The organism is Alteromonas sp. McT4-15, assembly GCF_020515205.1.
Classification (GTDB): domain Bacteria; phylum Pseudomonadota; class Gammaproteobacteria; order Enterobacterales; family Alteromonadaceae; genus Alteromonas.
Window position 1 is genome coordinate 1 of the sequence record NZ_JAJALG010000015.1, and the last position, 57,671, is coordinate 57,671.

Sequence of the window (57,671 nt, forward strand, 5' to 3'; positions counted from 1 at the left end):
GCACACTTATGTAGATGGCTACACGACGTGTGCACTTCCTTGTCTAAATGCTAAACACTTTGCTGCAAAAACGTACGGCAAAGGTCAACACGCTCTAGTTTAACGAGGAGCCAACTAATGTTGGCTCCTTTGTCGGTTAACCCTAAGGACGAATTGATTAGTAGACATACCTTGCGTATGCTCTGGCAGACTATAGTTATTAACTGATATGAAGGCAGAACAGGCGGTGTGTGAACTTTTAGGCATGAGTGCCAATACTCCTACGGATTTGTGTTTTAGTTTCACAGGGCTAACCCGTCGTGGTGGTGAAACCGGCCCTCACAAAGACGGCTGGGGCGTTGCATTTTACGAAGGTAAGGGAGTTCGAATGTTTCATGACCCTGAACCTTGTGCCACATCGCCCATTGCCGATTTTGTATCAACCTTGCCTATTAAGAGTAAAAACGCAATTTGTCATATTAGGCAAGCCAATGTTGGCAATATTAATCTTGCCAATACGCATCCTTTTACGCGTGAGTTATGGGGCCGATATTGGGTTTTTGCGCACAATGGGCAACTTCCGCAATTTACACCTTCAAGCGGAGTATATGAAGCCGTCGGGGATACCGATAGCGAATCGTTGTTTTGCGATATTATGAATAATGTGCGGCAGAACCTTTCTCGTAATACAGCGCCAGAAGCGCTTGCACAAACACTCGTTACTTTAGCGCAGCGTTATGCTCAACAAGGCGTTTTTAATTGCTTATTAAGTAACGGCGATTGGCTGTTCACGTTTTGCAGTACCAAACTTGCTAGTATTACGCGTCGGGCACCTTTTGGCCCTGCATGCCTAAAAGATGTCGAAGTGGAAATTGATTTTGCCGCTGAAACTACCCCTAAAGATGTGGTAAGCATTATCGCTACCGAGCCGCTAACCAATGATGAGCAATGGGACATTTATGAACGCGGTGAGTGGAAACTGTGGCAAGAGGGCGAAGTGATTGCTTGTGGTAAAGTTGATGTACCGGAACACAAAAAAGAATCTGAAATGGTGTCACCAGACCCTTCTCTTCACTCACGTTGTTAAATAACAATCCAATGCCAGCTGCAATATGTTAGATATGCACTATGACAACACGTCATGCAGTGTATCTTTAATCAGTTGATAGCGGGCGGGTAGTGAACTATGCGGTGTTTGCACACAGTATAGCGGCTCTGTTACCTCATTTGGACCATCATGAACCGTCAACTTACTTGCAACATGGGTGTATGCTAGCGTGCTTTTTGGGAGCACTGTAAATCCATGCCCTTCACTGACCGGCAGAAGAATTTGTGACAACTGGTTGATATAGCCTGAATGAGGCAGCTTGTTTGGATTTAGGCTTGCAAGTTTTTCCTCGCCACTGTCTTTGATGTAACGCTGTAAGTAGTGCATCGCATCGGGATGATTGATCAATCCAAGCTGGTTTAATCGCCTATCAATAGGGATTGGGTTACCGTCTTTGCTGCCCTTTATTGGCATTGCTGCTTTGGGGAGTATAAGCGCGAGTGTTTCCTCACCGACATAGGTGCAGTCAATATCTTCTGTGCTAGGACTATTAGTCACTATTCCAAGGGCAATACTGTTTTCTCGAATGCCCTGTAAGATAGTACGTCGAGGTGCAACTTCAACATGAATGGTCAGTGCGCGATGAACTGATTGTAATTTAAGTAAGGCAGGGTAGATACGTTGCGCTATCGCACCAGAGCACGCCACCACACATTTACCTTCGAACGGAGCATCAAACTGCAGGCTTTCGATAAAGTCTTGTTCTTTGTTTATTTGGGCACGAGCATACTCATACACCCGTCTGCCTTGTTCAGTCAGCTGAATGCCTTTACCCAATCTCACGACTAGTTCGCATCGGCATGCTTCTTCTAGTTTCTTAAGATGCTGGCTTACACCGGGCTGCGTCATAAATCGTTGCTCGGCCGTTCTCGTAAAATTTCCGGTCTCTACGAGCGTTATAAACGTATCTAACCATGTTGGATTGAGCATAGGTATAAATTTAAATTATCAATTTGAGAATTAATGATAATTTCATGTTTTCTGTATGTCTAGCTACCATAAATGCACTTTCAATTAAGCAAAATCGCAGGAGTGAGTTATGACTGAAGCAGTAAAGACACCGTACCCACGTACGTTTTCGCACATAGGCATTTCAGTACCTGATCTAGAAGCCGCAGTGAAGTTTTATACTGAAGTACTTGGTTGGTATCTGATTATGAAGCCAACTGAAATTGTTGAAGATGACTCGGCCATCGGGGAGATGTGTACTGATGTGTTTGGCCCAGGGTGGGGGAAGTTTCGCATAGCGCACCTTTCAACTGGCGATCGCGTAGGTGTAGAAATTTTTGAGTTTAGTAACCAAGAGGACCCAGAGGATAATTTCGAGTACTGGAAAACCGGTATTTTCCATTTCTGTGTTCAAGACCCAGATGTGGAAGGGTTAGCTGAAAAGATCGTTGCCGCGGGTGGTAAAAAGCGTATGAAAGCCCCTCGCTACTATTACCCGGGTGAAAAGCCATATCGTATGATTTACATGGAAGACCCATTTGGCAATATATTAGAAATTTATAGCCACAGCTATGAATTACACTATGCCAGCGGCGCTTACGAATAAGCACAGAGCCGATATTATAAAGTGCGTGTTGAGCTTTGCCGAATAAAGCGAAACGCAAAGTGCAGCACGCATTATTTCATATAACCATACCTTTGATTAATCTAAACCTTCGATTTAACCAAACCTTCCCGATACGTAGGGATTTGATGACTTTTCTTTAGCAACGGTTGTTGTTGGCCCATGTCCCGGATAAATAGTCATATCATCTGGTAATACCATGATTTTCTGCTTTATCGAATCGATAAGTTGTTGATGATTGCCTTGAGGAAAGTCGGTACGGCCAATAGAGCCTGCGAAAATAATATCCCCCACAATGACCTTGTTGCTCGCGCGCTCAACCAGTGCAACATGCCCCGGGGTGTGGCCCGGACAATGCAGGACATCAAGGGAAAGGTTTCCTACTTGAACTGAGTCGTTGTCGTTTAACCATGTATGCGGTGTGAACGGTTCAGCGGGTGGGAACCCAAACATTTGGCTTTGTTGTAACAATGCATCTAACCAGAATTTATCTCCAATATGTGGGCCTACAATCGGTACGCCATAATGCTCGGCTATTGCTACTGTGCCGCCCACGTGATCAAGGTGACCATGGGTGAGTATTATCTTGTCTATATCGATTCCGCGCGCTGATGCTGCCGCGATCAGTTTATCGGTCTCACCACCGGGGTCGACGAACGCGCCCTTGTTGGTCGATGGATCCCAAATTAGTGAACAATTTTGGGCAAAGGGGGTAACAGGAATAACGACAATTTCCACGTAAAAACCTTTTTATATTGCGAAATCAATATCGCGCATTATACATCGCTAGCCTTTAGCTGCATTATCGCGCGTGAGTTCTGCTGCAAATAGTGTAGAGAAGCGCTCCTACTACAAGTTCACCAAGTAAGAACTGCCATGCACTTGTCGAACATTGTGTGACTGACCAGATGCATACTAAAAGCGCTACAAAAGGTAGCAGACGATTAACGATAGTGGGTGACTGAGTGAGTTCGTGCTGAGCACGGATAAGCACAACAATACACACTGCATATACGACAAGTCTTGCAAGTACACTGGAAATAGCAAGCCATACAAAGCTGCCACTTAATGCCATGAGCCCAGCAAAAATACCCAAGACCAGTATAGATATGTGCGGTGTAGCAAACCGTTGATGCACGCGACCTAGGCCATTTTTCCCTAACTTACCAGGTATCAGAGATTGGTGCGCCATAGAGTAGGTTAAGCGCGAGGTAGAAATCATATTAGCCAGAAGGTTTCCTGCCACCGACACTACCGCCGTGAATGTCATGACCAGCGCTCCAGTGTTGCCGAATATGATGTTTGCCAACGTGATAAGTGGTGCATTTTGTTGTGGTTCAAGTTGCTGTTGTGTGCCAACGGTATGCCAGTAAAGCCATTGTACACAGAAGTAAAACAAGGCGATGCTGGCCACAGTGAACATTAATGCGCGCGGAATAGTTTTCTTTGGCGAGCTTGTTTCGCCGCTTGTCACTACAACGGTTTCAAACCCGATAAACGCATATAAGGTTAAAAGCGCACCGGCTGAGATAGTATCCAACGCTGGGATCACAAGTGCATTGTCTTGAGATGTATTAAACACGCTGAGGTCTAGTTGCCAATAACCCACAGCAATAAGCACGACAAAAGGGAGTAACTTTACTAACGAGAGTGTATCTAGTGATCGCATTGCGGCTTTTAAGCCCACAATGTTCACCGTAATTAACGCTGTTGTTATCACAACGATGGCGATAGATTTACCAATGCCTGTATTCAGCTCAGGCCATAAATATCCCGCATACAGCAAGAGTACATGCATATTTGCGGCAATTGCCGTTGCCCTAGCAAGATAGTAAATAAAACCCGTTTGAAAGGCAGCGGCATCACCGAATCCATTTCTGGCATACACTACAGGGCCACCCGTTTCTTGATACAGGCTTGCAAGTTGCCCAAAACACCATACAACGGTGAGCATAAGGGCACCGAAAATCAAAAATATGTACGGGCTAAATGCGCCAAGTTCGGCAGCCATCTTGGCGGGCAGCGCAAAAATACCTGCACCAATTAAGCCATTTAAAACTAACAAGGCGGCGCCAAGGCCGCCAATACCGCGGCTCAACAAGCCAGCGTTCGAAACAGAATGTCGCATACAGTATTAATTGCTTTCAAATACATTTTTGCCTGCCACATAAGTAGCATGTACTTTTGTTTTCCAAATATCTTTAGCATCAATTGTAAAAATATCTTGGTCTACAAGGATAAAGTCGGCCCATTTTCCTGGCGTTAGCGTGCCAAGGGTATCTTCCATGTGGCCGGCGTATGCGGCATCCAGAGTAAAGCCCTTAAACGCTTGTTCGATGGTCAGCGCCTCATGAGCATACCAACCTTTTACTGGCTGGTTATTGCGATCTTGGCGGGTAACCGCTGCATGAAGACCGTAGAAGGGGTTAGCAAGTTCTACGGGGAAGTCAGAGCCCAGCGGCAACGCTATACCTGAATCAAGCAGTGTCTTCCATGCATAAGCGCCTTTCATTCTGTCTTTTCCAATGCGATCCTCAGCCATGTTTTTATCACTCGTTGCGTGAGTGGGCTGCATAGAAGGCAGTACTTTCAAAGCAGCAAAACGAGCAAGGTCGTCTGGCGCAATAACCTGAGCATGCTCAATGCGATTACGAAGCTCGCTACCGCCAATAGTGTCAAAGGTCGACTCAAACTCGTTCAGTGCAACATGGTTAGCTTTGTCGCCAATGGCATGGTAGTTAAGCTGAAAACCTGCACCAATAACGGTTGTGAAAAGCTGAGTCATATCTTCAGGTTGCGTTAACAACAAACCGTGCTGATGAGGTGCGTCTGAGTAAGGGGCAAGTAGTGCAGCACCTCTACTTCCTAAGGCGCCATCGCCATACGCTTTTACTGAGCGAATATACAAGAAATCTTGTTTATCGCGAATTACACCATTGCCAAGCATGGTAGAAAGCTCGGGATCTGTCGCGCTAACCATAGCGTAAATGCGCACAGGTAAATCGCCCTCTACAGCTTCTTTTAGGTAGAAGTCGTAAACGTCTCTACTTACACCCGCATCGTGCATCGATGTGATGCCATTTGATAGTAAGTGCTCACCTGCTGCGTGAAGTTGCTGTTCGTATATCGCATTGCTGGCTTTAGGCAGATATTCTTCAATCAACAACGATGCATTATCAATAAAAATGCCCGTAGGATTTCCATTTGCATCTTTAATTATTTCTCCACCAACCGGCGAAACGGTATCTTTGGTGATCCCAGCTAGCGCCATGGCTTTGCTGTTGACCCATGCGGCGTGGCCATCAACACGGGTCAGAAATACAGGGCGGTCCGATACCACGTTGTCTAAATCTGCGGCAGTTGGAAATGCTTTGTCTGACCACAGCTCTTGGTTCCACCCTCTGCCTGTTATCCACGACTGCGTATTGTTAGCAAAGGCGTAATCAGCCACCATACTGGCGGCATCTTGTGCACTTTTGCTGTCGCGTAAATTCACCTCAAGTAGATTCGCGCCAAGGCCAAGCAAGTGCCCGTGAGCATCAATAAGCCCAGGAAGCATCACTTTTCCGTCACCATCAATGGTACTGTCAATGTCGAATTTCGAGCTGTCCTTGGTTGGCGAAATATTTACCGCTACAACTTTTCCGTCTTCCATCACCAAGTTCGAAAAGGTCATGAGTTTGCCATCATTATCAAGCGTGTACCCTTTGACATTATCAACTAACGTTGCTGCGTGAGTAACACTTGATAGGGCGCCTAAACAAACACTCAGCGCCAAAATAGATGCGCGCGCTAAGCAAGATTGTCTTATCGAATTAAGTCCACTTAGTGCTACTTGAGTGGTTGTCGGGTAGGGAGTTGTACTCATATCGTTATTCTTCTTCCATGTTATCGTCGGTATCTAAAATGGGGGGCTGCAGTAAAAAGTCGCGTTCCCAAATTTTAGTCATTGCAGTCTGACTGATATTTCCGCCAGATAGTATGACCAGCGCAGTTTGCCCTTTAGGCGTATTCGCTGCCCAAGACGCGACAGCCGCCATTGTCATGGCACAGGTGGGCTCAATATGCAGTTTTAATAAATGATGAAGCCATTGTGTCCAGTAAGCGATTTGAATTTCGTCTACTTCATAAAAGTCGTCAAGCTCTTGTAAAATGGGAAAGGTAATGTCACCTACCGATGGAGTGGCCGCGCCGTCAGCGAGCGTGGTTGGCGCTTCTTTAAGCGCAATAATTTCTCCGGCTTGCAGTGACATTGAGGCGTCGTTTGCAGCGGCAGGCTCCGCGCCAATCACTAAGGCATCAGGTTGTAGTGCTTTAGTTGCTAGCAAAGTGCCAGATAGCAGCCCTCCACCTCCGCACGGAGCAAATACAGCATCAACATGGCCAACTTCCTCGAGGGCTTCCAGTGCGGCGGTGCCTTGACCGGCAATTATGTCTTCGTGATTAAACGGTGGCATCCATACCGTATCGCTCGCTTTTGCCGCTTCTTTTACGGCATTATCGGCCTCGATACGGGTTGGAAACAGTTTGAGGTCTGCACCATAACTTTGTGTTGCGGCAGCTTTTATAGGGGATATGTTCTCACTTGCAAATACTGTCGCCTTTATTCCAAAGTGTGCTGCCGCATAAGCAACGGCTTGAGCATGATTTCCAGAACTATTGGCTACTACGTATTTCGGCAAGTGGCCTTCTTCTTTTAAACGAGCGAGAAAATTCATTGCGCCGCGGATCTTGAAAGCACCTATGGTTTGCAGGCATTCCGCTTTAAACAGAATACGCTGTCCCATCCACTCATTAAGTAAGCTTGATTCGACAATAGGCGTCTGTTTTACGTGTTGTTTTATTCGCTCAAAAGCCTGTTTAATGCTCTCGAACGTAGGCATTGAAGACGTTGAATTCATGTAACTAGCGCTCTTTTTTATTTATAAGTCCTACGTTATCACTGTAAATAGGACAATTCATAATATTTTCATATTTCTCGCGTAGGCTTTGCACGCAAGCGTTCAACGAGTGTTCCCCATGTTAAAACGAATAAATCATCGCGTTTATGCTTTACCGACGATGTTATTCATATTCCTTAGTACATTGTTTTTATCCGCAGGGATTTATCTTCAAGAAGATGAAAAGCGGGCACGAATTTCCAAAGCACAGTCTGTTGCTGAACAAGTCAAAATTAGCTTGGAAGTATTTTCAACCGAACGAGTTCAAGCTATTCACAACCTTATGCTGAATTGGCCTACCTTCGAACCTAATCAGGTTGATTGGTTTAATGCGCAAGCTATGTCACTAATGGGCATGCAAAAAGGGTTTAGTTCGCTGGTCTTCATAAATGAGAAGGGCACGATACAGTGGGTCGCCACACCGTCTTTGGGCATGCGAACACGCATTGATAATGCACTTATAGGCCTACCTATGGATGCATTGGGTTTAACTATCGCCAACTTATCTGAATCACTGGAAAGCACGCTTATTTTTTCTGAAAAGACCAACCATCACCATATATTGGTTGGCCGCGCTATCAGTCCGCAAGAGCCTGAACATGGCTATGTGGTAGCAGGGTTCGATGTTCAGACTATTTTAGGAGTAATGCTAGGAGAGCTAGTGGGGCCTCAATTTAACTTTGAGATGATTGCCGATGACAGTTTGTTATTTAAGAGCGGTGAACTGATTAGCGATGGTACTATTGTGTCGCTTTCGCCGTTTCCTTTTATTGAACGCCAGTTAGTGCTGTCGATGCAGTCTCTACTTAGTCCTTACAATCCTGGAATGTTGGTAATTGTGATAGGGTTACTGATGTCTGCCTTAGTCAGTTACGTGTTTCACAAACAACTCAAAGGCGCCCTAAAGCTTTCGGCTAGTCAGCAGCGTTATCTCACTGCCAGCGAGGCTTCTCTTGATGCGTTACTTATCTATCAACCCAAAGCTGATGATTTTCAGTTGGTTGAAGCGAACTCCTACAGCAAATATCTATTTCGAGGCGCATGTGACGAACTGAAAGAGATGACGCTATCCGAACAGATGCGCTACCTGTGTTTTGACGGCGACTTTGTACGTGTTACTCAAGTCGCTACAACAGGCGTACCTTATGAAGCGCATATCGCAGCAACATCCGATAAGGTCGCGCCAGAATGGCTTAAGGTGCAAGTGGTTAAGGCGGGCAGCAACATTGCGATAACCATACGCGACGTCACCGAACGCTTTAGAGCTCAGCAAGATTTAAAGCGCAGCGAAGAGCGCTATCGGCGTCTTGTGGACGGCATGCAACGTCACTTCGTTTACACCAAAACTGCCGAGCACAGCTTTGTTTATGTGAGTGCAGGTATTGAAGATATATTGGGCTACAACACCAAAGATTTTTGTGCTGATGAGTCTAAATTTGTAAGGCAAGTGCCTGACGAGACATTTGAGATACGCCAAACCATTGCACGAGGCGAAAAGCCAGAGCCATATTTAGTTCACTATCGTGGTAAATCTGGACATGATCATATTATCGAGTTTTCCGACACGCCTATTTTAGATGAAGATGGCTTGCTGATTGCCGTGGAAGGTATTGCTCGCGATGTAACCAAAGAACTCGCTCTGCAAGAAGAGGTGTACTTTCAGGCAAATCACGATCAACTTACAGGGCTACTCAACCGCTATGCCTTTGACGCACAGCTTCGTTCGTTGTTGAGCGACTTAACACAAGACAAAGCAAGCGCGTCCCCCAGTACTAATATCACCCCGATATCACTACATGAGCAATGCAGTGCACAAGTGAAGCAAAGCGTAATGTGCTTTGTTGATATGGACCGCTTCAAGCTGGTTAATGACAGTTGCGGCCATCCCGCTGGCGACAAGTTGCTAAAAGAAATTTCTACCATATTTAGGCAATATGTAAATAGCAAAGACCTGTTGGCACGTATTGGTGGCGATGAGTTTTGTATTATCTTTAGAAATCAACGCTTAGACGACGTTACAAAGGTACTTGATAAACTGCTTATTGCGATTTCTAACTACCGCTTTGTGTACGATGATAAGCTATTTTTTGTTGGTGCCAGCATTGGTGTTATTGAGATAAACACCAGCACAACGAGTGCAGAAGCGCTAATTAAAGCGGCTGATAACGCCTGCTACAAAGCAAAACACTTAGGTCGCAATCGTTACTTTGTGTATAGGGAAAGCGATGGTCAAATGGCGATTGACGATAGTGAAAATCAGGTACTGCACGCGCTTCATCGTGCGCTGCAAAACGATGGCTTTGAATTGTATAGCCAAGCCATAATGCCTTTGTCTGTGCCTGACGGTGCACATACTTCACAGCTCCAACACTACGAAATTTTATTGCGACTTAATTCAAACGAGGGAGGCTTGGTAAGCCCAGGGTTATTTATACCGCTCGCTGAACGTCATGGTCTGATGAATAAAGTGGATTTATGGGTAGTGGAGAATACGCTTAAAACACTAGAGCAAAACCCTGCTCATATCGACAATGTTGGAAAAGTCGCGATCAATTTATCGGGCATTACCCTAGGTGACGAAATGGCGCTGCATAAAATTACACAGCGCCTTCAAAGCACGAGTGTACCTGCTGAAAAAATCTGCTTTGAGATCACAGAAACCACCGCGGTAACTAACCTTAACGCGGCCAAACACTTTATTTCGACGCTGCGTGATATCGGTTGTAGCTTCGCACTCGATGATTTTGGTGCGGGTATGTCTTCATTTACTTACCTTAAAAACCTAGACGTAGACTATGTAAAGATTGACGGTTCCTTTGTTCGAAACATTGTTCACGATCCAATCGATCATGCTACAGTAACTGCGATAAATAATATTGCGCATAGCATGGGTAAACAAACTGTGGCTGAATTTGTTGTTGATAAAGCAACAGCAGATGTGCTTCGTGAGTTAAAGGTCGATTATGGGCAGGGTTTTGCCTTAGACAAACCCAAGCCACTTGCGCATCGAGTTCAATGGCGAGTAAAACTTGCCTCTGCCTAGAAGGAAATTGATATGGGCTTATTTGATACTATCATGGGAAATGCCAGTGAGACGGATGCCTCGGACGTTCAGGAAGAATTGTCACCAATCCTTGCAGACAATGAAGTGGTGACGTCAGCATTTAAACTAGTCCGTGACTTAAGTGTTTTCACTAATAAACGTCTTATCCTTATTGATAAACAAGGTTTGACTGGACGCAAGGTGAACTATCATTCAATTCCGTATAAATCGATTACGCAGTTTATTGTAGAGACTGCGGGGCACTTCGATACGGATGCAGAACTCAAAATATGGCTTTCAGGAAAAGCTGACGCTATCGAAATTGAATTGAGCGCATCGTCTGCCCAAGCTGTTCAGAAAAACCTAGCAACGCAATTGTTTGCTTAATAGGGCTGATTCGAATAATAAAAAAGCGGGCTACATGCCCGCTTTTGTGTGTCAGTAATAATGTGTTTTAAAATACAACACTTACTGTTGCAGAACAGGTCGTAGTGCCTGCTTCACATACTTGATAGCTGTAAGTGCCGCCGCCTTTCACATTCAAGGCGTCAGTATAAGCACCATCGTTGGCTGTTGTCGCAATAACACTGCCGTTGCGATAAACATCAACATTTGATGATGTAGCATCTGCCCAAGAAAGATCTACGCGTTGCGTACCTTTTACTTTGTAGCCTGTAGCGCTCAGCGTTAGGTCACCCGTACCGCCTGTATCACCGCCGCCATTGTCGCCACCGCCGTTACCGCCAGCACAACCATTTTGAGTAAGGTAAGCGTCCATATCGGCAGCTTTTACAATACCGTATCCGAAGAAGTCATCTTTACCTGCTGCACCTGCATCTTGTGCAGTTGCTTTCAGTGCGCTACGAATTTCTTCACCGCTACACGTAGGGTGATTCGACCATACCAATGCTGCAATACCTGCTACTGCTGGTGTTGCCATTGATGTACCGCTCATGTAACCGTAATCGCTTGCGCCAATAGAAATATCGATAGTGCTTGAGGCAACTAGAGCACTTCTATCTTCAAATGCAGCGCCGACCGCCGGAATGCTTGTATCGTTGGTATCACCTAGTGTGCCGTAAAGCATGCCCGGTTCGTTATTAATAACAACCGCACCTACGCCACCAGAAAGTTCACAGTTATTAACTTTGTCATAAAACGACACGCTACCACGGTCGATGACACACACTTTGCCTGCCGCATTTGCATCAACACTGTCACCCAATCCGAAGAAATAAGTAGACGCTGATGCGTTTCCTGTATTTTCCATCGCAGATGAAGCGAACCCAACGCCATCTGCACTCATTGTTGAAAGTGAGGCGCCGCCTGCTGGATAGGTTGAAAGCGTGTCAACACCACCAGCGGTAACTTCCACACAGATGGTTTCATCTGTGGTTACGCGCTTGCCGCGACCAGACGTACATGAAGGATATTGAGAGAAATCAGCAATGTTGTTGTCGGCATCGTTTGCACCAATCATCATGACTGAAGAGTAGCCTGCTGGGTATGAACGCACGCTGTTGCCATCGTTACCAGCAGCCGCTACAACCAGACCACCTGCAGCAACGAAGTCTTTAAAGGCATTTTCTTCGGTAGAGTTTGCACCACCGCCACCAAGACTCATGTTGATAATATTAGCCCCTGCCTGCGAACAAAGCTGAGCAGCTTGTGCTAAGTCAGATGAGTAACCCCAACCTGCTGCGTTGAATACCTTAATGATATGCATATCAACGCCCGGTGCCATACCTACAACACCAAAGCCGTTATCTGCAGCACCGATTGTGCCCGCTACGTGTGTGCCGTGTGGGCCGCCGTTATCAAACCAGTTACCTGTACCTGGATCGTTGTCACCAGTAATGCCTGCCCAGTTAAAGTCAGCATTAGATGAGTCTAAACCCGAATCTATAACGCATACCTTCATGCCAGCATTGCTGTTAAATGCTACTTGATCGGCTTGTGATTGATATACTGCGTAAGGAGTAAGCTGGGTTTGCTCAGGGTTGCCCGCATCATCGTTGTACAGTGCCATAGGCTTACGTACTAAGTCTGCTTCGACTAACTTAACGTGTGGGTTATTCAAAATACCTTTTACGTCATCTAGCGACTTACCGCTAAATGTTGCTGCAATAAAGCCATCGGCATCAACGTGAATGTCCGCACCAGATTGCTTCGCAATTGCTTTCACAATGCCTTTTGCGTTGTTGTCTACTTGGATAATGTAACGGTCGTTTTCTGCAAGAGCGCTGAAGCTTGAAAGTGCTAAACCAGCCGCGATAAGAGAAGGGGTAAATTTATTATTTTTCATAGGTACCACTTTATTCCACCTGTTGTTTAATCCCACTTTTATATTTGTTTTTTACAGTGGGTAAGCAAAATGCTCACTTTCGAACCTACACTATGAAGAAAAATTTAACAAACCTTGTAGCAAAAAATTATTATAAAGTTTAATACGCAAAAAAAAGGGTATAACGATAAATTTCAGTTATACCCTTATATATCATCTAGTTATTTCTATTTTAGCGTTCTTTCAAAGAAATTGGTTATTGTCTTGTATAAGTGAATACCCGTTTGCTTTCCGCGAATGCTGTGTTTCTTACCCGGGTAATCCATGGTTTCAAATGGAATAGCCAAGTCTTGCAGATGCTTGTATAGCATTGTTGAATGGGTAAACAGCACATTGTCGTCAGCCATTCCGTGGTAAATAAGCAAGTCGCCTTTTAAGTCTTTCGCATAAGGGAATACTGACGATGCAGTATATGCATCATTGTCGGTGTTAGGGTTGCCCATGTAGCGTTCTGTATAATGCGTATCGTACAAACGCCAATCGGTCACCGGTGCACCAGACACCCCTGCTGCAAAGTAATCGCTTGCTTTGAACATGGTCATAAGCGTCATATAACCGCCATAACTGTGGCCGTGTACACCTATTCGCGTAGCATCAACAAATGGAAGTGTGCGTAAGAACTCAACGCCTGCTACTTGATCATCAACTTCAATAAAGCCCATCTTCTTATAGATTGGATCTTCAAAGCCTTTGCCGCGATAGTTTGAGCCGCGGTTATCTAGCGTAAACACTACGTATCCTTGGTCTACCCAGTGTTGGAAAAGTAAACCGCGATTGCCTGCCCAGCTATTCGTCACTACTTGGGCGTGTGGGCCGCCGTATAAGTAAACGATAACAGGGTGTTTTTGTTGCGGGTTTTCTTTCGCGCTTTGTGGCGTGTAGATGCGGTATTTAAGTGTTGCACCGTCTTTAGTCGTAATGTCACCAAATTCAGGCGCTGTCCAGCTGTCCATGTAGGCGTAAAGCGGGTGGCCTTGTTCAACCTTATTCTCTTCAAGCCACGTAATACGCTTACCCGACGCGTCGTTTAGGCTAACTTGAGCAGGTGAATTGATGGTAGAGAAGCGGTCAATAAAGATTGACGCATCTTTACTGAACGCTGCGCTGTGATAGGCACCAAGCTCAGTTACGCGACTGATCTCACCGCCATCTAGAGAAACGCTGTAAACATGGCTTTCTAGTGGCGTGTCCTTGCGACCAGAAAAGTAAAGTTGATTGTTAGCAAGGTCGATGGCTTCTACATCATCAACAACCCAGTCGCCTTTTGTTAGCTGTTTAACTAACTTGCCGCTGTTGTCGAAAAGGTAAAGGTGCTTGTAACCATCTCGCTCTGACGCCCAAATAAACTGGCCCTTATCTTTTAAGAAATAAAGGTCGTCGTGCAGATTAACCCAAGTGCTGCTGGTTTCGGTTAATAGCACATTTTGCTTACCTGACAAAAGGTCAAATGCACGAAGCTCTAGCGTTTGCTGGTCGCGGGTTTGCCATTGATAAGTAAACGTTGTGCTATTTGGCATCCATTTGCCGCGTGCAAAGTAAATGTCTTTATTTTCGCCTAGGTCAACCCACGTACGTTTGCCGGTATTTATGTCTTGAATAGCGAGCTCTACCACAACATTCGGCGTTCCTGCCTTAGGGTATTTTTGCTCGATAAGTTTGATATCGTCAGCATAAATTTCTGAACGGGTAATAACCTCAACCGGGCTTTCATCCACTTTAGTGAAAGCAATTTTACTTTCGTCGCCAGACCACCAGTAGCCTGTCATACGGCCCATTTCTTCCTGTGCGACAAACTCAGCCATACCGAACTTAATGTTGCCACCACCTTCTTTGGTGATAGCCATCTCTTTGCCAGACGCGATGTGTTTTACGTATAGGTTTTGGTCGCGAATAAAAGAAATGTAATTGCCTTTGGGCGATAGTTTGATATCGGTTTCGAATGCGTCGGTATCAAGAAGCTGCTTTGCGCCTTTCTCACCGAGCTTGTGATAAAATACATCACCGCCAAGTGGGAATAAAAGGGCTTTACCGTCATCAGACCATTGATAGCTTACAATGCCGCTACCCGATAAACGCATACGCTCGCGTCGCGCTTTTTCCTCGTCTGATAAAACTTCTTCGCCGCTAGATAAATCGTTAGAGTCGAATAGCATGCGGGTCTCACCACTTTCGATGTGGTATTCCCATAAATCAAGACGTTCGTAATCGGTTTGTTTACCTTTTAAGAAGGTTACGCGTTGTCCATCGGGGGATACCTTTAATGAACGCGGTGCGTTGCCATCTAACGAGGGAGAAGAGAAAATACGCTCAATAGTGAGCGTTTCAGCGTTTAAAGCAGTAGAGAGCATAGCGGCTCCAATCAAAAGGGCTTTTTTCATTTTTATCTGCATATTTACCTGTCGAAGGTTTAATTGTAGAGAAACCAGTTAATGATACAAGGTGTGAAGTATGAAAACCGCAATCGTGCTAGGAGCGACAGGTTTGGTGGGACGAACGCTTGTAAATATACTTTTACAAGATAGACGTTATACAGAAATCACCTGTTTAGTGAGAAAACCGCTATCGGCGCAGATGTTTAATGACCCTCATAAAAGGTTAAAACCAGTTGTTATCGATTTCGATAATCTGCAGGACTATCAGGGGTATTTTAGTGTTAATCACGTGTACTGTTGTTTGGGAACAACACTAAAGACCGCAGGCTCAAAGCAAGCGTTTCGCCGTGTAGACTTTGAATTTGTGCACGTTGCGGCGCAGCTAACACGAGCACAACGCGCTGATAGCTTTGTGTGGATTTCATCAGTGGGTGCAGATGCCAAAAGTAGTAATTTTTATTTGCGAGTAAAAGGTGAGCTAGAAAACGCCATAATGCGCATGCCTCAACTTCCGCACGCCTCTGCCGTTCGCCCCTCTTTGTTACTCGGGGAGCGCAATGAATCACGCTTTCTAGAAGATATTGCACAGAAAACTGCGCCAATATGGCAAACAGTAATGAAAGGACCACTAAAAAAGTATCGTCCTGTTCATGCTATTGACGTTGCTAGGAATATGATGTCTCTGCAAAAGTGGTAGAATAGTACCGCGTATTTGAAGTTAGTGCGTAGTAGACAAACAGGCTTATTGGAAAGCAAGTCACTAATATCAGTTATTAAGTGTGGTAGTTCTATCATGTTTCATTGTAAGCAGTTTTCTGTGGCGCAAGACAACTGTGCCATGAAGGTCAATACCGATAGCATGATATTGGGAAGTTGGGCTAATGTTCAAACCGCAAGCTCAATTCTTGACGTTGGAACGGGGTCGGGAATATTAGCCCTGATGATGGCTCAAAAGTCGCAAAACTCGCCAACAAAGGCGTTTATTGATGCGATTGAAATTGATGATAACGCTGCAAAACAAGCATCACTAAACTTTGCCAATACAAAGTGGTCGTCAAGATTGCGCCTTATTCATTGTGATGTCACACAATTTAATACATCACAACCTTATGACGTGATAATTGCTAACCCACCTTATTTCGACGCAAACACGAAAAACACAAATGCCTATCGCTTGCAAACGAGTGCGCGAACCGTTGCTCGGCAAACTACAAATTTAAGCCCTAGTGATTTTTTTCGCTTTTGCACCAAAAATTTAGCTAATGAGGGCGTGATCTACTGTGTTTATCCGTACTCATCATTAACTGAAGTAATGAATTGTGCCGCTACACACAACTTACACCTCTCGCGGGTATTACATGTAAAGCACAATAGTCAAAGCCAACCCTATCTATGTGCCATGCGATTTAGCCGGCATAAAATAAGAGAAGTGTTACCAGAGCACCTTGTTATACGTACACAGGACAACGCGTATACCACTGAGTTTAAAAATTTGTGTAAACCGTTTTATTTAAAATTCTAACAAGAGAACTTTTTCATGCTCATTGTCGCTGAAGCGTTTGGAGCGCTTGCTGTCATTCTTAATTTTATCGGCTATCGACAAAATAATGTCGACCGTTACTTGCTTATTTCTGCTTTTGCGCTGGCCGCACTAAGTGCTCACTTCTTTATGCTTGATGCTATGGCTGCAGGTGTTGGCACATTACTCGCGAGTTTGCGAAATTTTATTGCTATTAAATACCGTAGCAACGGCATACTGTTTTTATTTGTCGGGGTTAATGTAGGTTTCTTGTTGTACGAGTGGTTTGTACTGTCACATCCTTGGATTATTTTTATTGCCTATGCGTCTTCCCTTATATTTACCGTCGGCTCGTTAGTCATTCGCGATACACACACAATTCGTAAAGTTTTTCTTGTCGCGGAAACGCTAGGGCTTATTTACGCTTTTTCTGTAGGCAGTATTTTCGGCACAGTATTTAATGTGAGCAACTTAATCAGCATTGTAAGCAAGCTGAAAATTCAGCGCAGCGTAAAAAAGCACAAATAATCATCGCCTTTGCCCCTTGCTTTAAAGGCGGGGGGCGCCGTCCTTTCCACCCTCAAAAACCTCTCTACGCTCTGCCAATACTCACTATCCCAAAGTTTAATAAGCTAAAGTTCAATGGCAGATAAGGTATTAAAGCGTATTATTATTAATCAATAAGTATGATTTCAGCAATTTTTCCTCAGGAAGAGTGGAAGTAGACTCGATATGTAGTGATGAGAGGAGTGTGCGTAGTGAAATTATTCGATAATTCGCAACAATTTGGTGATGTTAAAGCGCTTGAACATAAACGTGTTGGTACGTCTTGCGGCGATAATGCCGAAAACGTTATTGATGCTGCGCACCACTTTACTGACACCATCGCAGGCGAAGAAAAGCCGCTACTGGTGGATGCGCGCACAACGCTCGAAACTGAAACACTGTGGAAGCGACGTCTTAAAATGTTGCTGGATGCGGAAAATAATCTTATTAAAGTTATACGCTTACGTAAAATTACTGGTATATTTACCGTAGCAAGTATGGCTATGTTTTTATTTTCCCTGTACGTGGCTCCAACGATGTCACCAGCACTTTTCTACGGTTTATTCGCGTTATCAGTGTTTGGCTTTGTGACTTATCCTGCTTGGTTAGTAGCAAGTAAAAGCAATAAGAAACAAAGGGATGCGATTTCTAGAATGTTCTATATGAGCAACCACGAAGTTGATATGTCTGATGGCAAGATCACGTTAATTAACAGGGCGAACTATGCGAATGTAACGCATATAAACGTACTGGAACGTGAACTTGGACAATTGGCAAACTCATAGACCTCACTATACAACACAGTTTTTTGTACTATTTTGGGTTGCAGCGCTTTTATTAGGGCTTCTTCTGCTTGCGCCTATTGATGCTCTTGGGCAACTTTTCTCTTCTGTCACCATTCTTATTGTTATTTCGCTTTGCAGCAAAGAGGCGAATCACGCACAAAAACACCAACACTTTTTTCGTACACTAGCACTAGTCTTAGCGGTTGCGTTGAGTATCCGTTATTTGCTTTGGCGCGGCATTTATACGCTCAAATATTCCGATGTATTGTCGTTAATTGCGGTTTGGTTGCTGTTTGCGGCAGAAATCTACGCGGGGATCACCTCGATACTGGGCGCAATCGTGAACGCCTTTCCACTCAGTCGTCCCTTGTTGACCTTAGAAGGAATGGATAAAGCAACATTGCCTACCGTAGATGTCATGATCCCCAGTTACAATGAAGATGAAGACATTCTGGAAGTGACAATTCGGGCTGCAAAAATGCTCGATTATCCTGAAGACAAGTTATTTATTCACTTGCTAGATGATGGTGGTACCGATCAGAAAATCAACGCTGATAATCCCATAGCAGCGCAAACGGCCAAGCAGCGACGGTCGGATTTGCAGGCACTATGTAAACGGTTAGAGATTACCTATCACACCCGGGCAAAAAATGAGTTTGCTAAAGCCGGTAACGTAAATAGCGCAATTAAAAACACCCAAGGTGAATTGATTGTTATTTTAGATGCTGATCATGTCCCCACGTCTGACTTTTTGGATAGGACCGTGCCATGGATGCTGAAAAACGAGAAAGTGTTCTTAGTACAAACGCCTCACTTTATGGCAAACCCTGACCCGGTTGAACGAAACTACTTTTCTGCGTTTACTCGAATGCCTTCAGAAAACGACATGTTCTATGGCACCATCCAAAAAGGGCTCGATTACTGGGGAAGTTCTTTTTTCTGTGGTTCTGCTGCACTTATGCGTCGCGCCCATCTAAATTTAGTGGGTGGAATATCCGGAGAATCAATTACCGAAGATGCAGAAACAGCGTTAGATTTGCATAAAATGGGCTATGAGTCCGTTTATGTAGACAGACCAATGGTAAGTGGTTTAGCACCTGAAACCTTCGATGCATTCATTCAGCAGCGTATGCGCTGGGCGCAAGGTATGACCCAGATCCTGCTGCTTAAAAAGCCCTATAAAGCGCAAGGGTTAAAGTGGTATCAGCGAGTAGGCTACATGAGTTCAATCATGTTTTGGCTTTTTCCTTTTGCACGCATCATTTTTCTGCTTATGCCATTGGCTTACTTGGTGTTTGATTTACAGGTTTATCACGCCTCTATGCTCGAAATTCTCGCATTTACCGTCCCGCATGTTATTGCCACTTACACTATCTCAACGATGTTGTTTGGGCGAACGCGCTGGCCTCTGGTGTCAGAATTGTATGAAATTTTGCAGTGTGCCTTTACGCTGAATGCGTTGGTTAAAGTGTTTCTCAAGCCAAGAGCGCCTTCTTTTGTGGTTACACCAAAAGGAGAGAGTCTTGATCATACCTTTGTTTCACCGCTCTCTAATGTGTTTTATTGGCTAATACTGATTATTACTTTTGCCTTGTTTGCAGGCGTGTACAAGTTTATTACCGAGCCACTCACTCGCGAGCTGACAGTGGTAGTAATGCTATGGAATAGCTTTAATTTGCTTTTGTTGCTATCAGTAATGAGTGTACTTCTAGAGCGCAAACAAGTGCGTGCTCAAGCGCGCTTGCCTGCTACTAACAGCGTTGTCATTAAAGCGGGAAGCGATGAAGCGTGGGTTGGCGATCTTATTGACTTATCGTTAGGTGGTGCTCGATTGCGCCTGAAAGGCGAAGGTGCGCTTGTACCCAAGCAAGCTATATTTACATCATGGAGTCATGCGCAAAATAAGAATGTACATATTCCAATTGACGTTTTGCACTATGACAGTGAATCAAAAATTTTGCGTGTACGGTTTGCGCCTGAAACCGATACGCAAATAAACGAGGTGGTATCATTTGCGCTTTGCGATAGCTTGCGCTGGATGTCATTTCAACGCAGGCGAACTCGAGCGATATCGTATTGGTACGGTGTAAAGCATGTGCTTAAGGTAGGCATAAAGCCTGTCTTTCTTCACGTGCTTGTTTTAATGGGAAAAGTTGCCGGAAGAATTGGACTTTATATCAAACCGGCAAAGGAAAAATAATGATAAAAAAATACCTTACATTATGTGCGTGTTTATTGATGTCTTTCTCGCTTTGTGCGCAAACGGAAACATTTCGATTAACCGATTTCTTTGGTGGTGACAGTACGCTCCGTATGCAGGGAAAATCGGATAGTGTCGATATTGCTATCCCGCTAAGTGCCGTTACCGATATCGACAATGCGTTACTTCGACTTGAAGTCGTCAGCTCGCAAGCATTAATCAAAAAGCGCTCTCAACTTTATGTTCGCTTCAATAATGCCACCATTGGTCAAATTGCCTTTGATCCAGATCGCCCCTCGCTGGTGTCTGAAATGACGATCCCCAAAACCCTGTGGCGCCCTGGTTTTAATACCCTTACGTTCGCTGTTAGTCAGCATTATGCAGAACAATGTGTAAACGGTAACGCACCTGAATTGTGGAGTGAGATTAATATCTACAACTCTACGCTTAAACTGACGACATCGATAAATGAAAGCGAATTCACGCTTGATGAACTGAGTGGCTTTTTCAACCCCGGTATAGGTGGGCAGCGTGCAGTTTCGCTTTACACGGCAAAAGCGCCTTCTCTTGAAATACAACAAACAACGTTACCGCTTGTGGCCCAAGCGTTAGCATTGCGCAATCAATATCAACCATTGTCAGTGTCTCACGATGTGTTCGAAGCAAGCTATGTGTTACCTGAAATTAACAATACGCAAGGCGACTATTGGCAACAAGACAACGTGCAACGTTTTGAACGCAGTGCATGGTACCTAACGTCACAACCAAAGCAGCCAGTGCATGTGTTAGTGGGGACTGCCGCCGAACTCGCTGCTGTATTGACAGATGAACTCACTAACGAGATTGATGGTGCATTTTTACGTGCACAGCGCACCCCCGCGGTCATTGCCAACGATAAGGTTATCGTGCCCGCGAGTTATCGACTTATTGTCAGTGGAACGACTGAGGAAGAAGTTCACCAGGCCGCAAAGGCCTTAGCGGTAATGGATGATGCGTTGAATCCAATTAGCCAAGTGACCGTACTTTCGCAATCAGAGATGGACGCCGGTAAAGTTCAGCGTCACAGAGTATTGGCGCCTGGTCAGCACTATACGTTTGAAGATTTTGGCATATCGACAGCACAGTTTAGAAACGAAAATGACTTTAATAAGCGCGTGTCATTTAGGTTGCCGGCTGATTTCTATGTGCCCGAAAATGCCAGTGTGAAGTTATTATTGGATTTTGCCTATGGCGCTGGTTTTGGCCCTGGTTCAATTATGAACGTGAGCGTAAATGACGAGTTGGTACACGGTCTTTCGTTAACCAACACGAACGGACAATCTTATCGAGATTATCAGCTGTCGATACCTGCGCGTTATTTTAAAGGTGGTACAAACAATATTGATTTTGATATTACCTCACGCGCTCCGCTTGCTGGTGTACCCTGTGATGATATTCCAGGATCACATTTGGTGTTTCAACTAGATAATTCTTCGGGTATTGATTTGCCTTCGGCAGGTCATGTGGCCGTTCAGCCGGACTTGGCGTTACTTTCTGAGGCGGCTTATCCTTTTGCACGGTTTAAATCAGCACCTATCGCAACCATTAATGCGCCAAGTGAAGCATTTCTAAACAGTGCGTTAACCTTGGCGGCTAAACTTGCTCAGGTAGCGCGAGCGCCACTGTTGAACTTACAAATTAAAATAGGAAATAATTTGGATACAGAGGGTTCGCTTATTGTATTGGGTACACCACAAACCCTTACGCAAGTTGAACAATCGGAATTTAATACTGCAATTGAAGCCAGCAAGCGTTGGTCTTACCGCTTGCAAAACAACTTGTACAATCATGTACGTACGTTAAGTGAAGACTTGTCTTTTAAAGAGATGCGAGTTGATGGCCATACCGTGCAAGAAAGTGACTTAGGGCAGCAGGCGATTCTAACTGCTCAACAGCATCCTACTGCGACCCAGCGAGAGACACTATTTATTGTCGCGGCACAAACACCTGAAATACTACATCAGCGTATTCAAGACCTAGTGAGCTTGTCGATGTGGGGCCAATTGGCAGGTGATTTCTTTGCATGGAAAGATAATTTATCACCCGCACTAGTAATGCAGATCAGTGACAAATTTGAAGTGGGTGAAGCTGATGATAGCTGGTTGCATCTGCGTTTGTGGTTGTCGAATAATCCATGGTATTGGCTGATAGGCTTTATCGCTCTTGTCCTAATTGTAAGCTTCGTCATGTATACGTTGCTTAAGCGCAGAAACAAACAAGTGCAAGACGCATGGTAAAGCGTATATTTCACGGGTTAGTAGTGGCGTTAGTTGTGCTACTAGCCTCGTGTTCTACACAACAAGACCTGACTTTCGTAAAGTATTTTGCGGCATACAAAGCGCTGTTTATTGATGACGGGCGCGTTCTAGATACGGGTAATGGCAATGTGTCGCACAGTGAAGGGCAAGGCTACGCCATGCTGTTTGCTGTGGGGGCTAACGATAAAGATACCTTTGATGCGTTATGGCAGTGGTCGCAGCGTGTGTTGCAGCGAGAAGATAAACTTTTTAGTTGGCGCTATCGCCCCTGTCCAACTCATGATCGCGCGTGTATTGACGACATTAACAACGCATCTGATGGCGAAATTTTAATTGCTTGGGCATTACTTCGCGCTGCTGATAAATGGGGCGACGAAGATTATGCTTCTGCGGCAACAGCTATCATTGATAAAGTGGAATCAACGCTTATCAAAGATACTGAACAGCTTACCTTACTACTTCCTGGTGAATTCGGTTTTGAGGATGATAGCAGTGTCCAAGTTAACTTGTCGTACTGGATTTTTCCTGCACTAAAGGACATTGCACAGCACGCCAATCAACCCGAAAAGTGGAATCAGCTTTATACGAGTGGCTTGGCACTGCTCGCAAAATCGCAATTTTCTCAATATGGGCTACCCAGTGATTGGGTCAGGGTCGAAAACAGCATTGGCAACCGCGTAGACAACAATCACCGTAAAGAAGTGAGACTGTCATTAGATAAGGTCATTTCTGCTGAATATGGCTTCAATGCCGTACGTATACCGCTGCATTTAGCGTGGAGTGGTTCAAGCACTATTGAGCAGCATTCCACATTGTTTGAACCATTTAATGCGTGGTGGGAGCAGCCAAAAACACCGGCTACCGTGAATTTACTGACAGAAAAAGTAGCAGATTATGAGATGACGGTGGGGATGCGTGCTGTAGAAACTGCTGTATCTCACCTAACACAAGGTACAGAGGTAGATTGGCCTGAAATAAATCGCACCACAGACTATTACTCAGCAAGTTTAACATTGCTGTCTATGTTGGCTGTTATGGATAATCCGTCGTGAGTAATTTGAACAATGTTTTGTATCTCAGTGTAGCGACTGCGTTACTAATGAGTGTTGACGTATTGGCTCAGACCAGTACAACGTATCAAGAAAAAGAGCTCAATATTGCGCCATTAGCGTCTCAGCAACCAGATACAACAGGGTTGTGGTACCACATCAATGAAAAACAAATACGTCTTGCAAATGAAGAGTTTTATCGACTAAAAGCGGAATATCCTCGTTGGGAAATACCCGATGAAGTAATAACTGCTTTGGAGCGCATTAATGGAAAAACTAACCAAAACGTGCAGTCTGTTCCCTCACAGGTAGAAAAACCAGCACAAGAAGTTCAGCCAAAGCCTGAAGCACCGCTAGAAGCATTCGCTGCGCTAACGCCAAAAGCGCGGGCGGCAGCGAGCACGACAAAAGTGAAACAGCTTGCAACGCTCAGTAATGCGATGAATCGCACTGATTTTTATCTGTTGATAGGGTGGACCGCGCTTGACAAAAACATGCTTGATGTCGCGCAACAGCAATTTGAGCAGGCGAAAGGCATTGCAACTCTCGATAGCCAAAAGCAGTCGGTTGAGCAAGGACTAAATGGCGTTAAAGGCGTTAAAGTACAGCAAGCATTGTCGTTAAATGACTTTGAAAAACTGCAACAGTATCTCAATAACGATAGCAGCGGTTACGTGGCGCAACTGCTACAAGGAAAAGCATGGAACTATTACGATGCGCAGCAGTTCGAGTTGGCGGCCATGCTTTTCGCGCTAATAGGCGATAACGAAGGCCAGTACGTTACCTTCGTTGCGAGCAACAAAGTAGACGAGGCTTTTACACTAGCGTGTAGTATTAATTCAGAAATATTCTTACGTCGATGTGCCGATGCTCTGGCTGAACGACAAGTTCGTTTTTATGAAGTACAAGCGTATAGCAAAAGCATAGATGCCGCGTTGCAGTTAGAAAAAATCAGAGTATTAACACTTGAAGAGCGCGCGCTGCTTGGTTGGGCATCAAAAGAACGCGGCGATGTAGCCGCTGCAACAAGTGCGTTTGAAGAAGTGCTTTCTAACACTCCCCAAAATGAAGTTATCGCCAATGAACTGGTAACCTTAAATCGTGACGATAGCGCTACCCTTGGGCGCTTAGCGTTAAAATATCCTCAAATAAAAAGGCAGCTTCAACAACAAACGGTACAAAACGCCTGGCCCAGAAAACAATTTTTGTACGCCTATTTGAATGAAGACGAACGCGTAACTACCGCCCAAACTAAAGATGCTTTTACCGCACTATATGGCGTAAATGTACGCCAGCGCAGCGGACAAGATGGTTTGGGGAATTTTGATGTAGTTAGTCAGTACGTAGGCATAGGCAGCACCTATGATAAGTGGTTGTGGCAAGTCACCTTCGACTATAAGCAATTTTACAGTGGAACACCGTCGCAGGGAGATTGGTTTGCTGGTGGCCAGTTAGACGATGCAGTGTCTGCACCTTTTGAAGGCATATCTGGCTTTGAAGATACAGGTGTTCGCGGTGAAGTGCTGTATCAAGCTGACGCATTTAATTTTTACGCTAACCTAGAGTACGGCATGTTTTCACAACCTGTTGATGCCGAGGTAACCGGGCAGCTTTCGGCTACCGGCTTTTTTACCGATATGACGGTGGCGGCAACGCTGTTCAGGCAAGCAAAAGAAGATAGCTTATTAAGTCAAACCGGTACGTTTAATAGTAATCATCAACAGCCATGGGGATATGTTATAGAAGAGGGCGCTCGGCTATTGGCTGCTTATGTCGTTGCACCTAAGTGGTCAGCGGCGACTACTGCTCAATTAAGTACGCTTAAAGGCGATCGGGTTGACGATAATAACGCGTTCTCACTGCGCTTTGATATTAGCTACGATGTGGCAGAGGATGTTTCTTCCTACTTAGACTACTGGCGCGTGGGTCCTTTCGTGAGTTACAACAGCTATGATAAGAATTTAAGTGGGTTTACTTATGGTAATGGCGGCTATTTTAGTCCGGATTATTTCGTTAGCGTGGGTGGCTATTCAGAACTACTCACATTGGAAACCCTAAATTGGCAGTTAAAGTTGCGCAGTGCGTTAGCGCTTTCAAGAGTGAAGCAGCAAAATGAACTGCGCTTTCCTCTGAGTGACTTTTTTGATGATCCTGACGATGCATTAGCAAGACTAGACTACGATCGCAGCACAGGGTTAAGCGGTAATATTATGGCTGAAGGGCAATACCGAATTACCGACAAATGGATAGTAGCGGGTTACATAGGCAAAGCATTTGCTGTGGAGTATCAGGCTTTTGAAGCTGGTATTCAGATAAGATGGCGCCAGGGCAAGGGCACAGGTGTTACCAGCGACGAATTAATCTTGTCATCACCGCGACGCAGCGGCTTTGCACTGTAGCGGTATGCTGCGATCCAAACAAAAAACGCGGAGTTGTCTTTAATCAACTCCGCGTTTTATAGTAATTTGCTCTACGCTTATTGCTTTTTTCTTCTCGTATACATAAAGCACGCAGCACCAAATAGTAACGCAATAGACGCTGGCTCACTGACGTTAATTGCACCAAAGCGATAGTTATTGATTTGGCCTGTTGGCGCAAGGTAAGGTTCGCCTTTGTCGTTGTACAAGGTCACCTCTGGCGTAACCAAGCTACTTGCAATAACGTTACCGTCTACATGGCCGTTGTAAAAGCTCAATTCAGCATAGGGGGCCAATACACTACCTTTAACACCAACCGAGTGTAAGGCTAAGCTGTCAGCATCTACAAAGTTAAAGAGAATGTTGTTGGTGTATAGGCCATCGTGACGTTGGTCAATGTTATTGTCATTGTCTCGATACTGACCATTCTCACGAAAATACTCGTTTTCTGTAGTGAATGCAGTATTGAAGAAACCAGTATTGAACAGTTCTACTTCTTTGCCGTACACATTAATAATGTTGTAGCTTGTGGTTGAGAAATCAAAAACGATGCCTTTATCACCTGCGCTAAACCAATCCGTATCAATTGAATACACGTTAACATCGTCGGTACCAGAAAAAACGATCGTATCAATGGTGTCAGTAGCACTGTCAGAACACGCATCAGCACCGCATTTAAGTGTTGTTGTGCCATTCACGTTCATATTTGCAAACGCGTTCGACTGAGCGGTTACTTCATCTTGCAACGACTGAAAGTCAATATTGTCGACGGTTACGCGATTTGCCGAATCTTTCGTTGCGCCACGCCCAGCGTTGCCACTGACCACTGAGACGTCATTGCCGTAAATAACTTCACCATCGCCAAGTCCAGCATAAGTAATGCTAACAGAACCTTCGGCATGGATATCGCCTTGATTAATACCTGCACTGTTTAACGATGCATCTCCTTTACTAAAAATACCGCCTGACTCGATGTTACCGTAAGTAACAGATGTTGATCCGCCACTATTTAGTGCACCATCAAAAGACACATTTTCAGCAGTAATCATGCCTGATACAGTTACTTGACCACCGTGAACTTGACCGTGGGTGTATGTGAGATCGCCCCCTACATAAAGCGAACTGGAAGACAGATCCGGCGTTAATAGCAAACCCACATCGAAGTGCTCGACCGTGAGGTCACCACCTACCGCTAGCTTTCCTTCGACATCAGATCGCTCACCTTCGAAATCATTAAAAATGAGGGCGTTGTATTTGAATGCGTCACTGAGTTCGATAGGCGAAGCGTCGACGCACTGAGTGAATAGTGCAGTTGCGATGGCCAGCTGTACAGCAGCGGCCTGATTATTGGCTAGTTTTATTCTCATTTATTGGCTCCAGTGACTAAACAGCCTGGAACCGATTTTCAACATGGATTTCCAGACTCACCGAATACTACGATCTGAACAAAATTCATTCGATAGCACAAGAGATACTTTGGTATAAGCCCATATACGAAAAAAGCCGCCCGAAGGCGGCTTTTTATTGATTATAAAAGCGTTTTAGCTCTTTTTAACCAATACAGATACTTTCTCGATACCTGCAATTTTAACCTGGTTCATTACTTCTACTACTGTACCGTGCTCGCTGTCTTCGTGAGCCTGGATAGCAGCTGAATCAGTGTTGTTCTCTGCAAGGTATGTTTGCGTGTTTGCTACAACACGACGAATATCAACTTCACGACCACCCATCATGATAGTGCCATCAGCATCAATACGAATAGAAAGCGCTTTTGAAGGCTTGTCATTTTTCGCTTGATTATCTTCCGGACGGTTTACATCTAAACCTTTCTCTTTCACGAACGACGTCGTTACGATGAAGAAAATCAACATGATGAACACGATGTCCAACATGGGGGTCATATCAATCTGAGCCTCGTCTTCAGCCGAGGTATGCTTCTTTCTTTTCATCTCGTCTTCTTTCTTCTGTTACGTTCGAGCGCTTTAGTATACTGCTTGTTACAAAAATATACAGACTTTTGTATAAAAACAGTGTGCTCATTAACACTTGTTGCTGGAAAAATACTCAGTTTCACAGTAAAAAAACAACAAACTAGGTCTGTTTATGTGAAATGGCGACACCTAATTGGTAAAAATACAACATCAATGCCTGATTGAGTGATGTACGCAAGTTACCATGAGGATAAATGCCAAGTCTAGCTTCCGTTGATTTTTTTGTGCCTTGCACTAAAAACGCGTTTTTGATTTCGTGATCCTGAATACACGCTTCAAACGCACGGGCAGCCATCTCCTGAGGCATAGCATAATAATACATTTTTAACGCGCGATCAGCCTCTACGGATCGCACAAAGTACTCATTGGGCCTCTTTTGATCATTTAGGAACAACAACGAGAAGCAATTGCTCAATTTTTGATTTAATGGATGTGAGTGCATGGGGGCATTATCTAGCCATGCTTGTGTGGCAAACGACCCAGGCGCAACGCCATCAAACATACGCGGTGCAATATAGTGGTCAAACGCGTGAAACCATTCATGGGCAAGAGCGCCAGCGCCTGCATTTTTCGCAAGTGCAAGTTGTCGTTTGGTGCTGTTGTAATGTGCACTTGAATGCTTTTGACCACCGCTACCAAATGCCAAAGATAATGAGCCATTAAGCGATAGCACTTGTTCGTTAACATTCAAGATCGCCACGAGATCGTACAATGCGTCAAAAAACAAATTCGCCGCGATCTGTTGCTCTTCTGCGGTAACCCAGCGACCCACTGTGATCGTTGCAAAGTTAAAAAGCTTTCTTATGTCCTGAAACGAGACATCAGCACCATCGCGATGGCTTGGACCATTGCGATAGAATTGTTGATGGATTCGACCTTTAGATTCCATGTTCACAATGCAGGTGATACCTGTGGCGTGTTACGCCATCTCGCCGAGTAATTGCTCACACCATGCTTCTATACGCGCTTCACTTTTATCGTATTGGTTTTCGTCATCAAGCGATAACCCAACAAATTGTGATTTATCATCGGTAAGGGCTTTAGAAGCAGTAAACTCATAGCCTTCATTAGGCCAGAAACCGATGATTTTACATCCTGATGGAGCTATGGCGTCGTGTAGCATGCCGAGTGCGTCTTGAAACCACTCACCGTAGCCAAGTTGATCGCCAAGACCAAACAAGGCAACGGTTTTACCTTGCAAATCAAGCTGATGCGCTTCGTCCCAATGAGATTCCCAGTCTTCCTGAAGTTCCCCGAAATCCCAAGTAGAAATGCCAAAAATGACAATGTCGTATTCTGCTACGCGTGACAAGCTAACGTCTTTGATATTGTGTAGCACCACAATATCATCATCAAAGAGACTATTGAGCTGCGCTTGGATCTTTTCCGCCGCCATTTCTGTGTAACAGGTTGTTGAACCGTAAAACAATCCGATGGACAGGGCGCTATCACTCATTAGATACCTCTTTTGAACTAATCATTTTCAATTGGCGGGAATTCTACCTCTTTACCGTTGGACAACAAAGCCTTGCATTCTACTTGTGTGCTTTTGTGTGAAATTTTTAATACACCAAGTGCAGAACCGTTAAAAAGTTCCCCGTATCCCATACTGGGGTGACGAGGCTTAACTGACATATTTCGTCGTTTGGTGAAAAGGTTCAACGGAGATTTAGTGCGATATAAAATGCGATTCAAGCGATCTAACCATTTTATTAACCCATCAGGGAAAGCGTTCTTTAAGCCACTACAGGTAAATTGAGTGATGTGCGGGCTATTACGTCTAAAGCGCAGGCGAACATCGTAAACAAACGAGTAATGCACGTCACCTGACAATATGATGAATTCAGGTGGAGTTTTATAGTGCCTAAAAATGTTGAGCATGACATTGGCCGTACCTTTGTGTGCCATCCAGTTCTCGGCATCTACCGTTAGCGCTTTGCCAAAAAAAGTGAATACTTTTTGAATCGCCTCTATGACTTTTACGCCATAAATGGGAGCTGCTGATACGACAATTACGGCTTCTTTACCTATGATAGAGTGTTGAAAGTCACAGAGGGCTTCCCAGTCCATAAGTCCAGAAGGCTTATTCATATTAGACTCTGACCGCCAGCGTTGTGTTCTTGTATCTAAAACTTCTATCGGCGGGGTGGTATCTAACCGATAGTGCCATTCGTCGAATTCGAGTAACTCGTCAATGAAATCATCGTGCTTTTCAATGCCGTTACCTCGCATTTTCTCCATAGCGCTTTTAATTAGCGGCGATACTTTTTCTGGTGCATTACCCCAACCCTGGCATAGCAAATAGCCAATTAATGCGTTACCAATCATTCGCTTAGAAAGTGGGTTTCCATAAACCTCTTGTTCCCAGCCCCGCGTTAGGTTCCAGTCGTCGGTGACATCATGATCATCAAAAATCATATAGGTAGGGATATGGGCCAGCGCACGCCTTACTTTAGGTAAAGCGTTGACGAACCCTTCAATGGCATGCTTTTCTTTATCGAATGAGGCGCTATATTTTTCGCCTACATGTTCCGAATCTATAGTGATACTTGGCCAAAGTGCATCAGACCAGACCAGCAAGTACATTGCGATAATTTCAGCACTACCAATAAGGTGGTTTTGCGCATTAACCGAGGTGAAAACAGGCTTTTTCTTGGCTCCGAAAAATAGTGACGACAGCGCGGTATTGGTGGCAATCTGCGGAAGAAGCTGTTCGCGTTCATAGAATCCGTGTGGATGCGTTGCGAGTTCATCTGTGTTGCTTACCACCGCTCCCTCAAGAGACTCATGAAAAAGACCAAGTTGTTCAATAGTGTGGTGAATCGCTTTAAGCATGGGACCGGCAACATCATCTGCATATATTTGATCGCCAGTCATTAGCAATAAATCTGGGCAGAGAGTTTGCTTTGAAAATGCCGTTTCGTGCAATACATCGACTTGAGTAAGGGCGTCATCACCGTGAAAATGCGGTTTTCTACACGAGCCATGAAGAATGGTTTGGGGAGTTTGCGTGTAATGAAAGCTCAGCAAAGTTTGATTGCTGTAAAGTAATGCTTCTTGTTCGTTGTCCCATCGAGTCTGCTCTGATGAATCGTTAAATTGTAAGGCATAGCCTATACGCTTACGATCCTCAAAGTGGGTGTTGCTTTTAAAATGCAGCAAATGAATATACGCGTGCTTACCAACTTGAATACTTTCGACTTGTGCTTGCCCGTTAATTGTCGTTTTATCGTGGGTTAAGGACAATTTTGGTGCGTCCGCGATAGAAGTACACACCCATATGTAGCATGAGTTTTCTGTTACTTTTCGTACAATAGGCCCTGCAATGACAAGTGGAAGTTGCTGCGTAGAAATGACTAAACCCTCTAAGTACACATTTACAAACCTTTACCTTACTCTTTTTTGTCTATAAACGGTATGCTGGATATACTCCCTTACAATTTAGAAGCAGAATGTTTCAAAAAGGAATCTTTTAGCATGTTAAGAAACTCGATGTTTACTGCTTGTGTGGTGTTGGCAATCTCTGCCTGCAGTGAGCCTAAGGACGTTGTTATTGCTCCCCAAAAGACCGATCTTACTGAGGTCTCAGTGGGTCAATGGATCAAAGACAGTAGTGGAAAGGTCATGTTTGATCCTCAAACATCCGGTTTAGTGGAAGTAGGCGGGCAACTTATCACGATTGCTGATGCCAGTGCTGATGTTACACAGCAGTTGAAGTTACATACGATTGACCCTGCCAGCGCTACGCTTACGCATTCAAGTGCCACATTTTCATTTTCTAATGCAGTCAGACGCAGTTGCTTCTACACGTACTTAAGCTCACAACCCGATTTAGAAGCGTTAGCCGTAGATCCTCGCGACCCCAAGATTATTTATACCGTAACAGAAGACGCTACTCGCACAGGTGCTTTAAGCCCGCGCTGTGAATCTAAGTACGAGGCTACTGGCTCAACAGATTATCCAACACTTTTGGTTAAACTAACGCAAAAAGACAACGGCAGCGTTGAAATGAGCGATGTACGCCCGCTTCAGTTTCCTATTGATTTTGAGGTAGGTAACTTCCCCAATGATGGCATTGAGGGGTTAACCATGGATAGTGACGGTACGCTTTATATTGGCCTAGAAAAAGATAAAGCGGGTCAACCTAGAATCTTTACACTTAATATTGGCGATGATTTTTGGTCATCTAGCGATTTTGCCAGTGTGTCAGATCCTCAATTACGTCTTCCCGTTTTTACTTCGGGAAATCATCCTATTAACGGACTTGCGCTTCACATCACACAAAGCGGTGACGTATTTTTGCTCGCGGCTGCACGCAATGATAATGAACTTTGGGTAATTGACAGTACAAAACAAAAAGCCACAAAGCGGATCCCCATAACGTTTAAAGTTAACGGCGGCGAAGCGTGTGGTGAGTATCTCATGGATAATGCGTCAATGGAGGGGCTTGTTGTGGTTGATTCAACGCTATGGATAATTAACGATCCATGGGAAAAAAACTACATGAAAAACGCTACCTGCGAAGCCGATACCCCTCGGTACGAAGATCTTGCACCTTTGTTATTCCCGCTTACATTAAAAGCAAGTTGGTTTGAGTAGTTTTTACCTATTAGTCGGGTAAAAAAGGGTTGTTAGTACAACCCTTTTTTAATTTGTGAAGAACAGCTTTAAGCGTGCACTTGCGTTGAGTAATGTGATTAAGCGTCGCTTCTTAAACGAGATGCAAATGTCTTCTTAAATTTTGCTAATTTAGGCGCAACAACCATTGAGCAATATTGGTTCTGAGGATTGTTTTTAAAATAGCTCTGGTGGTATTCCTCAGCAGGGTAATAATTATTGATTGCGACAATTTCTGTGACTACCGGATCTGGCCAAATGGCATCTTCAGTAATTTCTGCAACAATTTTTTCAGCTTCTGCTTTTTGCGCTTCATCGTGGTAAAAGATAGCACTGCGATACTGTGTACCCACATCGTTACCCTGTCGATTTAGCTGTGTAGGGTTATGTAATGCGAAGAAGATTTCCAGTATTTCGCGGTACGAAATAATATCGGCATCAAAATTTATTTGTACCACTTCTGCATGGCCGGTATCACCTTTGCAGACTTCTTCATAGGTTGGATCTGCTTTTTCTCCGCCAGCGTACCCAGATATTGCATTATCAACACCTTCTACTGTGTTGAAAGCCGACTCAATACACCAAAAGCAGCCGCCTGCGAGCGTTGCAACTTGCTTGTTAGCCATAATAAAACCTCAATAAAAATCAACTTGCACTAGTGTGGGTGCGAGAGCCTTACAACTCAAGTCATCCAAGCCTGTTTTTTTAGCGTATAAACGAATAATTAATTATAAAAAATCAACCCTGCGAGTTTACATGCAGGGGAATCGGTATCCCAAGTAGCATGGTCATCAGGCCAACTAAGTAAAACGTGAATAACAATAGCTCAACAACGTATTTTGTAAGAGCGCTAAGTGTAAATAATTCAAAGGTGGTTTCGTGATTATTTTCTACGATAGCTATTGCCCATTATGTATGGCAGAAATGAGGCATCTGAAAAAGCGAGATAAGCATAATCGGCTTACACTGGTTGACATTCAGGCTCCTGATTTCGCTTCTCGTTACCCTTCGCTTGATTGGCAAGCACTAAATGCGCGCATACACGGGATGACCGACGACGGTATTGTAATAACAGGCCTAGATGTCACTCATCTGGCTTGGAAAGCGGTGGGAATGGGCTGGCTATATGCTCCGCTTCGCTGGCCTGGTATACGCATTATCGCAGACGCCGTATACAACATTTTCGCAAAACATCGCTATACGATTTCATACTGGCTAACAGGTAAAAAACGAACCTGCGAACGCTGTGTACCCGGAGAAAGTAATGACAACTAAAACACTTATAGTCGGTGCTTCTGGTGGAATTGCATCGGCACTTATTCATCAATGTGCTTCGCGAGGTGACGATGTAATTGCGGTGACTCGTGGCAGTGTCTCTACCGATAGTAGTGCTTCAAACATAATGTATGTTCAATTAGCCGAACAAGACGATAAACATATTGCATCGTTTATTGAACAGCTTAGAGAAGACGATGTCGTGTTAAATACGGTGATAATAACCACTGGTTTTCTTCACGATGAGAATAAAAACATACACCCTGAAAAACGCTTAGAAGATGTGCGTGAAGACGCACTTGAAACATACTTCGCGGTAAATACCATCATTCCTTCGCTATGGATAAAGCACTTGGTCAACGTTATGGATAAAAACGATGCAACCTTAGTATGTTTAAGTGCGCGGGTGGGAAGTATTTCCGATAACGGGTTGGGAGGCTGGTATGGTTATCGCGCCTCAAAGGCGGCGCTTAATATGTTTGTTAAAACGGCGTCAGTTGAATATCAACGCAGGCTTAAACATGCGCTTCTCGTTTGCTATCACCCAGGCACAGTCGATACGTCGCTTTCTAAGCCTTTTCAAAAAAATGTGGCGGCGAAAAAGTTGTTCACACCTGACTTCACAGCCAAGCAACTTCTTTCGCATTTGTCGTCACTTAATCGTGAGCAAACCTGTCATTTCATTGACTGGGATGGTCAAGTGGTAACCTGGTGATACGGTCAGACCAGATTTCTGTGTATTCAACATCAAGACTTTTTATTTCACTGCTGTTACCATGCTGTTTTTGGGAATGGTGCAGCGTATTGATACGCCTTAACCGGTTGCAATACAACGCGTTGACGCCACAAGTGAGTCACCACATATAACGCCATCCCGATAATAAATAACAATAACTCAACAAGAGGAAGGGATATGAGCGGGGCCAGAGAACAGTTCGGATCGCGCATAGGGTTTATTTTAGCTGCTGCAGGTTCTGCAGTGGGCATTGGTAATTTGGTTGGATTCCCCGTTGGCGCTGCCAAAAACGGCGGTGGTGCATTTTTATTAATGTACGCTATTTTCGTGTTTGCCATTTGTTTGCCGGTCATGTTGGCTGAAATGTCAGTGGGCCGTCATGCCAAGAAAGACCCATTAGGTGCTTATAGTGCAATTAGTAACAACAGCCCAAAATGGAAGCTCGCCGGCTGGTTAGCCATTGCTACGCCATTCATGATCGCCGTGTTTTATATGGTTATCACGGTATGGATTTTCGGTTATTTATTTGAAGCGGTAAGCGGAAACTTAGATAAATTGGCAAACCCAGACACCTTTGGGTTATTTATTAATTCACCGTCGATATTCGCTTACATGGCCGTTGTGGTAGGGGTGGTATACCTTATTCTTCAAGGTGGCGTAAAAGAGGGTATTGAAAAGGCTGCAAAGCTACTGATGCCTGCGCTTTTTGTCATGCTTCTGGGTCTTGTGGTATTTGTATTGACTCGTGACAATGCCATGGCGGGTGTAGAGTTTTATATTATTCCAGACTTCTCAAAGCTTACTGCTTCAGTGATTAACGGTGCCTTATCTCAGGCCTTTTTCTCGTTATCGCTGGGTATGGGGATTTTGATCACCTACGGTAGTTACATTGACAAGCGAGCTGATGTACCAAACTCTGCAAAACTTGTCGCGTTAACCGATACTGCTGTAGCGTTTACCGCTGGCTTAATGATTTTGCCTGCTATCTTTTCATTTAATCCAGAAATTAACCCTGATGAATTGAGTGAGTCATCAGTGGGCATGATATTTACGTACTTGCCTAGTATCTTCTTGGCCTTACAAGAGTCAATTGGTTATACAGGTGCGTCGGTGGTTGCCAGCTTGTTCTTCTTGTTAGTGTTCTTCGCGGCAATTACCTCGTTAGTTTCAATTTTTGAAGTCCCGGTAGCTGCACTGATGGACGAGAAAGGGGTAAGCCGAAAGTGGGCATTGGCTTCACTGGGAAGCATCATGATAGTACTAGCGATCCTCAGTGCATTGTCTTTTGGCAAGGTTGAGTTTTTGACTACCTTTATGCACTACGCGGGCGTAGACAAATCCCTTTTTGATGTGATCTTCGATGTGTTCTACGAAACGATTTTGCCACTTAACGGCTTACTCATTTGTATTTTCGTTATTCATCGCTGGAAGAGTGCTAATTTCAACAAGTCGTTGGAAGAAGGAAGCAACGGCTTCAAAGGTAGCTGGTTCGAAAAGTACGTGGATATCTCTTTGAAAACATTTATTCCACTTATTCTCCTGGTTATCTTCGTTAACACGGTAGCAGTGAAGTACTTCTCCTTTAGCTTCTTTGGCTAATGTTGTAGCACCTGACATACAATTGAAAAAAAGGCGACTCAGTGAGTCGTCTTTTTTATTGCATTTGAGAGGGCGTTTTCTTCAGAACATTGTATACGGGTCATTAAATGAAGGCGTAATACCCAGCGACGCCCAGCTAGCTGAAGCATCTATTACTTTGCCGCAAGCGGGAGAGTTAGTGTCGCTAAAGACAGGTTCCGGGATAGCGAATGCTGTAGCTGCTCTGGTGTAATACTCACCACGTTTAGGGTGATTAGCGCTACACAAATGATAAAGCCTTTTATCTGATGGCAATGTTATAATTTTGGTGAGAGCGGCGACTACATCGGTAACATGTACTAAGTTAACGCGTTTGTTGCCCATACTCACTGTACGTCCACTGAGTGATTTTGCAGGGTGACGGTCTGGCCCTACAAGACCCGCAAGACGAACACAAGTGAGCTTAGTCCTGCTGCTTAGTAAACCTACTTGCTCTGACAAATATTGCTCTATAGCCACATGTGCTTTCGCCGATGCCGTCTCAGGGGATAGTGGGGCAGTCTCGTCTAGTGTGTTATCAGTGCTGTCACCATAAACGGATGTTGTACTGATAAAAACGATATGTGCAACGTTTGATGCGATGGCATCGTCGATAAGTGCATACATCTTCTCAGTAAAGGCATCTAAGTCAGTGTTGCGTCTTCCTGGGGGAATATTAATGACGAACGTGGCATTTGATAAGTGAGTACAAAGTTCGGCTGTATCATCGCCTAACGCAAACTGAACAGCATTTATTCCTTGTTGAGAAAGCGCAGTGCGTTTTTCACTGCTTCTTGTTGTCCCTACAATAGGCATATGCTGTTTAAGCGCGTCACCAAGATAACCTGCGAGCCAGCCATATCCACTAATTACGAGTTTTTGCTGCATGGTGTTTTCTTTATTGAAGTGTGTATGAAACTAAGATGATTACTTAGGATGTTAAAACAGGCAAGGGCGATGAAGAAGAAACACTTAACCAGCGTGACAGGAATCGCTATTTTATACCAAAACGCCGAGCTCTAAGCTCGGCGCAGTATTCTTTTTTGGGTTTTCAGGCAATTACATCTTCATTTCGCCATGGCTATCTAGATCAAGTAAGTTGAGATCGTCTAGCCCTGAGATAGATGCCTGCATTTGGCTTTCTGCATAGTCTGCTTTTTTAAGCACTTTGCACAGTGCGTTGCCTTTTTCTTCCAACGCTGCAGCTTGAGACTCCAGTCTGAACTCAAGGTCTTCGCCCCACGCCTCCATTCTTTGTTCAAACTCATCCATATCACCACCTTCCCATAGCATTTGCGTACCAAGTGCAATCAAAATTCTGCCCATTGATTCGCTAATAAGTGATTCAAGTTCTGCTTCAAATTCTTGCTCCCAACTTTCGTCAAACCAGCCTGGCTCGTCAAATTTTGTTGAGTCTACACGGATGTTACCAGCATCATCATAAAACGAGTCTGAAAGCTTTGTTTCCAAATTAGTGAACAAGATTTGAAAATCATCATCAAGTTCGTTATCGCCACCAAGCAGTTCAGAAAACACTTCTGTCACAGCAACATTCGCAATTTCCAAACCTTCACTTGCAATCGTTAAGGTCATTGGAATGGCCATATCGATGTTGTCATAGTACTCGGCAACCCATTTTTGTTGGTCGCTATTAAGCGCAACATCACGGCCATTTACCGTTAGGTTGTGAAATTTGTCGATAGTCATGACTGAACCGTTATCCATCTTGACGGTAAGATCGCCTTGGTAATACTGAATGTGTCCATCTAATTCGATATCACAACTATTGTTTTGGAAGCTTGTATTATGTGCCAATGCTTGGCCGCCAAATAAAGCACTTGCTACTGCAGCTGAAAGTAATAGTTTTTTCGACATTGTTATTTCCTTAATCAATAGTGACGAAGCAATTGGCATACACGTGTAGTTAGCTCGCATGCGTGCATGGTTATACGTAATTGTTTCAATAGTTGGGAAAGGTATTGCAATGCCCTTGCCAAAAAGATTTTTGTATAAAATACAATGTTTTATCTATTTTTGAGTTGCGAGCAAGACAAGCATTAATTAATTTTTTAGTGAAATGATCTATAAAGTAGTAATTTTGACCAAGATCAAAGGTTAGCGAAAGTCATCTTATTGTAGGTAATTAAACCGAGGTTAAGCATGTTCAAAACATTTTAATTGGTGCATAATACCGCCAATTATTTTAAGGGGTTACCACAATGGCTGATTGGATTAATGCAATTATGTTTGGTGTTGCGCTAATTGCCTTTACGCTTGGGCTAAGCAGCATCGTTATGGGCTTTATGACAGCGAAAGCTGGTGCTGAAGGCATGCAAGAAAAAATCGAGTATGGCTTCTTTGGTGTTACAGGCCTAGTGCTTTGCTTATTAATGGCATATGCAATTGCATAGTAGTACTTTTCAGAGTTAAATAAAAAAACCGGCTACACTAAGCCGGTTTTTTTGTGCCTTGCTGAAGGCTTAGTCAGCTTGCTGATGGGGCTGTGATTCTATTTTAGGTAGTGATTCTGTCTTAGATGGTGATTCTGACTTAGGTAGCGATTCTGACTTAGGTGAGAGCACCGCCGATTCTCGCTGAGCCAATAACGACAAATGGCCGTCTCTTTGGTAAGCGCGTAAGTCGAATGGCGCAAGCATTGCCATAACGTGATCAAAAATATCAGCCTGAACCTTTTCGTATTTTACCCATGCTTTCTCAGCACTAAAGCAATAGATTTCCAGTGGAAGGCCTAATTCGTTAGGCGGCAGTTGGCGAACCATTAATGTCATTTCTTGATTAATGCTGGGGTGTTTGCGTAAATACGCTTCAAGATACGCCCTAAATGTACCAATATTGGTAAGTCGTCGGCTGTTGAGTAGGTCAGACTCATCAATGGAATAATCGCGATGATAAGCGCGTAACTCGTTTTTCTTCTTCTCTATATACTCATTGATATAACGAATACTTGAAAAACGCGCCAGCATGTCGTTATCACAAAGCTTGATAGAATGTACATCAATGTAAATAGCCCGCTTTATTCGACGTCCACCAGACTCTTGCATACCGCGCCAGTTCTTAACTGCTTCTGTCGTTAAGCTGTATGTCGGCAGGGTAGATATTGTGTTGTCCCAATTTTGGACTTTTACATTGGTGAGACCAATTTCTAAAATCTCGCCATCTACCTCGTACTTAGGCATGGCAATCCAGTCACCGGTGTTAAACATGCGATTGGCGGCAATTTGGATACCCGCGACAAAACCTAAGATAGTATCTCTAAAAATAAGTAGAAGTACTGCAGCAAGTGCGGTTAACCCCGATACAATGAGTAACGGGCTCCTGTCTACTATCAGTGAAATACTCAGTAAAATAGCCACAATCGCAAACGCCAGCTTAGTGACTTGAATAAAGCCCGTTATTGGAGCTCTTCTAGATAGGGCTGAGGCGTTATAAACATCCTCGACAGTACTTAATAGCGCATACAGAGCTAGCAGCCCACTATACAACATATATAGCTGTGCACTTTTAATCACCATGCCATGCATGACGGCTACATCTTCAATGAGCACTGGAGTGGCGATGTAGATAAATAATGCTGGGAAAAGATGCATTAAGCGTCTAAAGAAACCATGCTCTTGAAGTGCATTGTCCCAGCGGTTATTTGATTTATAGACCCAATTGGCAATTTGAGGGCGAATGAGAAGACGCGCAATTATGTAAATAAACGCCGAGATAATTAAAATGCCACTCAGCGCGAGTACATTGTAGAGCGGGTCCTCAGTTGTGAGGCTCGGAAAAACATCGTTAATTAAATGAATAAAGGTATCGCGTATCGAGCTGCTCACTTCCATCGTTTACGACTCCAATAATTTCTTAATTCGGCTGTCTTTGTTTTTCCACAAATTGTTGAGCCAATCTTGGAAATAAAGACGGAACTCAGACTCTGAACGATCTGACTCTTGTTGTAATTCCGGTATAGGAGTGACATTTACATCGATTACGATTTTTGTCATTTGCCCGCTTAACATTGCCATCATTGGATGACGCTTGTTTTCGGGGTACAGAAGGGAAATATCCAATACATTAGTGAACAATTCCCCCATAGCCGCTAGTGTAAACGACACGCCGCCTGCTTTTGGCGGGAGTAAATGGGCATACGGACTTTGTTTTGCGACATGCTTATCTGTAGTAAAGCGTGTTCCTTCAACAAAGTTGATAACTGTCGTAGGTACAGTTCTGAATTTTTCGCAATATGCCTTTGTGGTTTCTAAATCTTTGCCTTTCTTTTCAGGGTGCTTTTCCAGATATGCGCGCGTGTATCTGTGCATAAAAGGCATATCAAGTGCCCAGGCCCCTAAACCAACAAACGGTAGCCAGATCAGCTCTTTTTTCAAGAAGAATTTGGGGGCAGGAATACGATGTGTAGCAAATTCAATGAGCAGAATTATATCCAGATAGCTCAAATGATTGGCAATAATAAGATACCAACGGTCTTTGGCTAATTCGCCGTGTACTGAGCATTCGATATTCACGTTATTAAACAACCGAATAAGCAACACACTTACGCGCCCAAAGCTGAACATCAGCGCGTGCATAACCTTATTCCAAAGCGCTTTGACCGTCCCGTTAGGCAATAGCAATTTAACAAGGCCAAGCAAAATAATGAGGCCACCCCACAACGCGAGATTCAAAATTTGTAGTGTGGTGTGAATAACAAAAATAAAAGGAGCTAGTACTGCACGGATCATAATGGTTTCTGAGTTGCGTTAAGTGATTCCAATAAATTATCTTTTGCCTGCCAACGCTCGTTTAACCACGATTGGAATCGTGCTCGAACTTGCGGATCTTCAAAGTATTTATCGCTAAAAATGCCATTTTCCATAATGTCTTTTATTGGCATAACGTCAATATTCACACGAATATCGCGCACTTTACCACTGACAAAGTCCCAAAAGGAAGGTACGCCCTGAGGATAATCAATAGTGACATCAATGAGTTTGTGAAGATGATTCCCCATGGCTGAAAGCACAAACGCAATACCGCCTGCTTTGGGCTTTAGCAGGTGGTTAAAAGGTGACGCCTGCTTGTCGTGTTTGGCTTTTGTGAATCGCGTGCCTTCTACAAAGTTCATAATACTCACAGGCTTAGAGCGAAACTTTTCGCAAGCCTTGCGGGTAGTTTCCATATCCTTACCTTTTAGGTGAGGGTTTTTGGCCAAAAATGATTTTGAATAGCGACGCATGAATGGGAAGTCGAGTGCCCACCACGCTAGACCAAGAATAGGAACGTAAATGAGTTCTTTTTTGAGGAAAAACTTCAAAAACGGAATTTTGCGGTTAAAAACCCGTTGAAGAACCAGTATATCAACCCAAGATTGATGATTAGCTAACACGAGGTACCAGTCGTCTCGAGTGAGTTTCTCTAGGCCGTTAACGTGCCATGTTGTGCCACCGCTGATACGTTGATTCATGTTGTTAACCCCAATCCACGCTGTCGCGCAGGCGTCGAGTAAATAAGAAATGAAGCGACGCCATTGGGGAATAGGTATTAGCTTAAACACTGACAATAACAAAATGGGCGTAGCCCAAATTACAGTATTTAGAAAATAGAATATGACTGAAATAGTGCCAACAATATGATGCAACACGGCTTTAACCATTGTACTTACCTCAAAAATTAGGCGCTTAGTGTAAACGAACTTGATCTAAAATCCGATAGAGCCTTTACTGATTCCACAATAAAGGCACAAATAAATGAATAAAAGGAAGAAAAATGGAGCTTATTGGCGAAAATAGAGCATTTGGAGGCAAACACCTTCGTTACACTCACGCTGCGAAAACCACCCAATGCGATATGACGTTTGCGATATTTCTACCCCCTTTTGCGTCAGACGAGAAACCTGTTCCTGTGCTTTACTGGCTATCTGGGCTGACCTGTACCGACCAGAATTTTATGCAAAAAGCCGGGGCGATGAAACTTGCTGCTGAATTAGGTATGGCAATAGTTGCCCCCGATACTTCACCACGTGGTGACAATGTGCCAGACGATGAAAATGGCGCGTATGACTTTGGTCTTGGGGCTGGCTTCTATGTTGATGCAACCGAGGCACCATGGTCTGAGCACTATAATATGTATAGCTATATCACCAAAGAGCTACCCGAGCTCATAGAAAGTGCGTTTCCAGTTACCAAAGAGAGGGCGATTAGTGGCCACTCGATGGGAGGCCACGGTGCATTAGTTATTGGCATGCGTAACCCCAACAGATATGTGTCTGTCTCAGCGTTTAGTCCTATAGCTAACCCAATGGATTGTGGATGGGGGCAGAAGGCGCTGGGTAACTATCTTGGAAGCGATAAGACTGCGTGGCAAGACTATGATGCGTCTGTTCTATTGGCGAGCAAAACCCATTACATTCCATTGCTTGTAGAGCAGGGTACAAAAGATGAGTTTCTGCACGAGCAATTAAAACCACAGTCGTTGGTTCACGCAGCTCAGCACTCTGAAACACAACTTACGTTAAATATGCATGAAGGCTACGATCACAGCTACTACTTTATTGCTTCTTTTATTGAAGAGCATTTAGAGTTTCACGCTGGCCACATGGGGCTCATTTAGTCGCTTTGCCACTGCAATAAATTCAGGCAGAGGGACGGGGCGCTGGTAAAAATATCCCTGACCATAGGTGCACTGATGCGTTTGTAAGAAGGTTTGTTGCTCGATGGTTTCAATACCTTCTGCAATAATGTTGATATTTAGATTCTTCGCAAGGCCAAGGATGGCTTGCACAATGGCCTGATCGTCAGTGTTGTTTTCAAGTTCGCTGACAAAAGAACGATCAATCTTAAGTTCATCAATCGGCAGCTTCTTCAGATAAACCAGTGAACTAAAACCTGTGCCAAAGTCATCAATTGACACGGTAACACCCATAGCCCTTAGTTCATTCAATAGTACAGAGACGGTATCTAGGCGTTTAATTAATATGCTTTCGGTGAGTTCAATAGATAAGTGACGTGGTGCTATATCATGCTCGACAATGGCTGTTTTAATTTGATCAAGTAAATTGAGATCGCTGACTTGTCGACCAGAAATATTGATCGCCAACCGGATATCAATATCTAACGCTGTGAGTTGTTTAATGGTGCTACAGGCTGTATTGATAAGCCATTCGCCGAAGGGAAAAATTAGCTCACTTTTCTCCGCAAGGGGAATAAAAACCTCGGGTGAAATAAACTTTCCGTCGGCAGTAATCCAACGGGTTAGTGCCTCACACTTTACGATTTTGCCTGACGATAAGTCGACAATAGGTTGCAGGTACAACTTTAACTCGTTGTTGTCGATGGCTTCGCGAAGTTCATTCTCAAGTTTGTTCACCGCATGATGCTGTCGGTGTAGTGCTTCACTGTAGACTAGCGCACTATTTTTGCCTTTATATTTCGCTGCTTGCAGCGCTATATCCGCGTGATGAAGCAAGGATTCTGGCGAGCTACAGTTGCTTGGAAAACTGACTTCACCAATATTTACTGCCAAATTTGGTTCCGTGCCATCAAGTACCGTGTAGGTTCGGGTCAGTTTTTCAATTAACCCCTGAATAAACTCTGCTGTAGCTTGGCCATTAAAGGCATCATCGCGTTTAATTAACGCAAACTCGTTGCTTCCTATACGGGCAATAAAGCCTTTGTTGTTGACATAACTTTGAAGACGCAGCGCAAAAGACTTGAGAATTTCATCGCCAGATTTGTAGCTGAGCACTTCGTTAATGCGCTTGAACTGACAAATATCGATGATAAAAAGCTTAAATGGTACACCTTCATTGATAAGTCGGCGAATGGTATCTAAAAAGATGCTTCTACTGGCAACATTTGTCAAAGAGTCCATTCCAGTGTTGCTTAATACTTTCTCACGCTTATTGTGAATATGCGTAATATCAGTGAACAGATAAACCCAATGAGTGAGATCTTTTCCTTGAAGTACCGGGTGAATAGTGACTTGTAGCCACGTACTAAAGCTGCCGAGCGGTTGCCAAAATACTTCCCCTTGCCAAGGAGATTTCTTTTTCACAAGAGAGGGCAAGAAGGACTGAGAGGTGTCCATTAAGTGCAGTAATTCAGAAATACGCTTAGTACTTGGTGTGGTGCTGTTGCAGACCAGCAAGCGATGAGCAGCCCTGTTATCTAAAACTAATTGTCCTTGTGCATCAAGGATCACAACCCCCGTATCAAGGTCGTAAATTGCTTGTTGAATTGGTGGTACTAATCGTTGCAACCGACTATTTTTTCTAAGCACGTCATTAAGTTTGTGACGAATGTATTCGTGTTGACCAACAATTTCATGATGGCTAAGCAGTAACTCTCTAGCGGTTTGTAGTGTTCTTCGCTTGTCGTTGAATTCGTCCTCAACGTTTTTAATAACAAGATAACGAGAATCACTGCCGCTGTTTATGGCTAACGCTTCTAGACGCAAGTCAGCTTGGTCTATTTGTTCGGTCCAAAATCCAGAGGATAAGGTGAACGCCGTATCACCTTGCCAAACTTGCTCGGCATCAATAAAAAAGTCACAGAGAAAGAGAGAGGGAGTTTGTTCTTTTAATAAGCGGTTGTGCGTATCTAGCGTAACGATGCCGTTTAACCAAGGAAGGTCAGTGGTTAAACATTCGATGTCATTAGCCTTATTGCAACGGAACAATGCACAATTGGTAATGCCAAGCGCGTTTAATAAGTGAATGTCCATGGTTCCCTCCTACCAAAACGCGATCGTATTAAATAATTTATCTACGTTCTCACCGGTCTTAGCGCTTGTTTTAATAAGTGCAGCGAATTTTTGAGCATAAGACGCCAGTTCTTCTTCGCTCCAATGCCAGCTAGTGGGAAGATCAGTCTTATTCACCACAAAAAAAGCGGGTACATTTGGGTAATGGTCTCTCGCTAACTCCAAAATTTCCATACCTTCTAATAGCGACTGTGAGCGAGTTTGATCAACCACAATAATGTATGCACTCGCTCCGCGAAGGTAGCGAGGATTAAAACCGCAGTAACGGTCAATCCCTTCCAAATCCCATATCAGCAATTGCACATCGTTGTCCTTTTCATGTACGTGCTTTTTATCGATTTTAACGCCGATAGTCGTCTTATATTTTTCAGAAAAAATGCCTTCAACAAACTGCTTGGTAAGGCTCGTTTTACCTACGCCTGTTGGTCCTAATATGCATATTTTCTTCTGGATCACGAGAAAGCTTCCTTACTACTGTATATCGGATGTTAAAACGTTAATCATTACTGAGCGCCCCATTGATGGTTTCTTTAATGGGAGTTCGCCCAGACTAACGGCAATCAGTGTGTCGCTTGTAACGCCAAAAGAAATTAGCGTATTAACCACATTGTCGGCACGCTTACGACTAAGCACCTTATTTCGTGCACTCGAACCTGAGTTGTCACTGGCGCCTAATACTACAATACTTATAAACGTCTTGGTTTTCGCTGCTAACACTTCTAGCTGCACAATGTCACCAGCCAGTGCCTCTAATTTAGCTAACTGTACTGCAGAAATGTTTTCTTGGTTAGTGGCAAAGGGGACACTTTGTGAGGATATCTTATCTACCAATCGGGCAAGCGCCGCACGCTGTAGTGAACTATCGTCTATTTCAATAACAGGTATGACTTCAAGTGCATCAATGTCAATATTGAGGTTGTCGATACCTGGTATGGCGTCCATTTGCTGAGAAAGGTGTGCCGCCGTTGACGACAAAACGCTGCCGCTTATACCAACACTTTCGTTGTCGTGTATCAGCGAAAGTATTTCTTTTGAACTCAAAGGATACTGGCGAACGAGTTGAGAGAGCTTTTTGGCAACAACAGACGCTTTCAGCGAGGCGAAAGGTTCTTCAATGATGTTGACGTCTTCAGCATTGATATCGTTGGCACTTAGCCACTCACTCACTCTCTCAACAGCAGGATCTCTGAGGATTTTAGTGTGTACTTTGCCGTTAGTAATAAATGTGTCTGCCACTAAAATTCCATCGGGCGGAGTAAGGCTTTCAATATCGCTTTTTAAGATACTCAGTGATAGACGCATTGCTGACAGCGCAACAAGTGCGCCTACCAAAACAATTAATAGCACGCCTCCCAATAAGCGTTTGGGCTTTTTCTTTTGCTCTTCTTTTCGCTCACTTACCAAACAGTCTGACAGAATGGTTTCAGCGCCTTCAAAGGGGGCGTTGTCGCCATTGTATTGAGACAGTGGTTGCTGATAGAACTTATGAAATTCTTCTAGGGTAAGCTGAAGTTTCTGGCGTATTGAAGGAGGAATTACACCAGTAACTGCTGCAACCAAAATGGCCTGAGGGCCAATTTTGATAAGCAAGGTAAAATCGCCCGTTTTAATCTCACCAATTTCGTTTTCTGTGGCATCACTACCTTGGCTGAACGCATCTGCCACAAAGTCGTTGATTGCTACAAGCATCGAAGAAATAAGATCCGCATCTTTTTCTTTTTCAGGATCAGATGACAAACCGCGAAGTAACGTACCTGTTTCTCTGTGAATAACAAGCAGTTGTTGAACTTGATATTGATAAATTTGTGAAGCCACAAATTCAGAATATTTCACGCCCGATTGCCAGGCTTTAAATCGCCACGATATGCTCTTTGGGCTTAGACTGTTTTCGATGAGCGTGTTCGTGCGCTCAACGAACTCTATGACAAAAGAAGCAAACGCTTTTCTTACTAGCGTGCCCACCAGAGGGTAAAGTGAACCAACAATTTTTCCACTGTTGGCTTCAATTGAACGGTGTAACGATTTTTCAACTAACGGTACGAGTACTTTATTAACTGAGCCGTCTTTATTTTCACGTGTCAATAGTGCTTCGGACACTACGTCAGTAACGTATTGCTTTGCATTGTGCGACAGCTTTTCATCAATATACTTGTCGTCTCTCCCAATAAGTAGTGCTCTTACACTATCAAGAGAGTGATCTGTGCGCTCAGGTGATGGCACCTTGCTTGTCATAATTTAGCTGTCTGTAGCGAGGTTTGTCGCCATGGTTGATAACAAGTTAGCTAGCGTTTTTCTGTCTGTCTTACTTTCAGATAGTTCACTGGTAACCTGTTGCAACTTAGCGAGTAATTCCTGGTGACGCTTGGTAAACAAATTGTCAAGTGACTCCAGCTCTTTAACAACATGCGCTTCAAGTGCGTCATTGTCATTCTTTGCTGTTGTTTCAGCTATTTCCAGCTCGCTTTGCAGTTTATCGGTAGTGTTTTGAAGGTGAGCTTGCACATTACCATGATTGTCATTTGCATTGGTGAGCTGTTCAGTCAGTGCCGCTACTTGAGTGTCTATTTGTTTTCGAATTTGGGCAAATTGCACGTCAAGGTGAGTATTGAGTTTACTGAAACTGTCTTCTACCCGTGCTTCCAGTGCCGAAAGATCAGCACGAAAAGCGCGATTAGTTTGACCGAAAAGAATTTCTCTAAGTTGTGATAGTTCATCTGTTTGTTCAACAGACTCGGCAGGAGTCGGTGCTTTCGCATCCTTTTGCTTCTTGTCTTCCATAAATCATCTCCGGCGAGAAAGGCGTGATGTAGGCGCTACTTTGTCTTTCAGTAGTTATTTTAGTCACATTGCTTTTTTTTCCTACAATAACGGTAAATGAGCAACTTTGAAATACTCAAAAAGTATATTAATAGTAAATACGCAAATAATGAAAAAATGCATTTGATTCAGCGTGTTGTAAAACTTAAAAAGCATTAAAGTACTGGTAGAAGTTCAAGCTGTTGAAGTTGAAGTAGTTAGTGGCACATAAATGCGGTGAAAATATACAATCTCGTCGTTGTTTTTTTAGTGAACATAGGTAGTATACGCGGCTCGCGAAAACGCGCTATAGCTGCATTTCGCTTTGCTTTTGTATTACGTTGTTATTGAGGTTTGTGTTGTGTCTATTACTCCCTTAAATCGCAAGTTATCTGTCGCTCCAATGCTCGACTTACACAGAGCAGGCTGAAACCTTTGGTAGGTATGGCTTTGAAGGTGTCTCACAAATTCTCGGGTCCTATTTAGGGTCCCAAATCATCAACTTCAAATTCGTTCTGGATTAGCTTAATCGGTCCTTGCACAGTTTTCCATTTATAAATTTCAGTGCTAAACCAATTCGAACTTATTCTCGACTAGGCTGAACGAGGTATTTTTTGTGTATTCCATATGATTGCTTGATTACGGCAATTCTCGGATACATTTTTGAGAGTATCGCCGTATTTAGCTCTTAAGCGTTTGATACGGATCTCTCTGGCCTTTTGGCTTTTTTCGGTCATTGTCTAATGCTCCTTCGCTTTGAATGAATGTGATCCTAATCCTCAGTGCCATCGTCTTAGCTGTCGAAGTTCATTCCTCTTTCATAGCTTCAACTTTTTGACAGATTCCTAAGGTATGGAAAGTTGTGAGCTCATTTTAATTTAATGAGTGACCTCAAATGCAATATAACAAAACGCTAATCACTATCGCCAATTTAATAAACACTAAAATTGGAGCAGTTGCTACTGAGCTAGGCTGCGATGAGCAGGAATTAATTGGCTATATTGAGCTTGCACGATCGAGAAATGACAAACCAATCCGAGCTTTAAAAAGCTGGAAACGCTTTAAGGTTAATATCGACAACCACAAAGAAGCTCTGTTTAGACAGTTGCAGCCAGAAATATCTTCTTCCGGCATTTTTATAGTTTATTCTGACGATGTCATTATAGATTCAACGAATCGCGTGCCTATGGGAGGTTGGGTTCGTACTTCATTCTTAGAAAAACTCCATTCAAACTGTATCTTTGAAACGAAGAATACAAATTACATTTTGGTAGGTGAAGGTAGAGAAGAGGAAATAAGTTTGAGTGAGCTTTATTCGCTTTATACCTTGCACTAGCTATTCTTTAGGTTTTTTGACAGCTACCCAAACTGGCAGATGATGGTGTTCGAACTAATTACATAGGAAGAATACCATGCTAGGTTTTAAGCAAAGTTATCACGTATCACCTATAGAGCAACACCAGCAAGCACTATCAGCTAATGTTCAAGATGACATCATGTTGGAAGCTGATTTTAAATCACTTATAGATAAGCTCATGATCACTGATAGTGGAATGGAAGTTATTTTCGCCATGTCACTAATTGATTGCAAAGTTAAGCGAATGACCGAGCACAATGCTGAGAACTACCAAGAATTACTGGGTGATGCTGTTTCAGCCATAACAGTGCTCAACGATGAGATTGATTATATTGTCGACATAGCGGATGAAGACTTAACTGTACATGAAGTTATGCAGCCAATTCTTGCTGCTACTACATTCCTGATGGGGAAACCTCCTACAGTTAGATTTTGTGAAGACCGTGAAGACAAAGAACTGATGACTCGTGTTGAAGAACTGATTGATTCTTTTCATAACACCATCAAAAAATCAGAAGAGCACAACCGCCAACTTCATTAGCTAATATTTGCCTTGTTAACTTAGCTTACTTAACAAGGCACTCTTTCCTTAAGGCACATTCCGTTTCGACGACTACATAGTAATTCTGACTAAAGCATGTTAAATATTTAGGCTTAACTCACAACATTTAAGTTTGAATGGAGGTCAGAATTAAGTGAGTGAAGATATCGAATACCTGTCCTTATTTAGGATGCCCACACCAATGAAGATAACTGGACGCTCATCGAGTATTACTAATGCGTTCATAAACTCAATCATTCCAATTATTGAGCCTAGTGGTGCTCAAGTTAAACAAGCTCTTCAAATCCTCGGCATGACTGCTGATAATTTTCAATGCTCTTATTGCGGAGCAACGGCTACAGAGTGGGATCACTTGAGGCCATTAGTATTAAATAAAAAGCCTACCGGATATGTTTCAGAAATTCATAACTTAGTTCCTGCATGCGGTAAGTGCAATCAGTCAAAAGGCAACAAGCCTTGGTCAGATTGGATGGTAAGCGATGCCAAACTATCCCCTAAGTCACGAGGAATTAAAGACATTGATATTCGATTAAAACGTCTTGCAGATTACGAAGCTTGGGAGCAGCCTACTATTGTAGATTTTGAAGCTGTAGTTGGAAAAGAAAAATGGGAACAGCATTGGGCGAATTGGGAGTTAGTGCAAAATACAATGAAACAAGCCCAAGTATTAGCAACAGAAATAAATAAATCTATAGCTGCTTCATACTCCCTTAAGAACTGATCTGTGATTAAGCAATGGTCTTGGCAAGACAACTAGCTTGCATGCTTTGACTATATTGACGTTGGTAGGTGTTAAAAATGAGCTAATCCCTCGTTAAGCTCTTTTTTGACAGGTGCCTGTTTGGCCTCATTCTGGTCGTAAATGACCAAAATGAGGAAATCAACATGCAATTCATTGCTTACTATCGTGTATCAACTCAACGCCAAGGTATTTCAGGTTTAGGCCTAGAAGCTCAACAAGATATTGTCGAAGATTACATCCGTCGTCAGGAGGGTAAGTTGCTCCATATTTATACCGAAATAGAATCTGGCAAGAAGGATGATCGTCCAGAATTGCATAAAGCTCTGCAACATTGTCAGCTCACTAACTCAACGTTGGTTGTATCAAAGTTAGATCGCCTCAGTCGAGACCTTCATTTTTTATCAGCAGTGATGAAAAGTGGGATTCCATTCATATGTTGTGATCAGCCGAACAGTGGCACATTAGTTCTTCAGGTGCTTGCTGCAGTAGCAGAGGAAGAGCGAAGAATGATCAGTGAGCGAACTAAGTTGGCACTAGCTGCAGCAAAAAAGCGAGGTGTAAAACTGGGAAACCCTCGGCTTAATGAAGTCCGAAATACTTGTATGAACAACGCACGGGAGACATGGCAAAAAAATAACGATGAGTTTAATCAAGCCATCCGGCCTGTAATTGAAAGTCTGCAAAAACAGAGCTTCGACACCTACACAGGTTTGGCAAGTGAACTTAATCGTCTAGGCTTTAAGACTCGCTATGGTCGGCAGTTTTATTCTGCGACGGTACGGAATATATTGTTAGGTCAGGATAAGTAATCTAGCTGGTGTTCCTCTCGTTAATTGTTAAAAAAAAGCAGGCACGAAGCTGAACTTCACCACAGGCGCCAGCATTTCATTAACCGGTATTAGAAATGCTTATTGGCTTACGTTCACTTTTGTGTGCCTGCTAATAATTTACTTACTAGCAAGTGGAGTAATTCAAACACATAAACCACAAACAAAAAAAGAAGGTAACGTTGTACCTCCTTAAATGCGTCGGAGTAAAAAATTAGTTAGAGCAGGATGGTATCGCGAGGGTCGTTCGAGAGCTTGCCAATAATTTGTTTACTGTTAATTGAAAAAGTGATGTCGACAACATCCTTGCCTGTTTGCTCTGCTTCAAACTCAATTAGTTCTATAATCCAATTGGCGTACCTTTGGGCGGATTCTTCTGTAAATCCAAGTGATACTAATTCCTCGCTGTTTACGGCACCTGTTGCGACCAATAATCCCCATAGTGCCTTGTGTATTTTTTTATATTTTTTCATATGTTCACCTTTAACTGTTTTTCAAAACTATAAGGTCAGATGAAAATTAAAACTGCTGAAAGCCGCAGTTCTTCTGATGTGTTTTAATTTAGTTCGCTTGGAAAATAAAATGCTCACCGCATTAAAGAAGTATTTAGCAACCTTTAGATTCAACACTCACAGTGAAATCGGTTTGTTGCTAAAAACTTGAGTGCGGATGTGACTAATTTATAGCTACCAAAGTGCAGCCGCCGAACCGGTATTTGATGCCAAAGTAAAACTATGCGGTGAATTGCTTTAACTCTGCATATTATTCCTCGCAGGAAAACGACCATCCTGCAATAGCCGCCAATTTCATAGGGATAAGAGTTTCTGCAAGATATTGCAGGAAAAGAGCTAAATAGAGAGTGTTTTAACATCAGAGCATGAGGTCATGACGCTAGCTCAAATGACAGTAGTTCTGCGAGTCATTGCAGAACTATAAACAAGCAAGCTGTAAGCTATCTTCTGATCAGAATGATAATTCAAATTTCACTTTAAATAGAATTCTGCAAGGTATTGCAGATAAACGGTTATATCGTCTTGCCAAGACTATGACTAACCCTCTGTGAAAGTTGAACAAATTCCGTTATTCTAGGTAACAATAAGACAAAAAATAACGGCTCGAAGGAACGATATCAGTGGCGAGTAATTTCAGTTTTTTAGAAAGTCATGACCCTATTTTTTATCAATTAGCGCATAACGCAGAAGCCGTTTTTGCGACAGACCCAAATACTACATTGATAAAATTGCGACAGTTTGGCGAAGCCATTGCACAGGAAATTGCGACTGGCGCAGGGATTTTTTTTGATGAACAGACTAGCCAAAAAGATTTACTCTTTAGAATCCATCGTGACTTAAATTTAGATCCGCTTATTAAAGATGTCTTTCACCACCTTCGTATTGAAGGCAATAAAGCAACTCATCGGTTTAAGACAAAACATAAAGAAGCCATGGACGGGTTGCGTGTTGCTCGCCAACTGGCAATTTGGTTTCATAAGTCGTCAGATAAATGCCCAGCCAATTTTAAGCCTGGTCCATTTGTGCCACCAGAAGACCCAAGTGAACACCATAGAGCACTGCAAAAACAAATTTTACAGCTTCAGTCTGAACTGACAAATACTCACCAACAGCTTGAGTCAAATCAGCAGCTCACTCAGCTCTTACAGCAAGAAAAAGAAGAATACGCCGTATTAGCTGAGCAAATGGACAAAGAGGCTCGCCAATATAAATCATTGTTCGAGTCACAAGATAAAGAGCTAGAAAAGCAGCGTGCTGAATTCAATGAAAAATTAGCAACGACGCAAAAACAAGAGCAGCAGCAAAGCGACGAAGAAAAACAAGCAACCAAACAAAAGCAAAAGATTTATGCCAAGCAGCTTAGAGAAGCTACTAAGGTGTTATACCTCAATGAAGAGGTCACTCGTATTGTTATCGATCAGCACTTAATTGAAGCTGGTTGGGAAACAGATACTGAAAACTTAAACTTTAAAAAGAACAAAACCATGCCTGAAAAAGGCAAAAACATGGCGATTGCCGAGTGGCCAACGGAGTATGAAGGTAAAAAAGGCTATGCCGATTATGTTCTGTTTAAAGGGTTAACACCGATAGCAGTGGTAGAAGCGAAAAAAGAAAACACCAATGTCGCCGGTAAAATAGGTCAAGCTGAACGCTATTCCAAAGGATTTAAAAATACGCCCCCTTTAATGCCAGCTTGGGAGCTTGAGGGAAGAACGATTGCATGGCCAGAGGGAGAACAAGGCCACTATCATGTGCCATTTGTATACTCATCGAACGGACGTCCGTTTGTAAAACAGTTAGCGGAACAATCAGGGATTTGGTTCCGCGATGTGCGTGACCACAGTAACATTGCAAGGTCGCTAGCTAATTTTCACAGCCCTACAGGCCTTGAAGATAAATTAACGCGTAGTAAACAAGCTGCAGAGCAAACACTAAAGAACGAAGGTTTCGGCTACCTTAAGCTGCGCGACTATCAAGAAAAGGCAATTAAAGGCGTTGAAACAGCGTTAGCGCAAGATGCCCAGCAATGTTTGTTAGCCATGGCAACAGGCACAGGTAAAACCCGAACGATTATTGGCTTGATGTATCGATTTTTAAAAGCTGAGCGCTTTAAACGGATATTGTTTTTAGTCGACAGAACGTCTCTTGGAACTCAAGCACTAGATAGCTTTAATGAAGCGCCACTCGAAGAAAGTAAACCGCTTTCTAAAATTTATAACATTGCTGAGCTTGGCGATATGGCGGCTGAAGCAGAAACACGTATCCAAGTGGCAACCGTTCAGGCAATGGTTAAACGCTTATTTATGTCAGACTCGCCACCTGCTGTTGATGAATTCGATTGTATTATTGTTGATGAAGCCCACCGGGGTTATACGCTTGACCAAGAAATGACTGAAGGTGAACTTGAAACAAGAGATGCTTCACAGTACCTGTCTAGCTATCGTCGAGTACTCGACTATTTCGATGCAGTGCGAATTGGTTTAACAGCTACGCCAGCGAAACATACAACTGAAATATTTGGCAAACCTGTATACACCTACTCATACCGTGAAGCCGTTGCTGAAGACTGGTTAATTGACCATGAACCGCCTATTCGATACCAAACTAAGCTATCAAAAGCGGGTATTAAATTTGAGAAGGGTGAAAAAGTTAGTGCCATTAACACAGGGACAGGTGAAGTAGAATCGGCCGAACTGGAAGATGAGGTCAACTTTGCGGTAGAAGCATTTAATAAGCGCGTGATTAACGAAAACTTTAATCGTGTGATCTGCGAAGAGTTGGTTAAAGAACTTGACCCATTTGGTGAAGAGAAAACCATGATCTTTTGCGCAACCGATATGCACGCTGACATGGTTAAACGCTTACTCGACGAATCCTTCAAAGAGATTTATAACGGCGATTACAATCAAGCTGCAGTATTAAAAATTACTGGCCAAACCGACAAAGTTGAAAAGGCCATTAGCCGTTTTAAAAACGAAGACTATCCGAACATTGCCATTACTGTCGATTTACTAACAACAGGTATCGATGTACCAAAAATTTGTAATTTGGTGTTTATGCGTCGAGTGCGTTCTCGCATTTTATATGAGCAAATGATAGGGCGCGCAACACGTCGTTGTGATGACATTGGTAAAACGGTTTTCCGCATTTACGATCCAGTTGATATATACGCTGCACTTGAAGATGTTTCTACCATGAAGCCTTTAGTGAAAAACCCGAACATCACCATAGAGCAGCTAGTGGATGAGCTTACCGATGAGAAGCGTTTAGAAAAAGCCCTCGATACAAAAGGTGAGGCAGCAGATACATCTCATGCAGATGACTTACTAGACCAGCTTAGCCAAAAGGTCATGCGTATATTGCGTAAGGCAAAGAAAAAAGCAGAGTCTCGACAAGACATCAAAGAGAAGCTTGAAGAGCTCACTCAGCTTTGGGGAACCGAAACAGATAAACTTCCACAGCACCTGCGTGAACTAGGTCCTAAGCAAGCAGTAAAGTTTATTAAAGATAGCGGTGGTTTATTACCTCAGCTTACCGCGGTCAATCAATTACTAGGTTCAGAGCGTTACCCTCTTATCTCAACACATGAGGATCAACTAGAGGTCCGTGAGCAAAGTTATGGCAAATATAAGCGTCCAGAAGATTACCTTGGTAGCTTTGAAAGCTTCATTAAACACCAAATTAATGAGTCAGTAGCGCTTTCCACCGTGGTTAACAAACCAAAAGACTTAACACGCGAACAACTGAAAGAAGTGCGCCTAATGCTCGATGCAGCAGGCTTTGGTGAAAAAACATTAGAGACCGCATGGAAGAATAAAACCAATCAAGACATTGCGGCTTCTATCGTGGGGTATATCCGCCAAGCAGCCATTGGAGAAGCGTTAATGCCGTTTTCCGAGCGTGTGCAACTGGCGATGCAGAAAATGTATCAACTGCACAATTGGGCACCTGCACAACGTAAATGGCTAGACCGACTCGCGAAACAGCTTACTCACGAAGTGGTTGTAGATAAGAGCTTTATTAATCGGTGTTTCGCAACACATGGCGGGATTCAAACCTTTAATAGGGTTTTGAATGACCAATTAGACGATGTATTAAATGAAATAAACGACGCATTATGGCCTGAGCAGGCGTAAAACAGCCTTGAGCAGGCATAAGGCTAGCAAGACGGTTATGGCAACTGCGCATATTTAGGCATATGTATCTTTTTTGGCTTTTTCTATACATAACTTAATTACGTGTCGAAAAATTTTGATTATATCGACACAACTCCTTTATATGTCGATAGTATCGACATAAGTTTATTACATGTCGAAATATCGAGCTTTTTTCGACATAAAGTGTTTACATGTTGATGCAATCGACATAAGCTAATCGTTATGTTGATATTTTAAGGTTTTTTAAACATGACATGGCAAGCTGAGCAGCCGTTTAATACCATGCCACCATTACCGCCGCCAGGCGATACCTTGGAAAGTATTGAAATACTTAAGGCATGTATACCAGCTAGAGCTGCGTTAGCAGAACTTAAGCAAGCAGGGGAGCTACTGCCAAACCAAGGCCTTCTGATCAACCTCATTCCATTACTTGAAGCAAAAGACAGTTCTGAAATAGAAAACATCGTGACCACAACCGATAAACTATTTCAGTATGCGCAAGAAGACAGTAGTGCTGATAATGCCACCAAAGAAGCACTACGATATCGTACTGCTTTGTATGAAGGCTTTATGCAGCTTTCAAAAAGGCCATTAAACACCAATACTGCAGTAGAAGTGTGTAGCACTATTAAGTCGGTTGAGATGGAAGTACGCAAAGTGCCAGGCACTGTGCTGAGTAATCAGGCAACGGGTGAAATCATCTATACGCCACCAGTAGGTGAGCAAGTGTTGCGAGATCTACTATCAAATTGGGAGCAATTCCTTCACGCAGAAGACGATATTGATCCACTCATTAAAATGGCAGTATCCCACTATCAGTTTGAAGCAATTCACCCATTCACTGATGGTAATGGCCGTACTGGCAGGGTACTTAACATTTTGTATCTAATTGAGCGGGATTTATTAACGCTGCCAATTTTGTATCTCAGTCGCTATATCGTACAAAATAAGCAAGATTATTATCGGCTGCTCTTGTCGGTAACTCGCGATGGCGATTGGCAGCCATGGATCATCTATATGCTTAATGCAGTAGAACAAACCGCCAAATGGACAACCAACAAAATAGCTGCAATGCGAGAGCTTATTGAGCACACAACCGTATTTGTAAAAGAACAGCTACCCAAAATTTATAGCCATGAGTTAGTGCAAGTGATTTTTGAGCAGCCTTACTGCCGCATTAACAACTTAGTGGAAAGCGACATAGCAAAACGACAAACAGCCTCTGTTTACCTCAAGCAACTCTGCGATATTGGTGTACTAACCGAAGTCACAGCAGGTAAAGAAAAGCTATTTGTTCACCCTAAGCTTATTACGCTCATGACAACAGACAATAATAATTTCTTGCCTTACTAATTCGAGAAGCTTGCAGAAAGCTAAGTATAAAAGTAAGGCATATAAAGGACTCATAATGACCAACAACGACATCGTACAAAAACTATGGAACCTGTGTGACGTACTACGTGACGACGGTATTAACTATTCAGACTATGTGACTGAGCTGGTATTGCTACTGTTTATTAAAATGGTGCACGAAAACAATGAAGCCG

The 57,671-nt window shown here is 43.4% G+C and carries 48 protein-coding genes (1 of these 48 running past the window's edge); 25 read left to right on the plus strand and 23 right to left on the minus strand.

Going from position 1 to position 57,671, the window contains the following annotated elements; genetic code table 11:
• The first annotated feature begins 226 nt into the window (after nt 1–226).
• Complete coding sequence (locus LHL20_RS11945) at nt 227–1,066, plus strand: class II glutamine amidotransferase (protein WP_226433515.1); 840 nt, start codon at nt 227–229, stop codon at nt 1,064–1,066.
• 39 nt (nt 1,067–1,105) lie between these two features.
• Here the strand turns inward: LHL20_RS11945 and LHL20_RS11950 are convergent, their stop codons facing one another.
• On the minus strand, nt 1,106–2,017 hold the full coding sequence (locus tag LHL20_RS11950; protein ID WP_226433458.1) for a LysR family transcriptional regulator: 912 nt from the start codon (nt 2,015–2,017) through the stop codon (nt 1,106–1,108).
• A gap of 109 nt (nt 2,018–2,126) precedes the next feature.
• Here LHL20_RS11950 and LHL20_RS11955 point away from each other — a divergent pair, with 109 nt between their 5' ends.
• Nucleotides 2,127–2,642, plus strand: a complete 516-nt coding sequence (locus LHL20_RS11955) for a lactoylglutathione lyase family protein (protein WP_226433459.1) — start codon at nt 2,127–2,129, stop codon at nt 2,640–2,642.
• A gap of 114 nt (nt 2,643–2,756) precedes the next feature.
• Here the strand turns inward: LHL20_RS11955 and LHL20_RS11960 are convergent, their stop codons facing one another.
• From LHL20_RS11960 to LHL20_RS11975, 4 genes are all read right to left on the minus strand, one after another.
• On the minus strand, nt 2,757–3,398 hold the full coding sequence (locus tag LHL20_RS11960; RefSeq protein ID WP_226433460.1) for an MBL fold metallo-hydrolase: 642 nt from the start codon (nt 3,396–3,398) through the stop codon (nt 2,757–2,759).
• A 64-nt stretch (nt 3,399–3,462) separates the two neighbouring features.
• The gene (locus LHL20_RS11965; protein ID WP_226433461.1) at nt 3,463–4,788 is read right to left on the minus strand and encodes an APC family permease; all 1,326 of its coding nucleotides are present in this window, start codon (nt 4,786–4,788) and stop codon (nt 3,463–3,465) included.
• Between the two features lie 6 nt (nt 4,789–4,794).
• Nucleotides 4,795–6,528 (minus strand): amidohydrolase, encoded by a 1,734-nt coding sequence (locus LHL20_RS11970; protein ID WP_226433462.1) that lies wholly within the window; start codon nt 6,526–6,528, stop codon nt 4,795–4,797.
• A 4-nt stretch (nt 6,529–6,532) separates the two neighbouring features.
• The gene (locus LHL20_RS11975; protein ID WP_226433463.1) at nt 6,533–7,561 is read right to left on the minus strand and encodes a serine/threonine dehydratase; all 1,029 of its coding nucleotides are present in this window, start codon (nt 7,559–7,561) and stop codon (nt 6,533–6,535) included.
• Between the two features lie 118 nt (nt 7,562–7,679).
• On the opposite strand from LHL20_RS11975, the gene LHL20_RS11980 reads away from it, so the two are divergent.
• Nucleotides 7,680–10,643 carry a putative bifunctional diguanylate cyclase/phosphodiesterase gene (locus LHL20_RS11980; protein ID WP_226433464.1) on the plus strand — a complete coding sequence of 988 codons (2,964 nt, stop codon included), beginning with the start codon at nt 7,680–7,682 and terminating at the stop codon, nt 10,641–10,643.
• A gap of 12 nt (nt 10,644–10,655) precedes the next feature.
• Nucleotides 10,656–11,030 carry a PH domain-containing protein gene (locus tag LHL20_RS11985; RefSeq protein WP_159627791.1) on the plus strand — a complete coding sequence of 125 codons (375 nt, stop codon included), beginning with the start codon at nt 10,656–10,658 and terminating at the stop codon, nt 11,028–11,030.
• 67 nt (nt 11,031–11,097) lie between these two features.
• Here LHL20_RS11985 and LHL20_RS11990 read toward each other — a convergent pair whose 3' ends face one another.
• Entirely contained in the window at nt 11,098–12,948 is a 1,851-nt protein-coding gene (locus LHL20_RS11990) for a S8 family serine peptidase (RefSeq protein WP_226433465.1), read from the minus strand.
• Nucleotides 12,949–13,154: 206 nt separating this feature from the next.
• The gene (locus LHL20_RS11995) at nt 13,155–15,365 is read right to left on the minus strand and encodes a S9 family peptidase (RefSeq protein ID WP_226433466.1); all 2,211 of its coding nucleotides are present in this window, start codon (nt 15,363–15,365) and stop codon (nt 13,155–13,157) included.
• 70 nt (nt 15,366–15,435) lie between these two features.
• Between LHL20_RS11995 and LHL20_RS12000 the strand changes: the two genes are divergently transcribed.
• From LHL20_RS12000 to LHL20_RS12035, 8 genes are all read left to right on the plus strand, one after another.
• Complete coding sequence (locus LHL20_RS12000; protein ID WP_159627797.1) at nt 15,436–16,056, plus strand: NAD(P)H-binding protein; 621 nt, start codon at nt 15,436–15,438, stop codon at nt 16,054–16,056.
• Nucleotides 16,057–16,176: 120 nt separating this feature from the next.
• Nucleotides 16,177–16,881: a tRNA1(Val) (adenine(37)-N6)-methyltransferase gene (locus tag LHL20_RS12005; RefSeq protein ID WP_226433467.1), complete on the plus strand. Its 705-nt coding sequence runs from the start codon at nt 16,177–16,179 to the stop codon at nt 16,879–16,881.
• 15 nt (nt 16,882–16,896) lie between these two features.
• Nucleotides 16,897–17,406, plus strand: a complete 510-nt coding sequence (locus tag LHL20_RS12010) for a YgjV family protein (RefSeq protein WP_202262517.1) — start codon at nt 16,897–16,899, stop codon at nt 17,404–17,406.
• Nucleotides 17,407–17,636: 230 nt separating this feature from the next.
• Complete coding sequence (locus tag LHL20_RS12015) at nt 17,637–18,209, plus strand: hypothetical protein (protein WP_226433468.1); 573 nt, start codon at nt 17,637–17,639, stop codon at nt 18,207–18,209.
• Nucleotides 18,187–20,409: a UDP-forming cellulose synthase catalytic subunit gene (gene bcsA, locus LHL20_RS12020; protein ID WP_226433469.1), complete on the plus strand. Its 2,223-nt coding sequence runs from the start codon at nt 18,187–18,189 to the stop codon at nt 20,407–20,409. Before LHL20_RS12015 ends, bcsA begins: the two co-directional genes overlap by 23 nt.
• Nucleotides 20,409–22,685: a cellulose biosynthesis cyclic di-GMP-binding regulatory protein BcsB gene (locus tag LHL20_RS12025; protein ID WP_226433470.1), complete on the plus strand. Its 2,277-nt coding sequence runs from the start codon at nt 20,409–20,411 to the stop codon at nt 22,683–22,685. Before bcsA ends, LHL20_RS12025 begins: the two co-directional genes overlap by 1 nt.
• On the plus strand, nt 22,679–23,758 hold the full coding sequence (locus LHL20_RS12030) for a glycosyl hydrolase family 8 (protein WP_226433471.1): 1,080 nt from the start codon (nt 22,679–22,681) through the stop codon (nt 23,756–23,758). Before LHL20_RS12025 ends, LHL20_RS12030 begins: the two co-directional genes overlap by 7 nt.
• Nucleotides 23,755–26,154 carry a cellulose synthase subunit BcsC-related outer membrane protein gene (locus LHL20_RS12035; protein WP_226433472.1) on the plus strand — a complete coding sequence of 800 codons (2,400 nt, stop codon included), beginning with the start codon at nt 23,755–23,757 and terminating at the stop codon, nt 26,152–26,154. Before LHL20_RS12030 ends, LHL20_RS12035 begins: the two co-directional genes overlap by 4 nt.
• A 77-nt stretch (nt 26,155–26,231) precedes the next feature.
• Here the strand turns inward: LHL20_RS12035 and LHL20_RS12040 are convergent, their stop codons facing one another.
• The 5 genes from LHL20_RS12040 to LHL20_RS12060 all read right to left on the minus strand — a co-directional run bounded on the left by LHL20_RS12040 (nt 26,232) and on the right by LHL20_RS12060 (nt 31,538).
• Nucleotides 26,232–27,539 (minus strand): choice-of-anchor A family protein, encoded by a 1,308-nt coding sequence (locus LHL20_RS12040; protein WP_226433473.1) that lies wholly within the window; start codon nt 27,537–27,539, stop codon nt 26,232–26,234.
• Between the two features lie 174 nt (nt 27,540–27,713).
• Entirely contained in the window at nt 27,714–28,121 is a 408-nt protein-coding gene (locus LHL20_RS12045; RefSeq protein WP_159627811.1) for an ExbD/TolR family protein, read from the minus strand.
• Between the two features lie 142 nt (nt 28,122–28,263).
• Nucleotides 28,264–29,052: a CLCA_X family protein gene (locus LHL20_RS12050; protein WP_159627813.1), complete on the minus strand. Its 789-nt coding sequence runs from the start codon at nt 29,050–29,052 to the stop codon at nt 28,264–28,266.
• A gap of 30 nt (nt 29,053–29,082) precedes the next feature.
• Nucleotides 29,083–29,619, minus strand: coding sequence for a flavodoxin FldB (gene fldB, locus LHL20_RS12055; RefSeq protein WP_202262510.1), 537 nt, complete (start codon nt 29,617–29,619; stop codon nt 29,083–29,085).
• Nucleotides 29,620–29,636: 17 nt separating this feature from the next.
• Nucleotides 29,637–31,538 carry an alkaline phosphatase family protein gene (locus tag LHL20_RS12060; protein ID WP_226433474.1) on the minus strand — a complete coding sequence of 634 codons (1,902 nt, stop codon included), beginning with the start codon at nt 31,536–31,538 and terminating at the stop codon, nt 29,637–29,639.
• 102 nt (nt 31,539–31,640) lie between these two features.
• Between LHL20_RS12060 and LHL20_RS12065 the strand changes: the two genes are divergently transcribed.
• Complete coding sequence (locus tag LHL20_RS12065) at nt 31,641–32,762, plus strand: hypothetical protein (RefSeq protein ID WP_226433475.1); 1,122 nt, start codon at nt 31,641–31,643, stop codon at nt 32,760–32,762.
• Nucleotides 32,763–32,860: 98 nt separating this feature from the next.
• Here LHL20_RS12065 and msrA read toward each other — a convergent pair whose 3' ends face one another.
• A complete protein-coding gene (gene msrA, locus LHL20_RS12070; protein WP_226433476.1) occupies nt 32,861–33,406 on the minus strand; it encodes a peptide-methionine (S)-S-oxide reductase MsrA in 546 nt (181 codons plus the stop codon).
• A gap of 253 nt (nt 33,407–33,659) precedes the next feature.
• On the opposite strand from msrA, the gene LHL20_RS12075 reads away from it, so the two are divergent.
• The 3 genes from LHL20_RS12075 (at nt 33,660) to LHL20_RS12085 (ending at nt 36,390) form a co-directional block, all read left to right on the plus strand.
• Complete coding sequence (locus LHL20_RS12075; RefSeq protein ID WP_226433477.1) at nt 33,660–34,055, plus strand: thiol-disulfide oxidoreductase DCC family protein; 396 nt, start codon at nt 33,660–33,662, stop codon at nt 34,053–34,055.
• Complete coding sequence (locus tag LHL20_RS12080; protein ID WP_226433478.1) at nt 34,045–34,770, plus strand: SDR family NAD(P)-dependent oxidoreductase; 726 nt, start codon at nt 34,045–34,047, stop codon at nt 34,768–34,770. The genes LHL20_RS12075 and LHL20_RS12080 overlap by 11 nt, the downstream gene beginning before the upstream one ends.
• A gap of 198 nt (nt 34,771–34,968) precedes the next feature.
• Nucleotides 34,969–36,390 carry a sodium-dependent transporter gene (locus LHL20_RS12085; protein WP_159627825.1) on the plus strand — a complete coding sequence of 474 codons (1,422 nt, stop codon included), beginning with the start codon at nt 34,969–34,971 and terminating at the stop codon, nt 36,388–36,390.
• Between the two features lie 81 nt (nt 36,391–36,471).
• Here the strand turns inward: LHL20_RS12085 and LHL20_RS12090 are convergent, their stop codons facing one another.
• A complete protein-coding gene (locus tag LHL20_RS12090; protein WP_226433479.1) occupies nt 36,472–37,296 on the minus strand; it encodes an NAD-dependent epimerase/dehydratase family protein in 825 nt (274 codons plus the stop codon).
• A 171-nt stretch (nt 37,297–37,467) separates the two neighbouring features.
• A complete protein-coding gene (locus LHL20_RS12095; protein WP_226433480.1) occupies nt 37,468–38,283 on the minus strand; it encodes a DUF2884 family protein in 816 nt (271 codons plus the stop codon).
• Between the two features lie 344 nt (nt 38,284–38,627).
• On the opposite strand from LHL20_RS12095, the gene LHL20_RS12100 reads away from it, so the two are divergent.
• On the plus strand, nt 38,628–38,819 hold the full coding sequence (locus LHL20_RS12100) for a hypothetical protein (protein WP_159627831.1): 192 nt from the start codon (nt 38,628–38,630) through the stop codon (nt 38,817–38,819).
• 69 nt (nt 38,820–38,888) lie between these two features.
• Here the strand turns inward: LHL20_RS12100 and LHL20_RS12105 are convergent, their stop codons facing one another.
• Genes LHL20_RS12105 through LHL20_RS12115 form a run of 3 tightly spaced genes read right to left on the minus strand, consistent with a single transcriptional unit; the run spans nt 38,889 to nt 42,064 of the window.
• The gene (locus LHL20_RS12105; protein WP_226433481.1) at nt 38,889–40,256 is read right to left on the minus strand and encodes a mechanosensitive ion channel family protein; all 1,368 of its coding nucleotides are present in this window, start codon (nt 40,254–40,256) and stop codon (nt 38,889–38,891) included.
• A gap of 3 nt (nt 40,257–40,259) precedes the next feature.
• Nucleotides 40,260–41,153, minus strand: coding sequence for an acyltransferase (locus LHL20_RS12110; RefSeq protein WP_226433482.1), 894 nt, complete (start codon nt 41,151–41,153; stop codon nt 40,260–40,262).
• Nucleotides 41,150–42,064: an acyltransferase gene (locus LHL20_RS12115; protein WP_202262501.1), complete on the minus strand. Its 915-nt coding sequence runs from the start codon at nt 42,062–42,064 to the stop codon at nt 41,150–41,152. The genes LHL20_RS12110 and LHL20_RS12115 overlap by 4 nt, the downstream gene beginning before the upstream one ends.
• Nucleotides 42,065–42,177: 113 nt before the next feature.
• Here LHL20_RS12115 and fghA point away from each other — a divergent pair, with 113 nt between their 5' ends.
• Nucleotides 42,178–43,020, plus strand: a complete 843-nt coding sequence (gene fghA, locus LHL20_RS12120) for an S-formylglutathione hydrolase (protein WP_202262500.1) — start codon at nt 42,178–42,180, stop codon at nt 43,018–43,020.
• Here fghA and LHL20_RS12125 read toward each other — a convergent pair.
• The 4 genes from LHL20_RS12125 to LHL20_RS12140 are packed head-to-tail and all read right to left on the minus strand — an operon-like array spanning nt 42,985 to nt 47,949.
• Entirely contained in the window at nt 42,985–45,132 is a 2,148-nt protein-coding gene (locus tag LHL20_RS12125) for a putative bifunctional diguanylate cyclase/phosphodiesterase (protein ID WP_226433483.1), read from the minus strand. The genes fghA and LHL20_RS12125 overlap by 36 nt on opposite strands.
• 9 nt (nt 45,133–45,141) lie before the next feature.
• Complete coding sequence (locus tag LHL20_RS12130; RefSeq protein WP_226433484.1) at nt 45,142–45,627, minus strand: Rab family GTPase; 486 nt, start codon at nt 45,625–45,627, stop codon at nt 45,142–45,144.
• A 15-nt stretch (nt 45,628–45,642) separates the two neighbouring features.
• Nucleotides 45,643–47,403 carry an OmpA family protein gene (locus tag LHL20_RS12135; RefSeq protein ID WP_226433485.1) on the minus strand — a complete coding sequence of 587 codons (1,761 nt, stop codon included), beginning with the start codon at nt 47,401–47,403 and terminating at the stop codon, nt 45,643–45,645.
• A gap of 3 nt (nt 47,404–47,406) precedes the next feature.
• The gene (locus LHL20_RS12140; protein WP_226433486.1) at nt 47,407–47,949 is read right to left on the minus strand and encodes a hypothetical protein; all 543 of its coding nucleotides are present in this window, start codon (nt 47,947–47,949) and stop codon (nt 47,407–47,409) included.
• Between the two features lie 913 nt (nt 47,950–48,862).
• Here LHL20_RS12140 and LHL20_RS12145 point away from each other — a divergent pair.
• The 4 genes from LHL20_RS12145 (at nt 48,863) to LHL20_RS12160 (ending at nt 51,437) form a co-directional block, all read left to right on the plus strand.
• The gene (locus tag LHL20_RS12145; protein WP_226433487.1) at nt 48,863–49,303 is read left to right on the plus strand and encodes a DUF6957 family protein; all 441 of its coding nucleotides are present in this window, start codon (nt 48,863–48,865) and stop codon (nt 49,301–49,303) included.
• 76 nt (nt 49,304–49,379) lie between these two features.
• Nucleotides 49,380–49,865, plus strand: a complete 486-nt coding sequence (locus LHL20_RS12150; RefSeq protein ID WP_226433488.1) for a hypothetical protein — start codon at nt 49,380–49,382, stop codon at nt 49,863–49,865.
• Nucleotides 49,866–50,019: 154 nt separating this feature from the next.
• Nucleotides 50,020–50,607, plus strand: a complete 588-nt coding sequence (locus LHL20_RS12155; protein WP_226433489.1) for an HNH endonuclease — start codon at nt 50,020–50,022, stop codon at nt 50,605–50,607.
• Between the two features lie 164 nt (nt 50,608–50,771).
• On the plus strand, nt 50,772–51,437 hold the full coding sequence (locus LHL20_RS12160) for a recombinase family protein (RefSeq protein ID WP_226433490.1): 666 nt from the start codon (nt 50,772–50,774) through the stop codon (nt 51,435–51,437).
• 236 nt (nt 51,438–51,673) lie between these two features.
• On the opposite strand, the gene LHL20_RS12165 is transcribed toward LHL20_RS12160, so the two are convergent.
• Nucleotides 51,674–51,928, minus strand: coding sequence for a hypothetical protein (locus LHL20_RS12165; RefSeq protein ID WP_226433491.1), 255 nt, complete (start codon nt 51,926–51,928; stop codon nt 51,674–51,676).
• 659 nt (nt 51,929–52,587) lie between these two features.
• Between LHL20_RS12165 and hsdR the strand changes: the two genes are divergently transcribed.
• The 3 genes from hsdR to LHL20_RS12180 all read left to right on the plus strand — a co-directional run.
• Nucleotides 52,588–56,103 (plus strand): type I restriction-modification system endonuclease, encoded by a 3,516-nt coding sequence (hsdR, locus tag LHL20_RS12170; protein WP_226433492.1) that lies wholly within the window; start codon nt 52,588–52,590, stop codon nt 56,101–56,103.
• A gap of 270 nt (nt 56,104–56,373) precedes the next feature.
• Nucleotides 56,374–57,477, plus strand: a complete 1,104-nt coding sequence (gene fic, locus LHL20_RS12175; RefSeq protein ID WP_226433493.1) for a protein adenylyltransferase Fic — start codon at nt 56,374–56,376, stop codon at nt 57,475–57,477.
• Between the two features lie 55 nt (nt 57,478–57,532).
• Nucleotides 57,533–57,671, plus strand: the 5' end (the start) of a protein-coding gene (locus LHL20_RS12180) for a class I SAM-dependent DNA methyltransferase (protein ID WP_226433494.1). 1,457 nt of this gene lie beyond the right edge of the window; the window shows 139 of its 1,596 coding nt (coding positions 1–139); the start codon lies at nt 57,533–57,535; the stop codon falls past the right edge of the window.

Bases quoted from the DNA above. Each gene is read 5' to 3' on its own strand.
- msrA (WP_226433476.1), bottom strand. From the start codon at position 33,406: ATGGCTAACAAGCAAGTTGCAACGCTCGCAGGCGGCTGCTTTTGGTGT.
- LHL20_RS12030 (WP_226433471.1), top strand. From the start codon at position 22,679: ATGGTAAAGCGTATATTTCACGGGTTAGTAGTGGCGTTAGTTGTGCTA.
- LHL20_RS11955 (WP_226433459.1), top strand. From the start codon at position 2,127: ATGACTGAAGCAGTAAAGACACCGTACCCACGTACGTTTTCGCACATA.
- LHL20_RS12135 (WP_226433485.1), bottom strand. From the start codon at position 47,403: ATGACAAGCAAGGTGCCATCACCTGAGCGCACAGATCACTCTCTTGAT.
- LHL20_RS12010 (WP_202262517.1), top strand. From the start codon at position 16,897: ATGCTCATTGTCGCTGAAGCGTTTGGAGCGCTTGCTGTCATTCTTAAT.
- LHL20_RS12065 (WP_226433475.1), top strand. From the start codon at position 31,641: ATGTTAAGAAACTCGATGTTTACTGCTTGTGTGGTGTTGGCAATCTCT.
- LHL20_RS12160 (WP_226433490.1), top strand. From the start codon at position 50,772: ATGCAATTCATTGCTTACTATCGTGTATCAACTCAACGCCAAGGTATT.
- LHL20_RS12045 (WP_159627811.1), bottom strand. From the start codon at position 28,121: ATGAAAAGAAAGAAGCATACCTCGGCTGAAGACGAGGCTCAGATTGAT.
- LHL20_RS11950 (WP_226433458.1), bottom strand. From the start codon at position 2,017: ATGCTCAATCCAACATGGTTAGATACGTTTATAACGCTCGTAGAGACC.
- LHL20_RS12080 (WP_226433478.1), top strand. From the start codon at position 34,045: ATGACAACTAAAACACTTATAGTCGGTGCTTCTGGTGGAATTGCATCG.
- fic (WP_226433493.1), top strand. From the start codon at position 56,374: ATGACATGGCAAGCTGAGCAGCCGTTTAATACCATGCCACCATTACCG.
- LHL20_RS12100 (WP_159627831.1), top strand. From the start codon at position 38,628: ATGGCTGATTGGATTAATGCAATTATGTTTGGTGTTGCGCTAATTGCC.
- LHL20_RS11985 (WP_159627791.1), top strand. From the start codon at position 10,656: ATGGGCTTATTTGATACTATCATGGGAAATGCCAGTGAGACGGATGCC.
- LHL20_RS12125 (WP_226433483.1), bottom strand. From the start codon at position 45,132: ATGGACATTCACTTATTAAACGCGCTTGGCATTACCAATTGTGCATTG.
- LHL20_RS11975 (WP_226433463.1), bottom strand. From the start codon at position 7,561: ATGAATTCAACGTCTTCAATGCCTACGTTCGAGAGCATTAAACAGGCT.
- LHL20_RS12105 (WP_226433481.1), bottom strand. From the start codon at position 40,256: ATGGAAGTGAGCAGCTCGATACGCGATACCTTTATTCATTTAATTAAC.
- LHL20_RS11970 (WP_226433462.1), bottom strand. From the start codon at position 6,528: ATGAGTACAACTCCCTACCCGACAACCACTCAAGTAGCACTAAGTGGA.
- LHL20_RS12140 (WP_226433486.1), bottom strand. From the start codon at position 47,949: ATGGAAGACAAGAAGCAAAAGGATGCGAAAGCACCGACTCCTGCCGAG.
- LHL20_RS12115 (WP_202262501.1), bottom strand. From the start codon at position 42,064: ATGGTTAAAGCCGTGTTGCATCATATTGTTGGCACTATTTCAGTCATA.
- LHL20_RS12095 (WP_226433480.1), bottom strand. From the start codon at position 38,283: ATGTCGAAAAAACTATTACTTTCAGCTGCAGTAGCAAGTGCTTTATTT.
- LHL20_RS12110 (WP_226433482.1), bottom strand. From the start codon at position 41,153: ATGATCCGTGCAGTACTAGCTCCTTTTATTTTTGTTATTCACACCACA.
- LHL20_RS12165 (WP_226433491.1), bottom strand. From the start codon at position 51,928: ATGAAAAAATATAAAAAAATACACAAGGCACTATGGGGATTATTGGTC.
- LHL20_RS12085 (WP_159627825.1), top strand. From the start codon at position 34,969: ATGAGCGGGGCCAGAGAACAGTTCGGATCGCGCATAGGGTTTATTTTA.
- LHL20_RS11995 (WP_226433466.1), bottom strand. From the start codon at position 15,365: ATGAAAAAAGCCCTTTTGATTGGAGCCGCTATGCTCTCTACTGCTTTA.
- LHL20_RS12040 (WP_226433473.1), bottom strand. From the start codon at position 27,539: ATGAGAATAAAACTAGCCAATAATCAGGCCGCTGCTGTACAGCTGGCC.
- LHL20_RS12025 (WP_226433470.1), top strand. From the start codon at position 20,409: ATGATAAAAAAATACCTTACATTATGTGCGTGTTTATTGATGTCTTTC.
- LHL20_RS12150 (WP_226433488.1), top strand. From the start codon at position 49,380: ATGCTAGGTTTTAAGCAAAGTTATCACGTATCACCTATAGAGCAACAC.
- LHL20_RS12145 (WP_226433487.1), top strand. From the start codon at position 48,863: ATGCAATATAACAAAACGCTAATCACTATCGCCAATTTAATAAACACT.
- fghA (WP_202262500.1), top strand. From the start codon at position 42,178: ATGGAGCTTATTGGCGAAAATAGAGCATTTGGAGGCAAACACCTTCGT.
- fldB (WP_202262510.1), bottom strand. From the start codon at position 29,619: ATGAGTGATAGCGCCCTGTCCATCGGATTGTTTTACGGTTCAACAACC.
- LHL20_RS11990 (WP_226433465.1), bottom strand. From the start codon at position 12,948: ATGAAAAATAATAAATTTACCCCTTCTCTTATCGCGGCTGGTTTAGCA.
- LHL20_RS12000 (WP_159627797.1), top strand. From the start codon at position 15,436: ATGAAAACCGCAATCGTGCTAGGAGCGACAGGTTTGGTGGGACGAACG.
- LHL20_RS11965 (WP_226433461.1), bottom strand. From the start codon at position 4,788: ATGCGACATTCTGTTTCGAACGCTGGCTTGTTGAGCCGCGGTATTGGC.
- LHL20_RS12050 (WP_159627813.1), bottom strand. From the start codon at position 29,052: ATGGAATCTAAAGGTCGAATCCATCAACAATTCTATCGCAATGGTCCA.
- LHL20_RS12090 (WP_226433479.1), bottom strand. From the start codon at position 37,296: ATGCAGCAAAAACTCGTAATTAGTGGATATGGCTGGCTCGCAGGTTAT.
- LHL20_RS11980 (WP_226433464.1), top strand. From the start codon at position 7,680: ATGTTAAAACGAATAAATCATCGCGTTTATGCTTTACCGACGATGTTA.